Here is a 46,991-nt window from a genome sequence, read left to right as displayed (position 1 = left end):
TTGCGGGCATCCTCGCGCTGGTGATGCGCGTGCAGCTCGCGCTGCCGCTTCAAGGCATCTTGCCGCAAGACACCTACAACCAGTTCTTCACCATGCACGGCACGGTGATGATGTTCCTGTTCGCCGTACCGATGGTCGAAGCGATCGGGGTGTTGCTGCTGCCGCAGATGCTGGCGGCGCGCGATCTGCCATTCCCCCGTCTGTCGGCTTATGCCTTCTGGGCCTATTTCGTCGGTGGGCTGTGCTTCTTCGCTTCGCTGTTCTTCGGCCTCGCGCCCGATGGCGGCTGGTTCATGTATCCGCCTTACACCAGCATCACCTATTCGCCGGGGATCAATGCCGATTTCTGGCTGCTCGGGATCGGTTTCATCGAGATCAGCGCGATCGCCGGCGCCATCGAAATCGTGGTTGGCGTGCTGCGCACGCGCGCGCCGGGTATGACGCTCGACAAGATGCCGATCTATGCCTGGGCCATGCTGGTGTTCGGGGTGATGATCATCATCGCCTTCCCCTCGGTGATCCTCGGCACATTACTGCTCGAGCTGGAACGCGCGTTCAACTGGCCGTTCTTCGATCCCACGCGAGGCGGCGATGCGGTGCTGTGGCAGCACCTGTTCTGGTTCTTCGGCCACCCGGAAGTCTATATCATTTTCCTGCCTGCATCGGGCCTTGTCTCGATGATGGTGGCGACGATGACGCGAACGCAACTCGTCGGCCACTATCTCATCGTTCTCGCCTTCCTTGCGACCGGGTTCATCAGCTTCGGGGTGTGGGCGCACCACATGTTCACGACCGGCATGCCGAACCTGTCGATCGGCTTCTTCTCGGCCGCGAGCATGGCGGTGAGTGTGCCCGCCGGCATCCAGGTCTTCTCGTGGATCGCGACCTTCGCGGTGGGCAAGCCGCGCTTCAATGCGCCTACGCTGTTCCTGCTTGGTGGCATCGTCACCTTCGTCATCGGCGGCCTGACCGGCGTGATGGTGGCGATGGTGCCGTTCGACTGGCAGGCGCACGACAGCTATTTCATCGTCGCGCACCTCCACTATGTGCTGATTGGCGGCATGGTCTTCCCTATGTTCGCCGCCTTTTATTACTGGGCGCCGATGACGAGCAGCCGCGCGCTGTCGGAGCGGCTCGGCAAATGGGCCTTCTGGCTGATGTTCGTCGGCATGCAGGTGACCTTCTGGCCGATGCATCTGACGGGCCTGATGGGCATGCCGCGCCGCGTCTATACCTATCTGCCGGGCCGCGACTGGGAGGTCACCAACATGATCTCGACCATAGGTGCGTTCATGCTGGCGGCGGGCGTGATTATGTTCCTGCTCGATGTGGCGCGCAATTTTCGGTTCACGACAAATGATGACGCGGGCAACGTCTATGGCGGCGGCACGCTCGAATGGCTGCCGACCGGGCTCTATTCGACGCGCAGCATTCCGGTGGTGAAAAGCCGCGAGCCGCTATGGGACGATCCGAAGCTGGCGGAGGATGTCGAGGCTGGGCGATATTTCCTGCCGGGCTCGGCCACCGGCCTGCGTGAGACGATCATCACCAGCCCGCTTCGCGCGGAGCCGCAATATCTTCAGATCATGCCCGGGCCGTCAGTGTGGCCGTTCCTGGCTGCCCTCTTCACCGCCGGCTTCTTCATCCTGCTGACCATCCAGGCTTACAAGCCTTCTTTCGCCTGCGGCGTGTTCGCGGTGATCTGCGTGTTGCGCTGGCTGTGGGATACGGACCGGCTGGTGAAGGAGCCCGACGTCGACGTCGGCGCGGGTATTCGCCTGCCGACCTATATCACCGGCTCGAGCAGCCATGGGTGGTGGGCGATGGTGATCCTGCTGATCGTGGTGGGCATGATCTTCGTGATGGGGTTGTTCAGCTTCTTCTATCTCTACGGCGTCCAGCCGCAATTCTGGATCGCGCCCGCCGATCCTACCGCGCTCTGGCTTATCTTGCCCGCTTATGCCGCGGCCGCAGGTCTGGCCGGGCTGTCCCGGCACATGCTGGCGCGTGAGGCGACGGAGCTGTGGACGCCGGGCGTCTTGTTCCTATGCGCCACACTGGCACTGGCGGCGGGCATCGGCGCGGACCTGTGGAGTTGGACCGCGTCGGGATTGCGTCCGGAGGCAAGCGGACAGGGGGCGACAATCTATGCCCTGCTCAGCCTGGAAGCCATGCTCGCGGCCATCGGCCTGCTGATGGCTGGCTATCTCTCGGCGCGCAACAGCCGCGGCATGATCGTACGGCCGCGCAACAACAGCCTCGACCTCTGCGTGTTGTGGGTTGTTTATGCCGCAGGCCAAGGCGCATTGACGGCGGTGTTGACGCGTGCGGTAGGCGGCTGAACCATGCGGACCTGGGCCTTCCTGCTTGGTGGCCTCGTCATCTGGGCGGTCCACTTTTTCTCACTCTACATCGTTGCAAGTATCTGGCTCTCCTCGCCGCTAGCGCGAGGACTGACGCTGCTGGTCACGCTCGCTTGTCTCGGCGGCGTTGGAGTCCTCATGCTTCGGGGATACCGCCATGATGCGGGAACGGCGATGGACCGATGGGTTCGCTCGGTCGCGATCGTGGGGCTTGGTCTCGCCGGGATCGCGATCCTCTGGCAGGGGCTGCCGGCGCTGCTGATCTGAGCGACACCGGGAACGCGTTCGCTGCCATCCCGTTGTGGTTCCATGCCGCTATCCAACGCCGCCACCTATCCGATCGGGCTCAATCTCGCGCTGTTCCTTGTCGCCGCGGCTGTGATCTGGGGCGCCGGTGCGCGCCTGACCCGCGCGCTTGATGTGATCGCCGCGAAGACAGGGCTCGGTCATGTCTTCGTCGGCATGCTGCTGCTTGGCGGCATCACGTCGCTGCCGGAGCTCGCCAACGTCACCACGGCGTCAGCCATCGGCAACCCTTCGCTCGCGATCAATAACCTGCTCGGCTCGGCGGCCATCAATATCGTGTTGCTCGCGGTTGCCGACGCGCTCGTCGGGCGGAAGGCCGTGACCTCGATCGTGGCTCAGCCTTCGACCATGATGATGGCCGCTCTCGGCATGATCATTCTGATCGCAATCGCCGCCGCGATCACGATTGGTGACGCGGCCGTTGGCCCGCTTGGAATCGGCAGTCTGGCGATAGGTCTCGCGAGTCTGGGGTTCTTATGGATTTCCACGGGGCATGACGAGCGGTCGCCATGGTCAGTCGAGGAGGAGAAGCGTGGTGGCGAGCCACAGCCGGCCGGCATGGACAGACCGATGTCGCAGTTGTGGATGCACGTCGTCTTCAATGGCGCGCTGTTGTTTGCCGCCGGCTATACGCTTTCGCAGGTAGGCGACGCGCTGGCCGCGCAACTTGGGCTGACGAGCGCGATCGTCGGTTTTGCATTGATCGGAACGGCGACTTCGCTGCCCGAATTGGTCACTGTGCTGGTGGCGCTCAAGCTCAATCGGCCGGAGATGGCATTCGGCCAGGTGCTGGGTACCAACTTCATCAACCTCGCGCTGCTGCCCGTCGGCGACCTCATCTATGAAGGCCAGCCGATCCTGAACACGCTGGGCGCGTTCGAGGTCGCGTCGGCGCTGCTCGGTGCGATGCTGATCGGCATCTTCATGGTCGGGCTGCTCGAGCATCGCAATCGCACCATCTTCAAGATGGGGATCGATTCCGCTGCGGTGCTTGGCCTATTCGCGCTCGGTGTGGCGGCGCTCGCACAGGTCCCAGCCCAGCCACAAGCTGAGCGCGATGCTCGACGTGAGGGGGCAGGCGGATGACCCAGTGGATCACCGATCTGGTCGAGAAGTTCGGCTATGCCGGCATCGCCTTGCTGATGTTCCTCGAGAATCTTTTTCCGCCGATTCCGTCCGAGCTCATCATGCCGCTCGCTGGCTTTTCGGCCAGCGAGGGCAAGCTGAGCCTTGTGGGCGTGCTGGTGGCCGGCACCCTCGGCACGCTTGCGGGGGCGATGTTCTGGTACGCGGTAGCACATCGTCTGGGCGAAGCGCGCTTACGACGATGGGCGGGCCGCCATGGCCGCTGGATAACATTGTCCGAAAACGATATCGCCTCGCTCGAACACTGGTTCTGCCGCCATCATAGCTGGGCTGTCCCCGTTGCGCATGTCGTGCCCGGCCTGCGTACGCTGATTTCGATCCCAGCTGGCATCTTCGCCATGCCAGGTATCCGCTTTCTTTTTCTAACGATGCTCGGGGCAGGATTCTGGAACAGTGCCCTGGGTGTTGCCGGCTACCTTCTCGGTAAGGAGTTTGATGCCGTTGAACGCTATCTTGGTCCCGCTAGTTCGGTCATCATGGCCGGGCTCGTCGCTTATTATATCTGGCGTGTGGTGCGCTTTCAGCCCAGCTAATCCACATGCTGGCAGCGCCGCCATGATCGTCTTCCCGAGAGCGGCGCGCTACCTTTTCCCGGCGGCGCGAATAAAATCGGATAGTTGCTGCCGATTGCCATAGCCCGGTCACACCGTGAGTCTGGCATAGTCAATGATCTCGGCCAAGCTTCCGATCGCGGTCACTTTCTGCCACAGCGGATCGTTAGGCGCGACGCCGAGTTAACCGACACATGAACCCCACCATCGATCCCGGATGGCCGATGCTGGCCGTCTATGCAGGCGCAGCGGCGCTTATGCTGATCCTGTTGTTCAAGCTGCCCTATATTGGTCGGCTGCTGCGGCTGGCGTTTTCGATCGCATTTCTCGGGTTCGGACTATTCCTTCTGGCGCGACAGGCACCGTTCGACCCTACGCTTGCGGCGCTCTGGGACCGGCTTGGTTTCGAGCAACAGACTATATCAGGTCGAGAGGTCCGCATCGCTATGGCCCCCGATGGTCATTTCTGGGCGCGAGTAGAGGTGAACGGCGTGAAGCGGCGCATGCTCGTCGACAGCGGTGCTACAGTCACAGCGCTATCACCGCAAACCGCGCAGGCGGCGGGGGTAGAGGCCTCCGCCGGTCCGCTGCCGGTCTTGCTTCGGACTGCCAATGGCACGGTTCAGGCACAAACAGGTGTCATCGATCACCTTCAGCTTGGCGAAATCGAGGCGCAGGCGCTGCCGGTCATCGTTGCACCGGCGCTGGGACCGGTCGACATATTGGGAATGAATTTCCTATCTCAGCTTGAGAGTTGGCGGGTGGAAGGTCGGACGCTGATCCTGGTGCCGCGCATGACCGGGCGCGACCGTTCTTTAGGGGAAGGGGTGTAGTTGCCCGAAACGAGCTTGGAGGAACTCCATCGTCAGAGAACACGTTGTCTGGCCTCGGTTTCAGGGCGTTGCGATACCGGCTGATCGCCGCTTGCTACCAATAATTCCTTTCGGGCCGCTGACGTGGCCAGCTTTTCTAGACCCCTCAGCGCTCGCTGCCGGGCGCTGCATGGTGCCCTCGAATGGCAATGGCGAGCACGGCATAGCCCAAAAGCCCTGCGACGAGGGAGCCGCCCAGAACGCCGAGCTTTGCCTCCGCCTGCAAAATGAGATGGCCCGGAAAGGCCAGCAAGGTGATGAAAATGCTCATCGTGAAGCCAATCCCGCATAGCAGCGCGACACCGAGCATGTGGAGCTTGCCAGCGTGCGCCGGCATGTGCGCGAAGCCGAGCCAAATTGCGAGCATCGCGAAGCCCAGGACACCCGTCACCTTTCCAACCAGTAATCCCAGTCCCACGCCAAGCGTGACGGGCGCAACCAGCGCCTCCACGGGAAGCGACAACACCGACACGCCGGCGTTTGCCAGACCAAAGACCGGAACGATCAAAAAGCCCACCGGTAGGTGCAGGGCATGTTCCAGCCTGTGAAGTGGGCTGTCCACGTCTGCATCTCGCCGGCCGGGCGTCCGTTCCATCGGAATCGTCAGCGCGAGCACGACGCCAGCGAGCGTCGCGTGGATGCCGGACCGGAATACCAGTATCCAAAGGAAAGGGGCGATAATCAGATAGGGCGATAGCCTGCGGACTCCGAACCGGTTGAGCCCGATCAGCAGGCCGATCACGGCCACCGCGCCAGCGGCATCGAGCAGCGAGATCTTGGCGGTGTAGAAGAGGGCGATGATCACCACCGCGCCCAGATCGTCGATGATCGCGAGCGCCGCCAGGAACACACGCAGCGAGGCCGGAACGCGGTTGCCGAGCAGCGCGATGACGCCGAGGGCAAAAGCGATATCGGTCGCAGCCGGGATAGCCCAGCCGGCTGCGGTCGGCCCCCGATTGAAAGCCAGGTACACGAGCGCTGGTACGGCCATCCCGCCCAGAGCGGCGACCCCAGGCAGGATCCGGCGGGGCCAGGTCGACAGCTGGCCATCCAGGACTTCACGCTTGATCTCCAGCCCGACCAGCAGGAAGAAGATCGCCATGAGCCCGTCGTTGATCCAGTGCTCCAATGAGAGCGGGCCGAGATTGGCATGTAGAACGGCTTCGTAGGCGATTTGCCAGGGTGAGTTGGCCAGGAACAGGGCCAAGGCGGCCGCCGCCATGAGCACGAGACCAGCGGATGACTGGCTGTCGAGAAAGCTACGGATGGCGCTGGGACGAAGAACGCGCAAGGGATTCATCGCGGGGGATTCCGGGTGTCGAGATTTCTTGCTGGCGGCCCGACCAGCACAGATACCTGTCCGCTGCAGCATGCAAGCGGACACCCATGATCTATATCGCAGCTGGTCTGCTTTCGCACAACCCAAGGGCGCTCGACAGCGGGAACGCAATGCTGCGGATTAGGTCAGGACGTTTTCTCGGCGAGGCCGCCGCCGTCTGGTTCCGGCCACGACTTGATATGGATTTCGCGCTGGGGAAGCGGAATCGCTATCCCATGCTCGCGAAACAATCGCCAGATCCGACGGAGGATATCCGATTGTACGTTGCCGACGCCCTGCTCGGGATCGCTGATCCAGACCAGAACGTCATACTCGACGCCACGTTCACCGAAGCTGCGCAGCCATACATTGGGCGATGGTGTCGAGAGAACCCGCGAACATTCGGTGGCGGCCTGGATCATCAACCGCTCGGCAAGATCCAGGTCGCTATCATAAGCCACGGCGAGCGGCATGCGAATGCGGACGTCACGGCTTGAATAGGACCAGTTTTCGACCCGCTCCGTCATCAGGAGCTCATTTGGGATCAGATGCTCCTTCCCGTCACGCGTGATCACAGACACGGCGCGCACGCCGATCTTGTTGACCCATCCAAATGTGTCGCCCACGACGATCACGTCGCCGGGCTTGACCGATCGGTCCATGAGCAGGATCAGGCCTGACAGCAGATTGCCGAACGTCTTCTGCAAGCCGAAGCCGACCGCCAGGCCGAAGGCGCCCGAGAAGACGGCAAGCGCGGTCAGATCGATCCCGAGCAGATCGATGCCCATCAGGATCGCCACGACGACGAATGAGACCGCCACCAGCTTCTGGATGAGGACCCGCTGATAGCGATCGAGCCCACCGGCCTGATCGATCGAGCGTCCGATCAGACGGATCGCGATGCGTGTTCCGATGAACAGCAGCGCAATGACGACCGCGCCGTTCAAGACACCGAGCAAGGTTATCTGACGAGAGCCGACGGTGAGACTCGCTGCGTTCAAACCTTCAAGCAGTGGCTCCAGACCTCGCAGCACGCCCGCCATCGCTCCGATGAAAGCAAGAATGCCGAGTGGTATGGCGACCGAGGGGCTCGTACCGGCGGTGCGGGCGAGGCGGTGGACGAGAAGTCCGGCGGCAAACCCCGTGGCCACCGCCAGGATAAGCTGTGCCGCGAGCTCCTCGAACTGGAAGGCACTCGCTCCAGCGAGGAGCAAGAGCGAGGTGGCCCAGCGGATCAGGGAGCAGACCGCCGGCGCTCCCTGCTCCGGATGTTCGGACTCCGAGGAAGGCCAGCGCGCGACGAGGGGCAGGGCAAGTCGTCTCGCGATCAGCTGGGCAAGCGCGAACGATGCTACGCTGATCAGCGCCGCAGCGACCGCCTGCTGGATGGCGTGATCGCCAAGGCTCGGTAGTACGAAAAACTCCATCTCACGTCCCAGCCCGAAGAACTCCCCATATCCAAGCTGATAGCGCGCAAGCGGTGATCAGGACAGTGCGTGCCAATCCAAGTCTATTGGCCGGCCAATCTTCCGTCGAGCTCGGCACAATGGCGCAGGTCTGCCAGGCACTTCTGCCGCGCAGGAGTTCAATGCAGGCAATGAAACGGCGTCAGGCAAGGCGATCACGCAGCGCTCTGCTCGGAATCATTCAGGAGGGCGGCGAGCGCGCTCAAGATTTCGCCGCTTTTGAAGGGCTTTCCGACAAATTGGCTCACCGGCACGCCCTGCGCCGACCAATCTGCGCCACAGGTGCCGCTGGTGTAGACAATCGGGATCTCCGGATTGCACTCGCGAGCATAGCGGGCAAGTTCCCAGCCCGATGTCCGGTCTCCGAGCTGAATGTCCGTAACCAATCCGGACAATTGCATGGCTCGCGCATCGATGATGGCAATCGCGGCTTCCGACGAAGCGGCGATAAGAACCGCGAATCCCGCACATGCCAGCACGTCTTCGAGCACAAGGCGGATGAGCGGCTCATCCTCAACGACCAGGATGGACCTCACCGTCCTGAACAACTCCTGTATTGCGGCCAAACCCGTGCCAAGCCTCGGCCCGGCACGGGCAGCCCCCTATGGAAGTGCCGACTGTTCGCCCCCCAGCGCCCGACGATCCTGAAGTATCGGGTTGCGATATAAATGGCAACGCCTATGCTCAATTCGTTCCGAACAACCGCGCCAGAAGGAGGAGTCTCGCTTATGGTGAGCCGGCCTGTAGGGGATCCATTTCATCCGGAAATCGTCGCGTGCATGCGCGCTGGCCGTAGACCCACCCGCAATCAGCTGCGATCCGTCGCAGCGCGCATCGCGTATGAGGGGCGGCTCCGTGGCCTCTTGCCTGGAGGGCGTCGTGAGCGGTTGAGGCATATTATCCGCGCCGCTCTTCAGGCAACCGGAATGCCCGAATCATCGCCAGATGGGTGGATGAAGCAATGACACTGCGAGTCCTCGTGATGATCGCGGCGGCCGCCGCGGTCCTGCTGTACATCTGGTGGCGCGAGCGTCGGGCGTGCCCGCTCGATAGGGAGCGGCACGACGGTGTGCTTGATGAGGCGGCGACAGCTTATGAGGATATCGCCGAAGATATCCTCTTCAGCGAAGACGACAAGGAAAGGGCTGTCCGCGACCACGCTGCACCAGCGAAACCCGGCCCCAAAGGAGAGACTTGACGCCGAGCCGCTGACATTGTTGATGTGGACCCGTTGGGGAACATCAAGTGGTTGACGACACGGACGAAAATGGGCCTGTAAGCCAGGCCGATTACGAGACGCTTGCGGCTTTCCGCTATGAGCTTCGTCGCTTTCTCAACTTCAGCGCACAGGCGGCGAAGGCGCTTGGCATGACGCCGCACCAGCACCAGAGCTTGTTGGCGATCCGCGCCGCGCCGGACGAAATGCTGACGATCGGCGACCTGGCCGACCAGCTGTTCATCCAGCCGCATACCGCGAGCGAGCTCGCCGAGCGAATGATCGCTCTTGGGTGGCTCGAGCGGAGACCATCACCAGGGGATCGGCGCCGCGTCCCGCTCGGGCTCACGCCCCAGTCGAAGACGATGCTAGGGAAAATGTCAAAAACGCATCGCGGCGAGGCGCTGCGCATGCGCTCCACGCTGACCGATCTGCTCTCGCGGCTTGGCAAGAGCTAGGCAGATCAGATCAGCAGGTGAAGGAGCGACCTGACGCCGATCAAAACTGCTCCGACGATACCCGCGAACAGCGCAAGCCCTGCGAGCAGTTCGATCTTTTCGGACCGAGACATTGCGAATCTCCCGATTTTGCCTATATATCGTATCACGATATAGTTGTCTTGAGAATCAGGAGAGTTACCGTTGAAGAAGCGCCGCTCCATGCTTGCCCTTGCGACCGGTTTCCTCGCGATCACAGCCAGTCAAGCGATCGGCGCTCCGCCGGTGCTAACTCCCGGGATGGCAGTTTCCGATCCGGCTGGCGGGGCGGTTGGGACAATCGAAAGCGTTACCGCCGAGGCCGCGATCGTCGCCACCGGTACGCACAAGGTCGCGCTGCCGCTCACTTCCTTTGCCAAGAACGATAAAGGCGCGGTGATCGGTCTGACCCGGACCGAACTTGATGCCGCGGCTGCCAAGGCTGCCGAGAACGCGGCGGCGGTGCTCCGCGCGCAGATCATCCCCGGGGTCATGATCAGCGGATCGCAGGGCAACGCCCTTGGCACGGTGAAAGCCATCGAGGGTGATCTGGTTGTCGTGGCGTCCGATCATGGTGACGCGCGCTTGCCCATCGCCGCGATTGGGAATGGTCCGAAGGGCTTGATGGTGGGGATGACGGCGGCGGAATTCGAGGCGGCCGTAAAGGGCCCTCAGTAGAGAGCGGTCCTATGCAGCGTCTTCGCACCCGTGTCCTCGCCACGGCAGCATTGCTGTCGCTCGCCCCCGCTGCCGCGTTGGCGGCACCTCCGGCGACCGTCCCTGATAAGGTTTCGCAGCGGGACTTGCGCAATTATGCGAGCGCGCTCGTGAAGGTGCTCGAGATCCGCAGGATCGCCGATCATGCCTGGAAGGCGGCTGGTCCGGCCGAACGCGCGAGCCTGAAAGCGCAGTCGCAACGCGCGATTTACGAGGCGCTGGCGCGCTACAGCTTCACCGAAGCCAGCTTCAACCAGATCAGCGCGGCCGTCGAACGAACGCCTGCGCTGCGAAGACGCGTGCGGGATCTCGTCATGCGCGAGAGCCTCGACTTGTAAACCGCATCCGCCGTTGTGGGCGGATCCATCATAGCCGACAAGCGGGGGCGTCGGCGCCATCACGGGAGAACCGCGATGATCTACCTCGCCGCCATAGTGCTGCTCGCGCTGACCGCAATTCTGATCCGGCTCATTGTTTGGCTGATGGACAGGGGACGTCTTCAACGATCGAAGTTGTTGCTCCTCGTCGTCCTTCTCTCATCCGTGCCAGCAGTCGCGAGTATAGTGCTCCTCTTCACCCGGCATTTGATCCTGCAGCACCCCTGACAGGATTGACCGAGGTCGTGGCCGGCCGCGCGCCAGGTAACGCAATAATTTGAGAGAGACGCGATGATAGAAGACATCGTCCGATCGCTGGGAATCCCCGCGGTTTTTGGTCAATTGCTCACCGGCATGATCGTTATCGGCATCGCCGTGGCGGTCGCTCTGGGCGTGCACGCGATGGCGCTGACCGCGCTGAGGCGCCTCACGAGCCGCACTGCGAGCAAGTCGGATGATGTCGTGTTATCGCGTATTGCGTCCCCGACCCGGTGGATCGCACTCGCTATCGCCCTGAGTTTCAGCCAGCGCAGCCTGCCGCTTGGCAGCTGGGCCGCAGGATTATGGCAACAGGCCGCAGGGTTCATCCTGCCGGGGCTTATCGGATGGCTCGCCATCGCCATCATTCACGCCATGAGCGATATCACCATAGCGAGGAGCGACATCAGCGTAGCGGACAACCTTCAGGCAAGGCGGCGTCGCACGCGTGTGACGATATTGACGCGCATCGCCATCTTCCTGGCGGTGTTCCTGACGATCTGCATGATGCTGCTCAGCATCCCAGGCATCCGCAGCGTCGGCGTGACATTGATGGCTTCTGCGGGCCTTGCAGGCCTTGCGGTCGGCGCAGCCGCGCAGCCCGCCCTGAAGAACCTCATCGCCGGGGTGCAGCTGGCCTTCACCGAGCCGATCCGGATCGATGATGTCGTCATCGTTGAAGGTGAGTGGGGCAGGATCGAGGACATCCGTCTCACCTTCGTGGTCATCCGCATCTGGGATGATCGCCGGCTCGTCGTGCCGGTAAGCAAGTTTCTCGAAGAGAGCTTCCAGAACTGGACGCGGGCATCGTCGCAATTGCTGGGGTCGGTTTTCGTATTCGTCGATCCCGCTACCGATGTGTCGCGCATCCGTGCAGCCGCCAAAGATATTGTTGAAACCAACGACAAATGGGACCGGCGGTTCTGGAATATGCAAGTGACCGACACCAAGCCTGACAGCCTGGAGGTGCGCGTTCTGGTCACCGCCGCCGACGCATCGAAAGCGTTCGATCTGCGCTGCGACGTGCGTGAGGCGCTGATGGCCTTCATCGCGCGCGAGATGCCGGAAGCGATTGTACGCCGGCGATTGAGCGGTCGCGTCGATAGCGACTTGCCTGCCCTGGAACAGACCGACCAGATCTTGCACGGGAAACGGGAACAGGAGTGCTGATATGCCAGCATCGAGGCTCATACTCGCGGTCATTGTCGGCGGCATAAGTTGGGGCTCCGCCCGGGCTCAGTCCTATCGTGAGGAGCTGATCGAGGTCGTTCGCGACCTGAATTCGGATTTCATATGCCCTCGCTTTCTTTCGAGCGACAAGGATCGAGAGCTCGAGATCGGGCAGTTTTCAAAGGCCCTGGCGGACATCGGCGTTAGCTATGATGATGCTGTAGAGATTCGCAGGGCCATCTTGCAGCGACATCATTGCATACCAAGAAATGGGTTCCCGCCCGAGCAGATCTCCAATCCGGAGAGGGCAGGGAGATGGCGTGCCTAACAAGGGCCAAGCTTAAGCCGACTGCACCCGCCCCTGCGATGAATGCCATTTGAGCGCGTTGCGCCTTTCGGCCGTAAGAGGGATATATATCGCAATACGATACAAGAACGCTGCGATCGTCTCGCGGCGCTTCATAAGTTGCGGCCGAGCTTCGCCGACGGCGGCTTCACCGGGAGAAGTGATATGCAGGCGAGACATGCCATGGGGGCCTGGGCGTTGGGGCAGCTTGTCGGAGCGAGCATCGGCTCCGCCCAGATGCGTACGATAGATCCCAATGAAGCCGGCGAAATTGCCGCTTCTTCAGGGACGCAGCAGGACAGCGGATCGCCCATGATGGGTGGGGCATCCGCACCGTCTATTCCGGCACCGCCAACGGCCGATGGAGACGTCGCCGCCGGAATGCCTGAGAGCAGCATAGCGGGCCCCGTGTCGAGCCCCCGGCGGGATGCGGCCGCTGCGGTCGTTGATAACAGCTATGCCGAAGATGATGTGCTCAGCGCGGCCGAGGGGGTCTTTGGCAAAGGGGCGGCGGGGCTGGCGGACATTGTCGAGAAAGTTCTTGCGAAGCAGGGGAGGCCGAATGCCTATATCGCCGGGCGCGAGGCGGGTGGCGCCTTCATCGTCGGCCTGCGCTATGGATCGGGAACGCTCTTCCATAAGATAGAGGGGCAGCAGCCTATTTACTGGACGGGACCGTCCCTGGGTTTCGACATCGGCGCGAACGGCGCGAAGAGCTTTGTGCTGGTGTATAATCTGTACGACACGGCTGATATCTTCGAGCGATATCCGGCTGTGGAGGGCGCGGCTTATGTCGTTGGCGGCTTCACGGCCACCTATTTACGCCGGGGTGACGTGGTACTGGTTCCGATACGCCTCGGGGTCGGATGGCGGCTTGGGGTCAACGTTGGATATCGTACATTTTCGAAGGAATCGCGGACGCTGCCCTTCTAGTGGGATCGCGACCGCCGCCTTGAGAAGCCGGGTTCAGGCTTGGCGCAGCGAGGGTGAGAGCTGAAATATGCACATCTCGCTCGTCCGTCGCTGCACGGAAGGAAAAATTGTCTCAAGGCCATCGGATTTCGAACCACGGCAGGTCCGGATCGTTTGCCTCATATGTATTCCGGGACATTCTCTCCACTTTTGCTGAGCTGGGCGGACGTAGGCGCGCGTCTGGCGGGCGCAATCCTGTTTTCATTCGTGATCGGACTCGAACGATTTGCCCGGCGCAAGCCGGTCGACTTCCGACCCTTTGTCATCGTCTCCGTTGCGGCGTGTGCCTTGATTATCGCGCTTATCGAGGCGAGCGGAGCACTGCGTGACCCCCGGCTCTCGATCGACCCCGGTCGGGTGGTAAGTGGCGTGATGACCGGCATAGGCTTCCTCGGAGCAGGCGCGTTGTTCCGCGAGCGTCACATCGTGCAGGGCGCCGGGTCGGCGGCAGCAATCTGGGCGGCAGGAGCGATCGGGATCGTGTGCGGGTTGGGATTGGTCTGGCTGGGCGCCATTTTATCCCTGGTCATCCTCCTATTATTTCTCGTCGGTCGCCGCTTCACCGAGCGATATGATGCCCGGGTCGGCAATGATGACGACTGAGCCGTTTCCATGTGGTGCTTCAGTCAGGCGCGTTGGATGCCTTCCCTAGCGGATGGGCCAGTTGGCGAGTAGCTCGTCAGTCGCAGGATTCTCGATCCGGATTTCGTCGATGCGAGTGCTGATCACGCAGATTGGTCGCTGCTCCACGCCTGCGGGTTGAATACAGCGGACGGGACCATAGTCCCGGTCAACACGGCCCGTGATCCGGAGCCGAAAGCCCAGAGACGCGTCAAATGCATCGGGCGATACCCGTTTGACAATTTCAAACGGCCTGCCGTCGCGCGACAATCCACCGCTGGTGTCGGCCGTGAACTGCGCGATGGCCAGCGTCTGCCCCGGCAGGGTCACAGGCTCGGTACCTGATGGACTGGCCTGGACCACCGAAGAAGGGCATCGCTCGTTCGACGTCCAGGGCCTGGCAATCCAGAACCCGTCGGCCCGAAGCCCCTTTGCAGCCTCGAAGTCCCAGTCTTCGCCATTCCACGCAACGGGCGTCACCGAAATACGAAGGGCCTTGGTTGTCTCGTCGTAGCGCCATCGCATCGGTTGGGTGCTACCTTCCTCCGATGGACCGGCGCAGCCGAAAGGTAGCAACAGCTCGAATCGGCGGCCAGCTGCACTTGTCACGTTAGGCGGTAGGGGATTCCCAGATGCACGCGCGTCGGCTGCCTCCTGCGCCAATGCTATGAGATCGGCCCTCTGCAGCGGCTTGGGCGCCTCGACCCGGACCGGCATCGGGGGTTGCGGCGCGGGTGCCGGAACCACCTGTTCGACGCGCGGAGCCGACGCGCGGCCCAGGAAGAACCCTGCACCGCCCACGCCGAGTACGGCCACTAGCCCAGCCGCGATGGCGAGCCGGCTTGTCCTGATGCTGGGTTCGCGCATGAGGGATAGATAGCAAGATCGAGCACATCCTCCAGTATAAAAGGCGAAATATCTTCTAGAGCGTTGACACTTCGGCGATAGCAGCCGACCCAGCTTGGGCATGACGGCCGACCAGATCCTCACCTTGGTTGTTCTTGCCGCGGTTGTCGCCGCGCTGGTCTGGGATAAGATCCGCGCCGATGTCGTGGCGCTCACGGGTGCTGCCGTGCTGTTGATGACAGGCGTCGTGCGCCCCGTAGATGTCCAGGGAGCGTTCGCAAGCCCCGCCATCATCGCCTTGGCATCGCTTTTCGTCATTGCCTACGCCTTGGAGCTCTCAGGTCTGCTCGATCGTGCCATCGCCGCAGCGGTCACGATGTGTCGCCGTTTCGGCGCCATCGGGATCTGGATGCTGCTGGCAATGATCGGATCGGTGTCCTGCTTCCTCAATTCGACGCCGATCGTGGTGCTCGGCGCCCCGGTGGTACGCGACGTAGCCAAGACGTTGAAGCTCTCGCCGAGGCGATTCCTGATCCCCTTGTCCTACGTCACGATCCTGACCGGCTGCTGCACATTGATCGGCACCTCGACCAATCTCCTCGTCGACGACATGGCGAGTGTTTCGGGGCAGCCCCGGTTTGGGATGTTCGAGGTCACGCCGGTCGGTGTGCCCATGGCGATAGCCGGGGGCATCTATCTTTTCCTTGTCAGCGGCAGGCTTCTCGGGGGACGGCACGAGGACGAGATGCCGGAAGGTGACATAGCGTCGATCGAGCCGCTTCAGATTCACAGTGCCCAGGTGGGAGACGCCAGCGTTTTCGCCGAGAAGCGGCCGCTCGTCTGGCGTAAGGCGATCATTGCTCTGGCGACCTTCCTCGGTGCCGTGGCGCTCGCCACAATGGGGGTTGCGCCCATCGCGGCGACGGCATTCGCCGGTGCGGTATTGCTGATATTGTTGCGCGTGATCAGTGCCGATGAGGCTTATAGCGGGCTCAAGCCCGAAATCCTGATCCTCATTGCCGGCATGGTCGTTATCGGGATCGCCATGGACGAAAGCGGGCTTGCCGCGAGCGCTTCCAAGTTCTTGATCGCCAGCGTCAACGGGTTGAGCCCGATGGCAGCCCTGGCCGTGCTGTACGTCTTGACGATGGTGCTGACGGAACTGCTTTCCAATGCAACGGTCGCTGTGCTTATGACGCCGGTGGCCGTCGCGCTTGCCGAGAGTTTGGGGGTTAGCCCGCGCCCTTTTCTGGTGGCCGTGATGATGGCGGCGAGCGCCGCCTTTGCTACCCCCTTTGGCTACCAGACCAATGTGATCGTTTACCAGATGGGCGGGTATCGCTACATGGACTTCGTGCGGATCGGATTACCCTTGAACCTCATCACCTTCGCGGTCGCGATCATAGCAATTGGTTACGCCTTTCCATTTTAAGCAGCGCCTGATCGCGCGTTCGCAGCTGCACCCCGTCCACTACGCCGACACTCCGAGCAGGGCGGACGCGGGCCACTCGGATGCACGTGGCAGCGCGAACGCGGCTCTCGAAGGCGTCAAGCCTCTTCGATATAACGGCTTCGTCGTCCGCTGCGGTAACCTGCGCTATTTCAAGGATTGCCTAATCGAGGGCGTCGGGATGGTCCTCGGAGGGCGGCGGCGATATGCTGTGGCATGGTCCATGTGACATCTTCCGCTGCCACGACTTCGAACGTGAGGAGTTTAGCTTCTGATCTCCCGCAACAGGTCGCAGTCGCCATTGGCGGCTCGGGCGACGCCGAAAAGCTGGTTCGCTCAGCGCACGAACTGGCCCAGGCGCTCGGATCGACCTGGGAGGCAGTGCATGTGGAAACCCCAGGTGAGGAGCGCGACCCCGCTGCGGCAGGCAAGATTGCGGATGCAATGCGGTTGGCAGCGGGACTGGGCGCTTCGATTGCCGCTGTCCCTGCAGCCACGGTGCTCGATGGTCTGAGCGCCTATCTCGAGAACTCACCCATCAAGCATCTGGTGTTGGGAAAATTAGCGCCCCGGCCCCCGCTTCCCTGGAGCAAGTCCAATTTCGACGCACTCGCGGCCCGCAACGACGTAGCGCTGCACATCTACCCCGCGGGAGCCGTCGAGCGCGAGATCAGGGTATCAGCGAGGCTTAGCTCGTCATTGATATTCGCTCCCCCCGTGAGCTTCGCCTATGCCGCGCTCGCGGTCGCGCTCACTCTCGTGCTGGCTGAGGGGTTGCAGCTCTTCATCAATACCCGATCGCTCGATCTGCTCTTCTTGTTTCCGGTGATTGCCATCGCGGCGCGCTGGGGTGTCGGCCCGGGGCTGTTCGCAGCCGTCCTGTCCGTGATCTGTTATAATTTCTTTCTTCTGGCCCCTGCGTTCGACTTCGATCTTCGCGCGCCTCAAAACATCATCATGGCACTCGTACTGGCCGGCGTAACAATCTACACCGGCATGCTGACGCACCGTCTGCGCAGCCGGCTGATCCTGAGTGATCGCAGCGCCCGCGAAAACGCCAGCATCGCATCACTGGCGCAACGGCTGGCCAGCGATTGCACATGGACGGATACGGCGACCACCCTTTGCGAACATGTCGAAAGCCTGCTCAAGGTGCATGCGGCCGTGTTCCGCGAGATCGGCGGAGCGCTCGAGGTGGCGGCTGCCAGACCTTCTGAACCCCAACTTGGCCCCGTGGATCAGGCGGCGCTGGACTGGGCCTGGCGGAATGGCGCTGAAACGGGGGCGGGAACCGATATACTCTCCTCCGCGAACTGGCAATTTCAGCCTCTCAGGACATCCTTGGGAATGCTGGCCATATTGGGGATCGCCCGCGATGATGGGCGTGATCCCATCGGGCCTCACCAGCGCATGCTGCTTTCCACGCTGGTCGCTCAAGCTGCTCTGGCTCATGAGAGGCTGAGGCTTGAGGATGACATGAGGAGTTAATCGGCTGAGTTGATCAAGGTGGAGCTTCATTCCCCTGCACGGTAAATGCCTGATGGCTACCCTGCAGGGTGCGCCGAACCGGGTTCGTGGTTCCGGCAATAGTTGGACCCATCGCCAATTGCTTCTGCGTCGACAGGCTGGTGAACCAAGAGCGATCCGCCTGGCCGACCGCCCAGTAGGTCGCCAATACGGTCAAGCCGTAGGCTTGCCTCCAAGGCGCAGCGAGGACGTCGTGATGTGCTAACCAGGCTGCTCGGACCGGATGACGGCGCGTGTGAGGTCGCCCATGAGGCGCATGCGCACCGGTATCGGTTGATGTGTGCTCGCAATCATCACGGCCACGGCGTATCTGCGGCCGGAAGGTGATACGAGAATTCCGACATCATTATAGCCGGTCGCCAGTCGTCCCAGATCCTGGCCGGTCCCCGTCTTGTGCGCGAGCGTCCAGCCCGGCTGCAGCCCGGAGCGAAGTCGCAGCGGCCCGGTCTTGCTCGCGCGCATCAGCGCGAGCAATCGCGCCGTGGAAGAGGGATTGAGCAATTTACCCTTCGCAAGCATCGCCAGGCCCAAGGTGACGCCATTTGGGGATGCGCCGTCATAGGGTGCCGCGAGATAACGTTTCATCGCCTCGTCGCGCTCCTCATACCGCATCGCGGCGCGCGCCTTCAGAAATCCCCAGCCGCCAGCCCAGTCCTCCTTCCAACGCAATCCGGCGATCTTCGCCTGAAGCTCACGCTCGCCGGGGCCAAAGCCTACGCCCGTGATGCCGGTGCGCGACAACATCTCACGGACGGTGCGGGGGCCGCCGATCTTCCAGAGAAGGACATCGTTCGCGCTGTTGGCGCTGCGGGTCATCGCCAGCTCGAGCAATTTGCCGATCGTCGTCCGATAGCCGTTCGCGGTCACGAGCGGCCGCAACGGCTGGTGGAAGACGGTGAGATCGGACCGGCGAACCGTGATCGGATCCGCTGATGATAGCCTGCCTTGCTCGAGCTGCTGCATCGTCGCGACGCCAACCCAAAGCTTGCTCACGCTCTGCTGTGGCAGGTTGGCATCGCCGGCAAAGGCCACCGTCCAGCCAGCATCGATCTCGCGCACGGAAATGCCGATGCGGCCTTGGAAGGTCGAGCCGAGGCGCTGGACGGCATTGAGAAGATCGGCTTTTGGTTCATGTTGCATCGGCGGCGCAGCGACTTTTGCGACAACAGCAACAGGCGTCTTCTGCGGCGTCGCCTTTTGCGTCTGCAAGGTCACCCGCGGCGCCGGCGCCGTCCCTACGCAGCCGGCAAGTAGCCCTGACATCGCCAACGGCGCGACGAGCAGCTTCCTGTAAGTTCCGTTCGGCCATGGCCGTCCCCGTGCGTTGCTATCCGCATCCGGACAAGCTCCTGACATTCCGCATCCTGGGCCAGCCGTGGCGGCGGTTGTGGCACTGCACACCCTTGTTCGTCCCTTGCATTTCGTATTATGTCGTATTGCGATATAATACGAAATGCTCGAGGGCGGGGCAAGCACGGATCGATGCTCGTCACATGCATTCGGCCGAAAAGGGGGGGGCGGCCGGCATAAGATCGGCGACGAACTCAAAGAGTACAGCGGAGGGTATGATGTTTTCGGTGACTATCGGACCATATGGCTTTGAGCGTAGCCGTGTCGCTGCTCGTCGCGGGCGCGGCAACACGTAAGCAGACACCAGGTTGATGCCTGCAGTGCAGGCATCAAAAAGTAGCGATCACTGGTCAATAATCCTTCGAATAACGCAGGCTGACGTTCGAGCCGCCAAACGAGCCAGTCTGGCTGAGGATGCTTAGCGCCTTGGATATCGCGACCTCGATCTGGGTCGCAGTGAACCCGCGCGCATCGGTGATGATCTCCACATAAATGTCGTTCGAGATATACTGGCCCGCGGCGAGCGCGGTACCGCGCCCCGCGGTCTTGTCCGCGCCCAGCACGCGCAGCCGATCGATGCCCGAAGCCGACCGCAGCTTGCCGAGCGGGTTGAGACCGCCGCCCGATCCCCGCAGCGAATTGAGTGCGGCCGCCAACTGGATCGCCTGGGTTGGCGACAGCGAGGTTACCGAACTTCCAAACAGCAGCCGGGACAGAACCTCGTCCTGCGGCAGCGTCGGAGTCGAGGTGAAGGTGACCTGTGGATTGAGCGCATGGCCGCCGATGTTGATCGTCGCGGTCACGCCCTCGACACTCGTGTCGGCGGAGAGATCGAGCTGCGGATCGTTGACCGGTTCACCCTCGAAGCGGACCTCGCCATCCTCGGCAAGGTCGAAGCGCCGCCCGGCGAAACTGTAGGTGCCGCGCACGACCGACAATCTCCCGGTGATACGCGGATCGCTGGCGCTACCGCGCACCCGCAGATCAGTTGCCCATTCGGCTTCGAGACCCATGCCGCTCACGAAGATCTTGTTGTCGGCGCGGATCCGGATATCGAGCTTCCACAGGCTCGGAAGACCGCCGGCATCAGCCGCGCCGGTCTTGGGCGGCTGATCGGTGCGGCGGCGGATGCCGGTCAGTTCGGGAACTTCGGCAGCGCCCTGGCGGATGATCTGGTACCGCGCCTCGGGGATGGTAAGCTCGCCCTTGATCAGGGCCCCGCTCGCCTTGCTGTTGGTGATCGCTATCGACCCGGAAACGGTGGCGCCCAAGGCATCGCTGCGCGCTAGCTGTGCGCGGCGCAACTCGGCCTTGAGATCGATCGGGAAGCCGCGCGCCCCATCGAGGCCGATGGTGCCGCTGGCGCTGATCGTCCCGCTACCAGCCTTGCCCGTGAGCGATGTGATCTGAAGCGATGACTGGGTAAAGCGGCCATCGACCGCAATGCCCGAAATGACGGTGCCATACGTCTCGTTCTCGTAGCGCAGCGCATTCGCGCGCACCACGCCGTTCAGCGTCGGGGTGTCGAGCCGGCCGCCAAAATCGGCGCCGAGCGCGACCGAACCGCTTACCGTCTGACCGGCGATCCCGGTCAGCGTCCACAATATGTCGGCCGGGCCATTATAGCGGATGCCGCCCGACAATGGCGCGTCGAACAGCCGCTCTGGGAGTGTGGCGCCGGGACCAAGGGGCGCGAGCCGGGCCTGGAGCCGCCCGACGATGCCGCCGCCGCGGCGGATCAAGGCCCGGATATCGCCGCCGCCGGCATCGAGCGTGCCAAGCATTGCGATATCGACCGGTGCCGAGACGACATAGGCGGCCGTACGGGTGAAGCGCGCGATATCGAGGCGGGCCCGTGCCGTCGGAACCGCAGCGCCCGCGGCCAGGCTGTAGTCGATTGTCCCGGTCGCCTGGCCCCCGAGGCCGAGGCCGGGCAGGAAGGCCTGCGCCACTGATACATCCATGTCGGACAGGCGCGCGTGAAGCGTGGTGGCGGCACCGTAGATCCCGCTCAGTTCGACCTTGCCCTGCGGCACGACGACGGTGACGGGCTGCAGCGTCCAGTTCGCCCCGGCTTTGGTCGCGATAGCGGGCGCAGCGAGCGAGAAGGCGACGCCGTTGGCGCGGCCCTTCGCATTGGCGACGATGCGGGTGGGAGCAAGCGCCGCCTGCAGCTGGACATCGAAAGGCACGCCGCTGCGGCCATTGGCGACGAGCGCGACATTGCCCTGGCCGCCGGCATAGGTGATGCGGCCTTGCGCCCGGCCCAGCATCGTTTCGCCCTGGCGGACGTCCTGCAGCGCGAAGCGGCCGGTGATCGATGGTCCCTTGTCTGCAAGGATCGCGCTCGCGCTCGCGCTGCCAGACCCGATAGTGATCGGGATATCGCCGGCGATGCGGGCGGCATTGGCGGTGAGGGCGAGATCGACGCGTTGGTCGGCTCCGGCGGCGGCAAGGCGAACCGTACCGTTCAGTCCCGATCCCGCCAATGTCAGTGTGCCGGCAAGCGGCCCGCTCGGTGCCTGGACCAGTCTGCCCTGGAGATCGACTCCGGCGAAGCTCACCCTGTTGACCTCGATCGCGAGCGGCCCGCGCCCGCTGCGCACGAGCAGGTCGGCGCGCAGCGGGCCATAGGCCGACTGGGCGGTCGCGCGTACCGCATAGCCGGCCGGAACGCCGCGCAGCTGGGCGTTCAGATCGCGCAGATCGACCCCAAGGCCGGGCCGCGCCGCCTTCAACCGAACGAGCGGGCGTTCGAGCGTCCCCGACGCCGTGACGGTCAGCGGACCATAGAGCTTCGACATCGCCTGCGCGGTGAAGGCGATCCGACCAGTGTCGATATTGTAGCGACCGCCGCCGCTGGTGATCGTGAAGGCGGGCGCGGTCATCCGGAGGCCGGTCAGCGACGCCGTGCCATTCTCATCGAAGCCGAAGCGCGCGGTGGTCACCGCATTGCCCCCGAGCGTGTCGCGCAGGGTGGCGTTGTCGAGGGTGCGCGTCGCAAGGCGGAACACGCCCTGGATGCCGAAGCCGCCCCTGGCGCCCGGCACGAGCTTAGCGTCTGTGACCAAGCTGATCCGGCCGAGCCCGTCGATGCGGTAATCGTTGACCCGGCCCTTGATCGCGCCGGTGTAGCGGCCCTCGGCCGGATCGACGAGGACGATCGCGGTTGCGTCGATTTGAGAAGATCGAAGCTTGAGATTGTCCGACAGCAGCCGCCCGTTCGACCAGGCAATGTCGCCATTGACCGCGAGATTGGTGAGCAGGCCGCCGGCGGCAGCGTTGAGCCCCGTCACCCGACGGGCGGTAGCATGTACGGGGATGCGGATGCGGTTGGCATCGATGGTGGCGCGCCCCTCGGCGCTCAGACCCTCGATACCCATCGCTCCAAAGCCGATCGACGTCGCCGACAGCCTATAGGCGATCGCGGGCGTTGCGAAGGATCCATCGATCGTCGCGGTCAAGGCGACGTCGCGCCCCCGGACATTCTCGGCAATCGCGCCCGGTGTCAGCAGGCGCGCCGATATTTTGAGACCACCGAAACGATTCTGGCCGAGATCGATCAGCCCCGTGCCTTCGACCGCGACGGCACTCGACCGCGCGGCGATGCGCAGATCGGCACGCCGCTCGCTGAGCGCCGCGAAGAGATCCAGCGACAGCTTGGGCGCGGTCAGTCGCTCGACGGGGCCGGTCACGATCGCGCCGGGCATGGCGTCGCCTTTCAGCGCGAAGCGTCCGTTGCGTGCGGTGAGCCTGAGATCGGCGAGCGCGGCATCGCCGGCGCGGCCGGTCAGCGCGCCGTTCCACGCCTGCCAGTCGCCGCGGCCTTTGAGGGTGAGCGCCACCGGCGTGCCGAGTTGCGTATAGCGCTCGACGAGCCCGCCGCGCGGCGCGCTCAGTGCGGCATCGATCAGGAGCCGGTTGACCGCCGGGACGGCATCGAGCCGCACCGTCAGGCTGTCGCCTCCGTTCACCCCGGGGCTCGTGAGCGTGCGTGCTTGGAGGTCGAGCCGGGCGCGGCCGTCGGCGATGTCGGCCGAGCCGACCAATCGCGCGATATGGCGGCTGCCAGTGATCGCTGGCGCGATGACGATCCTGTCGATGTTCAGCCGTCCCAGGGCTATGTCGATATCGGGCAGGAGCGGTGCGTCAGGATCCGAGGGCACGGGCTTTAGAACTGGCAGCCGTAACAGCCGGACCAAGGGCGAAGAGAGTTCGCGAACATCTATCTTGCTCTGGCGCAGATAGGCGAAGGGCCGCCAGTCGATCGTGACCGCGCCCGCGGACGCGAACACGCCTTGGGTGTCGAAAACGCGAATATTGTGGAGCGTCATCCGGCCATAGAGCGAGCCATCGATCCGTCCGACATCGACAGCCAGGCCGGATTCGGTAGCAAAAGGAAGGAACTGGCTGGCGACGAAGCGCCGTCCGGGGCCGCTGTTGATGGCGATGAGGAGTGCGGCCGCCAGCACGGCCAGCACTGCGAGCGCGATCCCGACCCACTTTGCGATTACCTGCCAGCGCGGGTGCGGCATGGCAGGCGCGTCATGCTGGGCCATCAGAACGCCTGACCGATCGAGATATACAGCGCGATCTTTGATTCGCCGGGTTGCCGGTTGATCGGCGTCGCAACATCGATCCGAAATGGACCAAAATTGGTGTAGTAGCGCACGCCGATCCCCGCACCATAGCGCATGTTCTTGATCGACGGTGTGGAGGCTTCGCCGACCCGCCCTGCGTCGAAGAAGGGGACGATGCCATAATCGCCAAAACGATAACGCGCCTCGAGCGCGAATTCGGTCAGCGACCGGCCACCGATCGGCTTGTTGTCGATATCCTTGGGGCCCAGCTGCTGATAGCCGAAGCCACGCACCGATCCACCGCCGCCGGCGTAGAGGCGCCGCGAGGGCGCGATGTCATCGCGCGCGGCCCCCATGATCGAGCCCACCCGCGCGCGGCCGGCCAAGGTCAGCGCGTCGCTGATCGGATAATAGGCGCTGCCTTCGAACAACAGACGCGCATAGCCGTCGAAGCCGCCTCCCGAACGTTTCTGTGCCTCAGGGCTGAGCCGCCCCGACAGCCGGAAACCCTTGGTCGGATCGAGCTGGCTGTTCGATCGATCATAGCCGAGCTGAAGTGGGAGTGCCGCGATGAAGTAGGTGTTGCGATCACGATCGAGCGTCGCCGCCTCGAAAGGTGTCTCGCGGGTCGCGATCAGCTCACCACCGATGCTCCAGGTCCAGCGCTTCTGAAAAATCGGGGTGCTCTGGCGCGAAAGGCTGCCCGACAAGGTAACCGTCTGGGCATTATAGGCGTCGAAATCCTGCCGTGCGACCGAGGCACCGAGCGCGAAGGTGCGATCGCGCTGGCCGGCGTTCGACCGGCGGAAGGTCGTGCCTAGACTTTGTTGCAAGGTGCCCGCCACCGCTTCGACGCTGAGCGCTCCTTCGGGCGGGAACATGTTGCGGTGGGTCCAGGACCCGGTGAGCTTGATGCCTTCGCCGGTGCCATAGCCGGCGCTTGCGGCCAGCTGGCGGGCGGGGCCCTTTGTCTGGTGGACCAGCACATCGACGATCTCGGTCCCGTCCGCGGCCGTCCGGCCGGTCTTCACCGGCTCGATTGCGTTGGTGCCAAGCAGGCTGGTCGCGATCAGCGCCTGGCGCAGGTCGTCGACCTGTCGGCTGTCATAAAGTTCACCTGCGTCGAAGCGGCTGATCACGGTCAGATGCTCGGGGGTGAAGACGGGGTCTCCCTCGGTCCGGATCACGCCGAAGCTCGACTTGGGACCCGAACTGATCGGCAGCGTATAATCGCCATGATGGTCGCGATCGTCGAGCAGGATGTCCCGCTGACCCACCTCGACAAAGGGGTAGCCGGCTTGGGGCAGCCGCAGCGAAATGGCGGCTTCGGCGCTCTGCACGTCCGCCGCGACGATCGGATCGCCGGTCTCGAGCTTCATCGCCTTGCGGGCCAGCGCGGTCGGTTCGGGCAGAGCACCGGTGATGGCGATCTTGCCAAGCCGGTAGCGCGGCCCCGGCGTCGCGCTGAGCTCGACCGTAAGGCTGTTGGTCGCGTTGGGCAGCGTGTCGATCGCGACGGTGGCGATCCCGTCATAATAGCCTTGGCTGTGCATCAGCCGCTCGGCCAGCTGCACATCTTCATCGGCGCGCGCGGAGACTTGAGCCGCGTTGGCGGCGCGTCTGCCGTCCTGCAGCAAGGCGGAAAGATCGCGAAATTCGTCTTCGAGGTCGACCGACTTCAGGCCTCTGACCGCCAAGGTGTAACGGATCTCGGGCGCCCCATCCGGCGCGATGTCGATCTCGGGCGGAGGCTTGGCGTCGAACGTCGCGATGGGGGCGAGTGGGGATGTCAAAGCCGGATCGGATGGCAGGTCGACCGAGGAGGTCGCCGCCTCCTCGCCCGTCAGAGGCCGGGGCGGGGCCTCTGGCGCGCGCGGGGGCAGCGTCGGCGACAGCGGCGGCAAGCTTTGCTCGAAGTCTGGGTCGCTGAGCAGTGCATCATCCGACGCGCTTTGAGCATGCGCCCCGGTCGCCAAAATGAGGCCCAAAGTCCAAACCGCGCAGACTGACGATGATCGCAAAGAAGCCCCGCTCATTACCGGGCGAAGGCTCGTGCCGATCGCCGATATTATCCCTCTATCTCCAAGAGCCGAACCACGCTCAAGTTCCCCCGCCCAAGAAATTCTCACGACTTTTGAACGGGTCACGCGTTCGGCACGGCAGGAGCGAAGCCATGGGCATGACGCAACATCAGATCGACCTCGGCGCCATCGCCGAAAGTCCGCGGCAGCTGGGTTGGCCGGCTTGGCGGGCCATTCTCGGCCGGGTCTGGGTGAACAGCGGCCGGCACAATATCGGGCTGATGGCGGGCGGGGTGGCCTTCTACGTCTTTCTGTCGTTCGTTCCACTGCTCGGGGCGCTGGTGATGACCTATGGCCTCATCGCCGATCCTGCGATCGTCGCCCGACATATGCGCATGATCATCGACCTCGTGCCCGCCGATGCGGCAAAGCTGATCTACGATCAGTTGATCTCGCTCACGACGACAGCGGCCGACAAGAAGGGGCTTGGCCTGATCGTCGCGCTGATCGTGTCGATTTTTGGCGCGAGCCGGGCGTCGGGCGGCATGATGAGCGCGCTCAACGTCATCTATGATCAGGAAGACCGCAGGGGCATCCTGCGTGGTGCAGGGGTGTCCGCTGTGCTGGCGGTAGGCGCGATCCTGGTCGGGATCGCCGGCGTGCTGGCGGCCTCGGTGCTCGGCTTCGTGCAGGAACTGCTCAGTGGCATCGGACCATTCGCGGCGACATTGGTGCGGGTTGTGACGTGGGTCGTCGCCGGCCTGCTCGCTAGCGTGACGATCGGGGCGACCTATCGCTTCGCGCCTTACCGCGCCGACGCCCGCTGGCAGTGGCTGAGCATCGGCGCCGTCATGGCAACGGTGCTGTGGCTGCTGGCGACCCTGGGCTTCGGTTTTTACGCATCGCACTTCGCCGGCTATGACGCGACCTATGGCTCGCTGAGCGCGATCGTAGTGCTGATGATGTGGCTGTACGTGTCGGCCTACGCCGTCTTGATCGGCGGTTTGATCAATGCTGAGGCCGAACGCCAGACGTCGGTCGATACCACCACCGGTCAACCCCAGGCGATGGGGGGCAGAGGCGCGACCGTCGCCGATATGAGCGCGGCGCTTCAAGACGCTCCGCACGCGGGGCATCTCTCGGATTGAGCTGTGCGCCAGGCGCGGTAGCCGCCGATGGTCAGTAGCGCGAGCCCCAGGAGCGGCCTATCCCGGCGCACCGCAAGGGCGACCCCTGTTGTCAGCAACATGGCGTCGACCGGGCCGACAGCGGTCATTCCCAGGCGTTTGTGAACGAAGCGCGGGAAAAGGCCGGTGGCGAGGGTGCGGATCACGGTAATCTCCCGGTCGTCTAGAATTAGTTCGGCTTTGCGGCTCGCTGTATAGGGAAACGCAGCGGCACGTCTTGACATGGGTTGCCTGCAGCCTTGCGACTTCAGACATCATCGCGAGCCCAGTCCCACCACGCTCACCCCATTCGGCCACTCCGAAACCAGCGCCGCACCGTCGGCATTCGCGTAAGGTCGCATTCACAGTTCCGGCATTGGCTATGTTCAACTCCATTGGGATCAACCCGAACCTCGCGGACAGGGCTATGGCGACCATGCCGGCAGGCTCTCAGGCTCGCCTGCACATCTATGGGCCGACGACATGGCGGCTGCGCCGATGTCTCATCCTTTGAGTTTCTCATGGCCTTCCATGCTGGTTTTGCGCCGGCACCCTCGAGATTTTCATCGAGAACCCGCCAATGACTGAGCGGTGTCACGGCAAAGCGAGCCTGCAGCCTGCGATCGCTCGCCAGATTTCAGAACGCAATATATATCGTATCACGATATATATTGCAAGATGTGGTCTTCATGAGCGGCGTATGTGTTTGGCCTCTGAGCGCTATGGCTGGCACATATCCGTGTATCGACGCGCCGATGGTGCGGCGCCCACGAAATACCGCGATTACATCGTGGAACGATATAAATGCTGAACCTCACAGCCGTTGAGGTGTTGGGGCCGCAGGGTCTGGACGGCCTCCCCAGGCGAGGCGTTGCCAATCGCCCTGCAAAGCTTTCCATCTTGTCCCTGCAGGAACGGGAGATGTGATGTGAGGATCATTGCGAAGGCCGTGACGTGCATTGGTCTGCTCGGCTTGGCCAGCGGGTGCGCCAGCGAACGGGGGCGCGACGCGCTTCGTGGCGCCGGTTTTGGCGCTGCCGGCGGCGCTGTTGCCGGAGCCGTGATCCCGGGCCTCGTAGTTGCCGAAGGTGCAGCCGTAGGACCCGCAGGCGGGGCGGCGGTTGGCGCTGCGACATCAGAAGGCGACCGCCGATATTATCGTGATCGCAATGGCCGGGAATATTATGTCGACGACCGCCGCCGGCGGATCTATCGCCGATAGGTCCCCGCGCTTGTCGTGCGAAAGGCTTGCGAGATGATCCATCGCCAAGCGGAGCTGATGCTGTGTTTCGGCAAGGCAATTGCAACGACGACATGGCTCGCGCTCGTGGAACGCGGCACAAGCGCAGAATAGCCGTAGCGCTTTGTAGGCCGGCTTGGCCACACTAACCGGATGCCGAGCTAGTGCTGCACCCTCGCGCTATTGCGATCATGCATGACCGCGGTTCGTCCATCTGCGCCTTTCCGCGGAGGTTTCACCGAATTGTCTAAGCGCCGGCGAACCCCACGGTTCGCTCGCCTCCAGCTGATATTTTCGATCAGAAGGGCACGCCATAGTGACCATAGATCCCCATTCCATAGGCGCGGTCAAAGGCCGGCATATTGTCTCGCCCGAAATGGGGTCCCGTCTCGAGCGCCTCTTTCTTTATGCCGACCACATAGCCGCCAAGCTTCTCGTTATAGCGCAGGACTGGCCAGGGAAGCGGATGATAGTGCTCGCCAATGCCTAGAAAGCCGCCGAAAGACATCACCGCATAACGAACCTGGCCGTCATATTTGTCTATCATCACACAGTGAATTGAGCCGATCTTTTCGTCTCGTGAATCATACACCGCAGTGCCGGCGACCTTATCGGACGAGATCGTGCGATCGGTCTCTTCGATTGGTAGGCGGATCTCGATATTTTCAGGATAGTCGGAGCGGGTGACGGTCATGATGATCTCCTTGTCTGCAGACCTTGCCTGTTGAGGTGCGAACGCCAAGCCGTGCCCCGACCGGGAGATTCGCTGGTCAATTTGAGTGATGCTCAGGGTCAGAGCAGGTGCGAGACGTCGGCTCACTCAGCCGCCAGTCTCTGATAAATCAACGGTTGGCGGCCGGTATCGTTTCATCGATCGGCAGTTGCAGATTGAGAGGTCGCTACAACCTGTATCTGCGGTCCCTCGCTGAGCCGGCTCCGCTGTCTCGGCGAATCTGTAGACGTAAACAGGCTCGGTGGATTTACCGCCAAGTCGATCAATGTCGCCCTTGGACTTCGCAGGGTTAGTCGACGTCGAGAGGGGCCGGCTTGATCGTGATCAACATCATTTTTGGCAATCGCCGCCTGTTCTACGTCTAGGTCTCAGCGGCCACGATGTCCTCCATGAGGGTGACCTGCGATGACCGGAAGGACGGTCCATGATCAGGAGAGTGGGGCCGTGATACCATCGCCCTTACATTCGCCTGCGGCCCGCCTTCTTAGCCTGTCCGACATTCGAATTAGCACCGCCGGGTCGTCCGCTCAGCGCGGTGGTTGCGAGCGGGGCGGCGGTAGGCCGCCTGGCAAGCGTCAGTCGCGCAGCGAAGCCGGGACCTTGCCGCCATTTTCAGCGAGCTTCTGCATCACCGCCTTGTGGAGCGCGATATTCTGCTCGGCGCTGCCATCGGCGCCGGCATGAATGCCAAGTTCCTGGCCGAGCTCCTTGCGGGCAGCGAGGCTGGAATCGAGATCGAGAAGGGTCAGCAGATCGACGATCGATGTCTGCCAATTACTCGGCCGGCCCTTGGCAGCGGCGATCTGCGTCAGCACGGCCTCGACGTCGACCGGCTGCGCCGGCGCCGGCGCGGCCGGTTTGGGTGCCGCCGCGGTCGGCGGCGCAACCGCCGGGCGCGGTACTGCCGGCGCCGGCGCCGCTGCGGGCTTAGCCGCATCGCCATGGCCAAAGATCTTGCTCAAGATGCTGCCGAAAATGCTCATGATGAACTCCTGATAATGTGGACGCTAAACGTGTCGCGCGACTAAGATATCCGTCGAGGGCCACGAAGCGACGGCCGGCGGCGCACGTACTGGCGGCCGTCGGATTCGAAAAGGCCCGCCGGGCGGGGATCAGGCGAGCCTTCGAAAAGGGGGGCCGAGGGGCGGGGGGGCTTTGCCAGGGGCCTCGATTCCACAACCGCACTCGCGCCCGCCGGTTCCCGCAAGCGTTGCCGGCGGCGATATACAAAGCATCGCTTGAGAAGGGCGCTAACGACGTGTGGTGCCACACAAGGGAAAGCGTCCCGCCTTGCCCCAAAAGGCGGGGCGGAACGCTCCTAACGGTCGCAGGCCGCCCCCGGAATCCGTGCGCCGGCCGCGTCCGTGGGTCTCAACCGATAGCCTCTCAGACGTTCCCGCGCCCCGCGGGGAGATCGGGCCGCACGACAAACGAATGTGTGACGAAGAGGCGGTGCTAGAAGCTCGGCAGAGCTGCGGCGATTTGCCGCTGGCGATTCGATCGTTATTGGACGGGTGACCGGCTTACCGCGCGCCGACCTGCGGTCGGGGCGATCGCGGACCACCAGCTCGCGAGGGCACCCGGGCCAGTGACACGCCAACCTTTGCAGTGAGTCTTGGCCATCGACGTCCCGCAATCGGCGCAACGGCTCTTCGCGGGTCCAGGTTCAGCCGGTGCGTAAGCGGCGAGAGGCCAGTGACGGCCGAGCAGGCAGGATATTTTCATGCCTGCTAAGCGATTGAAAAAGCTCGCGGTTCCCGATGACTGGCGAACTGGGCATCAGGCGAGCCTGAACCCTTCCTTGTTGGCGAGCGCGGTGATCTCCGCATTCTTCGGCTCGCTCAACGCTGCGTGGAGCGGCGGGAAGATCGCATCCTCTTCCTCCCGGATATGCGCAAGGAACGGAAACCCCGCTGTTCGCAGAGATTACACTGCTGCGCGCGCGCTCATCTCAGCGGTAAGACTGGCGAGGACGACAATGGGAAGATCTACAGCTATGCGCACCAATGTCGTCATTGCAGAGGCAGTAGGCAATTTTCGCCGAACGGACGATAATCGGAGAACCTTCCACCATGCCCTAGGTGGCGTCGCCACGCATGTTCCGCGCGAGCCGCAAACTGGAAAACGTCCAGCGTGCGTGTGGCGGGAAGAAATTGCGGTAGCTCAGCCGGCAATGTCCGGCGGGCGTCGCCAGCGATCCGCCGCGAAGCACCATCTGGTTGACCATGAACTTGCCGTTATATTCACCGACCGCTCCGGCAGCGGGTTCGAATCCGGGATAAGGCGAATAAGGCGATGCGGTCCATTGCCAAGCGACGTCATAGACTTGCCGCGTGGGAAGAAGCTGCACCGCGACCTCCCACTCATATTCGGTGGGCAAGCGGCAACCCGCCCAGCGCGCATAGGCATCGGCTTCATAATAGCTGAGATGAAGCACGGGTTCGTCGATGACGACGGTCCTTGCGCCACCTAGTGAAAACCGGTTCCAACCGTCCGGCCCTCGACGCCAGTAGAGCGGTGCATCCCATTGCCCAGCCTCTCGCGCCGCCCATCCGTCGGCGAGCCAATATTCCGGCTGCCGGTAACCGCCATCGTCGATGAAGGCGATAAATTCGCCGGCTGTCACGAGCCGGTCGGCTATCGCGAACGGTTCCAGCCAATAGCGGTGACGCGGGCCTTCATTGTCGAACGCGAAGCCGTCGTCCGTATGGCCAATCATGTGCAACCCACCCGGGCAATCGAGCCATATGGCCGGACCGGGCTCGACGAGATCGCGCAACGGCCTGAGCGGATAAGGCGGGGCGGCGGGATTGCGCGAAAAGGCGTGCTGGATGTCCATCAGGATGAGTTCCTGATGTTGCTGCTCGTGATGGAGGCCGAGCTCGATAAGGGGTACAGAACGGGGATCGCCCTCCGTCATCAACCGGTCCATCGCCGCATCGACATGCTCACGATAGACGAGGATCTCGTCGAGCGAAGGCCGTGATATCAGCCCACGCTCGGGCCGCGCGTGCCGTTCGCCGATCCCAACATAATAGGAATTGAACAATGTCGCATAAGCGGGATCGAAGGGGCGGTAGTTCCGCAGCCGCGGGACAAGAAGGAAAGTTTCGAAGAACCAGCTTGTATGCGCCAGATGCCATTTCGTCGGGCTCGCGTCGGGCATCGACTGCATCTGGCAATCCTCGGCGGATAGCGGCGCCGCCAAGGCGACGCTCGCCGCGCGGACGTCCCGATATGAGAGTTTGTCCTCGCGCCGGTTTGCCGCCATGTCCCGCATGTCAGGGCTCGATGCCCCGCGCGGTCGCCTGCCAGACATGGAGGCCGAACATGGCGTCGCAATCGGTCCAATAGGCGACCGGCTCCCATCCCGCGCTGCGCGCGAGCAGCCGCGCCTCCTCGACGCTGTATTTGTAGCTGTTCTCGGTGTGGATGGTCTCACCGGCCCGCATCGAAAAGCGTCGGCCGGCGACGCGGAACTCAATGTCTCGGACTGACTCCAGATGCATCTCGATCCTGCCGAGCGCATTGTGCCACTGCACCCGATGCTCGAAATCCTCGATGTCGATCGTCCCGTCCAGCTCGCGGTTCATGCGGTGCAGCATGTTCAGGTTGAATTGCGCGGTCACGCCTGCCGCATCATCATAGGCGGCCTCCAGCAGGCGCGGATTCTTGCGGGTGTCGATCCCGATCACCAGCCTGGCGTCGGTGCCGAGCGTCGCGCGGAAGGACCTCAGAAGATCGACCGCGGCAGGATGCGCAAAATTACCGATCGTCGAGCCCGGGAAAAAGCCGATAAGTGGGCCGTCGAGATCGTTGGGAAGCGCGATCGGTGCCGTGAAATTGCCGGCCAGAGGACGCACGCGGATATCTGGATAGGCGGCGGCGATCTGCTGGGACGAGTCCTTCAGGAAATCGGCCGATATGTCGATCGGTACATAGGCCGCCGGGCGGACCGCATCGAGGAGGATCGGGGTCTTCGCGGACGATCCCGAGCCAAACTCGACAACGCTGTGGCCGACGCCGGTCAGGCGCGCGATGTCGGCGGAATGCGCCATGAGCAGCGCCCGCTCGGTCCGTGTCGGATAATATTCGGGGAGCCGGGTGATCTCCTCGAACAATTCCGATCCACGCCGGTCGTAGAAGAACCGCGCGGGAATAGTCTTACGTGGTTGGCCGAGGCCATCGACGGCGGCGCGGCCGAAATCATCGAGCAGTTCGATCATCATTTCCGACATGCGGTTCTTCTCCCAGCCGCGTTGAGCAGCTTGCCGTCCGATGGTTCGATCGCGCGAGCGATCAGTCCGGAAAAGGTGATGATTTGAGCAGGCCGGCCAGATGCGCGGCGTTTCCGGCGACCATCTTCGCGGTTTCCGTGACCTTCGTTGGCGTCGCCTTCAAGTCCTGGAAATCGACTGAGCCCATTGCCTCGCCGACCCAATAACAGGCGGCCACCGGCGGGATAGTCCAGCCGACATCGCTGAGCGCCTGGAAAATCTGCGCAGAGGAAAAATGCGCGCCATCCTCATTGCCCACGATCGCCGCAACCACGACCTTGCCATAGCTCGGCATCCGGCCCCGCTCGTCGGTTTCGGACAGGAAGGCGTCCATCCGCTCCATTATCCGCTTGGCGACGCTGCTGACCTGGCCCATCCAGATCGGGCCTCCGAAGATGAGGATATCATGATCGAGGATCTTCGCGCGTAGCGCCGGCCATTCGTCGCCGTCGCCCTCGTCGGACGAGACGCCCGGCTTGATGTCCAGTGCAGCGACGCGAATGGTTTCGGTCAGCGTCACATCACGGTCGGCAAAGGCTTTCCTCAGGACCGCGATCATCGCATCTGTCGAGGATGGGGTGCCGGCATCCGCTTTCAGCGTGCAGTTGATCGCAATGGCCTTGAGCGGCATTCCTTATCTCCCGTCATTCGCGGGAAGACGCCGCGGCGTTGGCCTTTGTTCCCGCGTGTGCCGGCCGGGTTGCGGATTTGACCTGACCGGGCAGTTCAACCAAGCTTCGGGAATGTCTGCGATTCTCCAGGGTCCTTCGGTCGGTTTCGCCGATGTCACGCGAATCTACGGCGACGCGACGGCGGTGGACTCGGTAACGCTGGATATTGCTGGCGGCAGTTTCGTCGCGCTGGTCGGCGAGTCTGGCTCGGGCAAGTCGACCATGCTGAAGATGATAAATCGGCTGCAGGAGCCCGACACGGGTACCGTTTCCCTCAACGGTCGCCCGGTGGGCGAAGGCGAAGCGTACGAACTGCGCCGCCGCATCGGCTATGTCTTTCAGTCGGTTGGCCTCTTCCCACATCTCAGTGTCGGCGAGAATGTCGGTATCGGCCTCAGATTGCTCGGCCAGACGAGCGCCCCCGAGCGGATCGCCGAAATGCTACGGCTGGTCGGTCTCGACCCGGCAATGGCGTCGCGCCGGCCCGACTCGCTGTCCGGCGGGCAGGGACAACGGGTCGGCATCGCACGGGCCCTTGCGCCCGAAGCGCGCCTGCTGTTGATGGACGAGCCTTTCGGCGCGCTCGATCCGCTCACCCGCGCCGCGCTCGGCAATCGGGTCAGGCACCTGCACGATCAGCTCAGTCTGACGACGATTATCGTCACCCACGACATGGCCGAGGCGTTGTTGCTGGCCGATCGGATCTTGATAATGCGGCGGGGGCGGATCGTCGCGGATGCCAGCCCGCGTGCCCTGCTCAATGGCGCCGGTGGACTGGAGGCCGAAGCGCTGATCGCGGTGCCCCGCGAACAGGCGCGCCGATTGGCAGGGCTTGTTGATGGCTGACGTCGCTGCGCTCCTCGTTGATCTGATCCCCGATCTCGCCGCGCATCTGCTTCTGGCGGCCGCGGCGATGCTCCTGGGACTAGCGATCGCCCTGCCGCTGATCCTGCTCTCTGCGCGCACGCCATCGGTCGCGCGAATCAGCCTTGCGCTTGCCGGAATCATCCAGACCATTCCGGCGCTGGCGCTCCTTGCGCTGTTCTATCCCGTTTTATTGTGGCTCTCGACCCTGGTCGGCCGGGCGATCCCCGCGCTGGGATTCCTGCCGGCCCTGCTGGCGCTGTCGCTCTATGCCGTTCTTCCGGTGCTTCGAAACGGCGTGACGGGATTGAAGTCGCTCGACCCCGCCATTCTCGAGGCCGCCGACGGCGTTGGCATGACGGCGCGCCAGAAACTGTGGTGGGTGGAAGCACCGCTGGTCGCGCCGATTCTGATGGCGGGTATCCGCACCGCGATGGTGTGGACCATTGGTGCCGCGACGCTATCGACCACGGTGGGCCAGCAAAGCCTTGGCGATCCGATCTTTGCCGGGCTGCAAACCCAGAACTGGTCGCTCGTGCTTGCAGGATGCCTTCTCGCGGCGATGCTCGCGCTGGCGGTCGACATGCTCTTGGCGCTGGTGGAGCGCGGTGTCACGAACCGCGAGCCGGTGCCGATAGCGATCGGTGTGGGGGTTCTGGCGGTTGCGGTCGCCACGGCTCTCGCGCCGGTGGTCGTGGCGAGGCCGGTCACGATCACCGTGGGCGCGAAGAATTTCTCCGAGCAATATATATTGGCGCAGCTGATCGGATCCCGGCTGGAGGGCGCGGGCTTTTCGGTGCGCTATCGAACGGGATTGGGATCGGCCGTCATCTATCGCGCATTGCGGAGCGACGATGTCGACGTCTATGTCGAATATGCCGGTACGCTCTGGACCAACGAAATGCGCCGGAGCGATACGCTTCCGCCGTCGCGCATGATTCCGGCGATCGATCATTGGCTGCGTGATACGGGAGGCGTGCGTCTCGTGGGGCAGCTCGGCTTTGAAAATGCCTATGCCTTCGCGATGCGTGGCGCGGATGCCAGGCACCTTCATATCGGTTCGATTGAGGATCTCGCGAAGGTGGCGCCATCGCTGAAGCTGGGCACCGATCTGGAGTTTCTCGAAAAGCCCGAATGGCGGGCCGTGAAGCAGGCCTATCCCTTGGTGTTCAAGTCGACGCGGGCCTATAGTCCGACCTTCATGTACAAGGCGCTGCAAGGCGGAGACGTGGACGTCATCAGCGCCTTCTCCTCGGATGGCCGGATTGCGGCCGACGGGCTTCGAGTCCTCACCGATCCACGCGGGGCGATGCCGCGCTATGACGCGCTGCTGTTGGTCGCGCCTGGTCAGGCCCGCAATGCGCGGCTGATCGGCGCTTTGTCGCCATTGGCTGACCGGATCGACATCCAGTTGATGCGCCGCGCCAATTATCTGGTCGACCGTAGCGTGGACAAGCGAACGCCGGCCGCTGCCGCACATTTCCTGTCCAAAGCCGTGAACGTCGAAGCGCCGTAATGGTTCGCCCTCACGGGCGCGACCGATCTACGAACAATATCTGATACCATCCCGGATTTCGACTTTGGCCAGGTTGGATCAACAGAGCGGAGCAGCAACGGCAGCTGTTTTGTTGATTTTAATTAAAACCCGCCAAGCGGCTATCGGCCCAATTTCTGCCGGCTTCGCTCGTTCCATAATGGTGGTGCTGGCTGTCGAGGTTCATGCCTCTTGCACATGTGGACTGAGGCTGTATTTCAAGAGTCGAAGTGGGCGGTTAGCTCAGCGGTAGAGCGGCTCGTTTACACCGAGCGGGTCGGCGGTTCGATCCCGTCACCGCCCACCAATCCCTGAAAGGCGACGATGGCGGCTGGTATCCGTGCCGATCAAATGCTCGTCGATCGCGGTCTTGTCGAGAGCCGCTCGAAGGGCCAGGCGCTGATCCTCGCGGGCCTAGTTTTTTCCGGGGAGCGCAAAATCGAAAAGGCGGGTCAGGCGTTAAAGCCCGATGCCCCGATCGAGATCCGGGGCCGGGACCATCCATGGGTATCGCGCGGCGGAGTAAAGCTCGCGCATGGGCTCACGCAATTTGGCTGGAGTGTCGATGGCGCAGTCGGGATTGACGTCGGATCATCGACCGGCGGCTTTACGGATGTGCTGCTGACGAACGGTGCCGCGCGGGTCTATGCGGTCGATTCCGGCACCAATCAGCTGGCGTGGAAACTTCGTCAGGACGATCGCGTGATCGTCCATGAAAAGACGAACGCCCGGCATCTCACCGCCGACCATATTCCCGAGCAGGTCGACATAATCGTGTGCGACGCGAGTTTCATTTCGCTCGCCAAGGTACTCGTTGCGCCGCTGAGTTTCGCGAAGCCCGGCGCCCGTCTCGTCGCGCTGATCAAGCCCCAATTCGAAGCCGGGCGCGGCGAAGTGGGGAAGGGCGGCGTTGTCCGCGATCCCGCAGTCCATGAACGGGTGTGCGATGAGGTGGCGGATTGGCTGTCTTTGCAAGGATGGGTAGTCTCCGGCGTCACGCCCAGCCCGATCACGGGGCCGGAGGGCAATGTCGAGTTTCTTATCGGCGCTACTCTGCCCACCGGGCAGCACGAGGAGGAGCAACATGGCTGAACTTGCATCCTCGCGGCAGCTTCGCACAGCTTATCTGCGATGGGCGATAATCATCGTCCCAGGGATACTGCTTTTGGGTCTGCTGTCGGGCCGGCTTTCCAACTCGGGCTACGGCAACCCTTGGTTCGACGCGCTGAACAAGCCCGCGTTTATGCCGCCGGGATGGGCTTTTGGTATGGCCTGGTCGATCCTTTACATCTTGATGGGGCTAGCGTTAGCGCTGATCCTCAATGCGCGCGGAGCCAAAGGTCGCAGCATCGCCATCGCGCTGTTTCTCATCCAGCTGGGTCTCAATCTTGCCTGGTCCCCCGTCTTCTTCGCCCTGCACCGGATTATGCTGGCCTTAGGCTTGATCGTAGCGATCTTGCTTTGGGGTTCGGTGACCACAGTCGCGTTCTGGCGGATCCGGCCGCTGGCCGGGCTGCTGATGCTTCCTTATTTGGCGTGGCTGATATTCGCTAGCCTTCTGAATTGGGACGTGCACCGGCTTAATCCAAACGGCTTTTCCGTCATTCAGTCTCCCGGTGGGACGACGATCGTAATTCAATAGCTTGGAGCGCGGGAGAAATACCATGCAGTCGGAAAACCGTCTGTTCGACGACTTCGTGAAGATGATGAATGGCGCTGCCGGGACGTTGGCCGGCATGGGCCGCGAGGCAGAGGGCGCGTTCAAAGAGCGGGCCAAAGAATGGATCGGTGGCCTCGACCTGGTTAGCCGCGAGGAGTTCGAGGCGATCAAGGCGATGGCCGCAGCGGCACGTGATGAGGCCGAAGCCCTCAAAGCGAAACTCAGCGATCTGGAGGCGCGGAAAGACTGACCGGTCGCCGCTCTCGCCCATGCCATCGGATCATGTCTACCAAAAACTCGAAGTTCCAGACTTCGTAATCTGACATCTGGTTAGATCCGGCGCTTATCTCGATCTTGCGCGATTTCCCAAATCGCGAAATAGGCACGAGATAGACAGCGTCCCTGCAAGCGCCCCGCATGAAAGCGGCGATGACAAAATCTATGCCGGCCGATCGAGGCTGTTTGATCGCCCAATAATCGCGCTGCCCGATCCGCCGAACGCGGCAAACACTTGGCGCCAGCACATATCGGCCCTCGATCGTCAGCTGCTGCGTCGGCGCGACGGAGACTGCGATCTCTTGGTTCCTCAATAGGTCTACGACGTTTTTGGCGAAGATCGCCCGCGCATCTGTTGGACGCTCCGCATTGGCGGGATCATAGCCGACTGCAGCGTAAGCCTTTGCAAGGCTGCCGAAACGATAAGAATAGGTCTTCGAAGCAGGGCCTGGTGCCGCGTCGATTATCTCACTGCTGAGATGCCCATGCTTTGCGGCTAGTGATCGCAGGTGGTTTTTGAGTGCGTCGTCCGAATATCCCGCAGCAGCCCCTCTTTTCATGCGCTGAACCTTGCTGAACAATTGCGCAGAGACGATCGGTTGAAATGCCTTTTCTCGCTTCACCCAGGCTGCTTGCGGATTGAACACATAGCCAGCACCGAGCTTGGCCGATCGCTTGTTATAAACATAACTGCCGACGTATCGCTCTGCTTTCAGCATCTGACGTACGGTGTTCTGATCCCAGCGATCGATGACCGGTCCCGGTATTCCATCTTGATTGAGCGTCTCGGCGATTGCTCGGTTCGATTTTCCCCGAGACGCCAAGCGAAAGATGCGCCTGACCGTCGCGACCTCGGCGGCTTCGCCGGGAATCAGAAGCACCCGATCGCTGGCGATGCTCTTATGCTCGCCGCGGGCGAGGATTTGCTTAGGGCGCCCCGTCTGATCAACAAGCAGGCGTGCGAGGCCATAGCCTGCAACACCGCCCATCTTGTAGCCCATCGAGACCAAGCGACATTGAGCAGCCCAGACCTTAGCCGACAAATCCCGGCTATATTCGCCAGCCATGGCGCGCCGGAGGTTTTTGACGATGGCGCTCGCCAAGCTCCCATCATTGTCAAAGCCCTCAGCACAGTAATGGACCTGAACGCCTGAGCTGCGGCACAGAAACTCATAATGGGCACTCTCGTCGGTATCTTGGAAGCGACCCCAACGGCTGACATCAAACACGAGGATGGCCTGGTAGCCTGGCTCGCCGGACAACACGTCGCGCAGCATTTCCTGGAGCGCGGCCCGCCCCTTGATGCGAAGGCCGCTTCGCCCCTCGTCGGCGTAGGTTCGGACGATCTCAAAACCGTGCGCCATGGCGTAGCTTCCGATCGAAGCCATCTGGTTCACTGTCGAATATATCTGCTTGTCGGTGGACATGCGCACATATTGCGCAGCTTTCACCAGCATGCCCGTACCCATCGCGCTCTCCTGACCAGGCGCGGACGGCACTCAGGCGGTTAGGCCCAAAGCCTCCACCTTCGCGAGGATCATCGACTTGGCGATGGCCGCCAAGGTCTCAATCGACCAACTGCCCACCTTAGCCGCTGAATGCTTCACCCAGCGCCAAACGACCGGGTCGCGTATCGCGTCCAGAAAATCGTAACCCTCCCAGGTCAAGCGTATGCAGGTCCAAGGCTGCCTTCCCGCCCGATCGGGGAAGTAGGTTTTTAAAAAGCCCTTCTCGACGAGCAGGCGAGCATGGAAATGCACGGTTTCATCGTCGTAGCCATTGATGTCGGGCATACGTAGAACTTCGCAGCGATCCTCATTCTCAATGGCCAAGAGGATCGCGCGGATAAGGTCCGAGTCGCGTCGCATGATTCATTTGTTCCATTTTTGTTCCTACAATGGAAGGGCGATTACGTATTTGACAAACCCAATGGAACGGGGTAGGAACAGAGGCATAAGGAGTCTACCGAATGTCCGTTCTCTCTCAGCCCCGTTTCCACGATGAAGCCGCCGCCTTCGAATATCTCGAAGCGATGATCTGGGCCGATGGAATTGTCTGCCCGCACTGCGGCGTTGTCGGCGGCCGGGTCTACAAGCTGGAGGGCGTCCGCTCGAAGCCCAGCAAGAAGAACCCTGAGGGCATCGTCCGTCACGGCCTCAAGAAGTGCGGCGAGTGCCGCAAGCAGTTCACCGCCAAGGTCGGCACCGTATTCGAGGACGCCAAGCTTCCCCTGCACAAGATGCTCCAGGCCGTTCACCTGATCGTGTCGAGCAAGAAGGGCATCAGCAGCCACCAGCTTAGCCGCATCCTAGAAGTCCAGTACAACTCGGCTTGGTTCCTGTCGCATCGCATCCGTGAAGCCCTGCGCAGCGGCGAGCTTGCCGTGCCCTTCGGTTCGGGCGGTGGCGCGGTCGAGGTGGACGAAACCTATATCGGCGTTCTCAAGGGCCAGCCCATCCGCAAGAGCGGCGCGCACAAGATGAAGGTCATCAGCCTTGTCGATCGCAACAGCGGCCAGATCCGTTCGTGGACCTTCGATCAGATGATCTCCTGCTATGTCGAGCCCGTCGTTAAGGCCAACATCGCTAAGGAAGCCCGGCTGATCACCGATCAGGCCCGCATCTACAAGATGCTCGGCAAGGACTTCGCCAGCCACGAAACCGTCAATCACTCGATCGGCGAATATGGCCGGGGCGACGTTTACACGAACACCGTTGAGGGCTCTTTCTCGATCTTCAAGCGCGGCATGAAGGGCGTCTATCAGCATTGCGGCGAGCAGCATCTGCACCGCTACCTCGCTGAGTTCGACTTCCGGTACTGCAACCGCGCCAAGCTGGGCATCGATGACAAGCAGCGCGCCGACAACGCGGTGAAGGGCATTGTCGGCAAGCGCCTCACCTATCGCGCCTAGACCTCAAATCGGCCCAAGGTTGGTAACGTTAATATCCGGAAAAAGCGGCGCTCTCGTTGGCGGACGAAGCCGCATCGCTATTGACAGCTATGCAATCCGGTCAGCTATCAACAGGATTGACGGGCATTCTGTCGGAAACATTCGTACATAGGTGGCGGAAACGAAATGTCCCGCAAGGCTTCATTTCCAAACCCCGCGCCCACACAGGCGCGGGGTTTTTTATTCAGCTATTGCCCCATCCACCGACTACGGTGGGCTTGGGCTCGCACCCCTTCTCGTAATAACGCTCTCCTACATAGACCAATGCGCCATCGCTTTTGAGGCGCGACAGAACCGAGCCTACGGTATCCTTTGCGACAGTCGGGACTTCCACCCGCACCATCGTATCTACCTCTGCCGAAGATGCGCCATTAGGGCCGGCCCGGTGCATGATATCAAGCACAAGAGGCTTGATGGGAGCCGCCCGCTGGCGGATCTTCGGGACATTGATAACCTCGCCCGTCAAAAGCTCTTTCGCGCGGATCAAGCCAACGCGTTCGGCCTGGAGCCGGGCGATCTCGGCGTCTAGCCGCGCGATCTCGTTGTCCAGTGGTTCCATTTTCTTGTTCGCCATGATGTGATAGCCTCTATGGAAACGAAATGTGGTGCCCGCTACGGGACTCGAACCCGTATGTCCCGCAAGGACTTCAGTTTTAAAGACTGTTGCGTCTACCGTTCCGCCAAGCGGGCACAGCACTATATACGCACAAGAGTGCTTTTTTCGCAAGCTATCAGAAGGTTTTGCAAGTACCTGAAAACTAGTGATAATATTTTCTTATCAACCGAAAGTTGAAGATGATTCAACCGAATCAATAGCTTTCTGATGATTATGCGCGCAACATGACAGCGCGCAACATGGAGGCGGGCGGTGACTGACGAACGGGACGTCGAAAAGGAATTTGGCCTCAACATGTCCATGGACGAAGCGTTCGCGCGTTTTGGCCGTGCCACTAAAGAGGAACTGGAAGTGGCTTCGAATCTTCCTGCCAAAGTGCCGGATGGTGAACTGGAGCTTGTCCCATTCAAGAAGGATGGGATCCGCCGCGTCTGCCATAACGACGAATGGTGGTATTCAATTGTGGATGTCGTCACAGCGTTGACGGGCTCGGAAAGGGGCCGGAAATATTGGGGCGACCTCAAAGCTAAAATGATTGAAAAAGAAGGGTTTTCTGAGTTGTCCGATGAAATCGGACAACTGCCCATGCCCGGCGCTGATGGGAAAATGTACAAAACGGATGTCGCGACCGCCGAAACGATCCTGCGGATAATTCAGTCGATCACGTCGCCGAAAGCCGAGCCGTTTAAGCGATGGCTCGCTCGGGTAGGTTATGAGCGCATCCAGGAGGCGCAAGACCCTGAAGTCCTGATCAAGCGCGCCATAATGCTCTATACAGTCCAGGGCCGCTCCGATGACTGGATTGAGAAGCGCATTCGGACGATCGTTTCCCGTAAAGAGCTCACCGCCGAATGGAAGAAAAGGGGCGTTACCGAAAGCAAGGATTTCGCCACGCTCAGCAACGTTATTTCTGAGCATACGTTTGGCATGGGCGTCCAGCGCCACAAGGCTGTGAAGGGCCTCAAAAGCCAGAATTTGCGGGATCACATGACCGATATGGAGTTGATCCTCACGATGTTGGGCGAGACCTCCACGAAGGAAATCGCCGAGAAGCGGGATGCTCAAGGCCTTTACCAGAATTTCGAGGCGGCGCAGGCGGGCGGAAACATCGCCGGTTCGGCGAGAAAGCAGATTGAAACCCAGACTGGCCAGAAAGTCGTGTCCTCGGCCAACTTCTTAGGGAAAAATGGCGATCAACTTTCGTTGCCCGGTAAGGATTAAGGTTATGACCGACGAACCCAAAACCCAGCTCGACAAGTTCAAGGAAGCGGCGCGCGACCTAGGGTGCGACGACGACGAGGCGCGCTTTGACGAGAGGGTCAAGAAGCTGGTGAAGCAGAAGCCGGGCGAGAATCCCGCTGGCGAGTTGGGCGATTTCACGGGTGTCACGCGCGACGGCGGATAGCCCCACCGGGACGTTATGCTGGTCCAATTCCAGCCATTAGCCCGGCGAGGCCCGCGAGGAGGCGATACCGAAGTCCCGCCCCGGACGTCCATGGCGCTCGCGTAAACAGATTGTAGCGCGGTAGCGCCTTGTGGCACAGCGTTCAAAGTGGTATCAGGATACCATGGCAGAAATTGAACGCCTAGAGATCACATACCTTGAGGATCACGCGTTAGTATCGCTGACGGCGCTACTGCGATACGGGTCAGCGCCTCTCCCAGAAGGCGAAGTTGAGCCGCTGCCGCCTCTGTCATTGGCGTACCGCCGTCTACAGGCGGCTCTAGCAGAATATGCACTTGTGCTGACCCTTGGCGATGCTGGACGTTCACAGACATTTGAGAGACCCGTCCTGATTGCGGGTCAACGTGGACGTGCTCAACGTAAGCCTGCTCATGCTGCATAACCATCTCCCGACTCATTGCGGGGGCGTTATAGCACGTGGTTTGTGAAATACGTAATCGCCAATGGAAGGCCGAAACGTGGTCGATGAACCGGAGCTGTGGGCTTGCGCTCATCAGGTAATGCGACAGCACGGAAATGCGGCGACGTCCCATGCTGCACAGCGAGCTGAGCAGCTGCGTGGGGAGGGAGATGCAGAGGGGCATCAGACCTGGGTGAGAATATTGGAGCGCATCAAGGTCCTGACCGACACGACACCCGAAGGTCGGGTCAATTAGCGGGCAGGGGGGATGAGCAACAATGCTTCTTGGAGCGTTACGATCTAGCGCCAATGCTCGGCGCGGGAGAGAGGCCATGAGAAATTTTATCTGCACCATCGCCGCTTCGCTGCTGGTGTTGGGCTCGCCAGCCTGGTCACAGGCGGCCTCAACTCACACCAGTTCCAGCACGAAGGTCACGACTTCGAACGGGAAGATCACCAGCGCGACGGCGTCCAAGAAAACCGCCGCCTGCCGGAACGAGAAGGGCGTGTTTATCAAGTGCGCATCGGTCGTAAAAACGAGCGCTGCCGCAACCATCGTCAAGGACGTCGATGGTAAGTGCCGCTATGCAGCGGGACCCAAAAAGGGGCAATTCGCGAAGTGTCCCTGAGATAAGCTAAGCGCCGCCGCAGTTCAAACCGATCGCGGCGGCGCTGATCAAGCTAATTGAATAGAGTGTGCGATCACCCCTTTGCTCGGTTCTGCGCTCCCACCCGTTATATGCCCGGATCCAGGCAGTAAGACATTTCCGCCGCTAACAGGTCAACGCGAGATCTTTCCGATTTGCCGTTTCAACCCTCTGCGATTCTGACCGCTGCTTAACAAAACATCCAGCGCAAAAGCGTTCCCGCCTGCCAGCGATGGCGATTATGAGGCGCCTCCAGTAAGGGGAGATGCCCACCGACGTCACGATATAGCTGCGCTGATCCATTTCAGGATGCGCGAAGTCCAGATGCCAATCCGGGTGCCCCGTCGTACATTCGCTGATCGGCACCGCGACAACCAAGTCGCCAGGACAAATACCAGTCATCGTCATTACTCAGCAACTTTAGCCGCAACGCTGGCTCCCGCGACGCACTAACGTGATAACGATCAGCGGGCTGTTGGGTGCCGTGCGGATTGATAGTTGAGCTTTTCAGCGTCCATCACAGAGCGCAGTCATCACCACTCTGTGCTCACCGGGTGATTAGCTCGAAAATGCCGGACCATTTCTGATCCCGCTCCGCCCGAGGTCCTAATCGGCCCCGTTAGAGGTCACACTGGGCGATTTCGTTCACACCGAGACGGGCGGCAGCGGGAATGTAGCTTTCGCGAATTAATGCCGAAACCCGCCCGTCTGTAAGTGGTCAAACGGCCCTCAGGCCGGTCTCACGGGTACGCACGGCGGCCGAGTGGCCGGCTACATTTTAGGATGGGGGCGGCTTGCTCGGATGTCGTCGGCTGAGTGAGAGGAGGAGGCACCAGCCCATCCTCGATGGCTTGATAATACTCTCGGCTTTACGCAACGTTGCGTCTGGGAGTTGCCAGTCACCTTGCGGTCCATGCGTGGACCTTCCATGCTCACTCGTGGCAAAAAAGCGAAAAAGCCATGAGTTGACCGACAGCTCGGCGCGTTATAATCAGTCATTTCCGGCAGGCGCTCCGGACCCCGAAAGCGGCCGGTCGGCTTTTCTAGGCATGAGGTCAGCTATGGGGTGGATTTGAGACAGTCTGCTCTTCGACGGCAAGTTTGGTATAGCGGACACGGATCCGAACTAAAGCATCACATTCCTGCCCGCGACGCCGACTTCAGCCGGTTTTGACTTGTCACGGAATGAGTTGAGGATAATCATCCGCCTGGACAATGAAGGATGTATGATGCTGAGCTATGCCACGGTCGGTTCGAACGATCTGGAGAAATCGGTGCCCTTTTTTACCGAGCTTCTCGCGACGCAGGGGGTCGCCAAGCTGTTTGATCATCCCCGAGGCGGAGTGTTGTTCGGAAAGAACGGCAGGCTCGTGCTTGGCGTGCTGACACCATTCGATCGCGATGCGGCTACGGCTGGCAACGGCTCGATGATTGCCTTCGACATGCCCAGCCGGGAAGCAGTTGACGCCTTTCACGCCAAAGCCGTGTCACTCGGTGCAGGCGACGAAGGCGCACCCGGCGAGCGCGGTCCAGGCTTCTACATGTCCTATTTTCGGGATCTGGATGGGAACAAGTTCTGTGCCTGCCGCCTAGGCTAAAACTATACGTTTGAACGGTGCAATCGCTGCCGTTCAAGGCGGGCGCGACGACTCCCGACCGGGAGGGGTATGTCTGCTTCAGCGACGCTGACCCAAATTAGATGCAGACTGCTTCGAGTCGTTCCCTAGCGCCAGAGGCTAAGCGAACGTCCGGTTCCGGGAAGCTGAGCAACGCCCCGAAGCGACGGCTTTTGGGTCGCAAGCCGCCGTACCGCGACGGCGGGGAGGCAATTTCGTCACAGAGTTCACTCGACGGCCACCAATGCTTCGATCCATCGACCTGGATAAGCTCGCCGCGACAGTCCCGGCGATAACGAGGCTGATAGGGGCGTGGTCGACGAGCCGCTCTATCTGCCCAGATTCCAGCTTCCATCATCATCCGTCGCAGCGTTTCGCGTGCTATCTGGATGTCATGCCGCTCGGCGAGATACTCCGCAGCCAGCGTCGGCCCGAAGTCATGGTAATGCTCCCGAACCAAGGCAATGACCTGATCTCGAAAACGAGAATCGTGCCGCCGGTTGCTCGGCTTACCGCGCTTGCACGAAACAAGTCCTTCAGCGCCGCTGGATCTTAGCCGGTCGAGCGAGCGGAATATCTGCCGGCGGCATAACCCCAACAGGGCGGCTGCATCTGCGACGCGAAGCTCACCACGCTCGACCCTAAGAAGCGTATCATATCTTGAGAGCTCTTTCTGGCTCATACTTATCACCGCCACAGGTGCACCTCCTGGCCAGGAGGTGCCATGTCACTGATGATCCGCCGTGCACCTCCGAGGGTGACATCTCTAATGAGCGGAGGGGTGACATTTCTATTGGGCGCTGAAGTTTCAAGCCGAGGTGCGACATCGTTCGGGGCAGCAGGGGATGGGTGGAGCCATCCCAACAGCGCAGCCCATCCCCTGCTGATGCGATGGATTACCGGTTCCGGCGTCTTGGACCCGCTGCG

Annotated in this window: 43 protein-coding genes and 1 tRNA gene; 28 read left to right on the top strand and 16 right to left on the bottom strand. The window is 62.0% G+C overall.

What is annotated here, in order from left to right; translation table 11 throughout:
• The 5 genes from WP12_RS04335 to WP12_RS04315 all read left to right on the top strand — a co-directional run.
• The coding region (locus WP12_RS04335) for a cbb3-type cytochrome c oxidase subunit I (protein ID WP_046192536.1) at positions 1–2,342 on the top strand (2,342 nt) is incomplete at its 5' end.
• 3 nt (positions 2,343–2,345) lie between these two features.
• The gene (locus WP12_RS04330; RefSeq protein WP_046192535.1) at positions 2,346–2,630 is read left to right on the top strand and encodes a hypothetical protein; all 285 of its coding nucleotides are present in this window, start codon (positions 2,346–2,348) and stop codon (positions 2,628–2,630) included.
• A gap of 42 nt (positions 2,631–2,672) precedes the next feature.
• Positions 2,673–3,755, top strand: a complete 1,083-nt coding sequence (locus tag WP12_RS04325) for a sodium:calcium antiporter (RefSeq protein ID WP_046192534.1) — start codon at positions 2,673–2,675, stop codon at positions 3,753–3,755.
• Positions 3,752–4,348, top strand: coding sequence for a DedA family protein (locus WP12_RS04320; protein WP_046192533.1), 597 nt, complete (start codon positions 3,752–3,754; stop codon positions 4,346–4,348). Before WP12_RS04325 ends, WP12_RS04320 begins: the two co-directional genes overlap by 4 nt.
• Before the next feature lie 212 nt (positions 4,349–4,560).
• On the top strand, positions 4,561–5,199 hold the full coding sequence (locus WP12_RS04315) for a retropepsin-like aspartic protease family protein (protein ID WP_046192532.1): 639 nt from the start codon (positions 4,561–4,563) through the stop codon (positions 5,197–5,199).
• A 145-nt stretch (positions 5,200–5,344) separates the two neighbouring features.
• On the opposite strand, the gene nhaA is transcribed toward WP12_RS04315, so the two are convergent.
• From nhaA to WP12_RS04300, 3 genes are all read right to left on the bottom strand, one after another.
• Positions 5,345–6,538, bottom strand: coding sequence for a Na+/H+ antiporter NhaA (nhaA, locus tag WP12_RS04310; protein ID WP_046192531.1), 1,194 nt, complete (start codon positions 6,536–6,538; stop codon positions 5,345–5,347).
• A gap of 164 nt (positions 6,539–6,702) precedes the next feature.
• Positions 6,703–7,983, bottom strand: a complete 1,281-nt coding sequence (locus tag WP12_RS04305; protein WP_046192530.1) for a mechanosensitive ion channel family protein — start codon at positions 7,981–7,983, stop codon at positions 6,703–6,705.
• A 194-nt stretch (positions 7,984–8,177) separates the two neighbouring features.
• Positions 8,178–8,588 carry a response regulator gene (locus WP12_RS04300; protein WP_084690954.1) on the bottom strand — a complete coding sequence of 137 codons (411 nt, stop codon included), beginning with the start codon at positions 8,586–8,588 and terminating at the stop codon, positions 8,178–8,180.
• Positions 8,589–8,983: 395 nt separating this feature from the next.
• Here WP12_RS04300 and WP12_RS04295 point away from each other — a divergent pair, with 395 nt between their 5' ends.
• The 8 genes from WP12_RS04295 to WP12_RS04250 all read left to right on the top strand — a co-directional run bounded on the left by WP12_RS04295 (position 8,984) and on the right by WP12_RS04250 (position 14,157).
• Positions 8,984–9,220: a hypothetical protein gene (locus WP12_RS04295; RefSeq protein ID WP_046192528.1), complete on the top strand. Its 237-nt coding sequence runs from the start codon at positions 8,984–8,986 to the stop codon at positions 9,218–9,220.
• Positions 9,221–9,267: 47 nt separating this feature from the next.
• On the top strand, positions 9,268–9,696 hold the full coding sequence (locus WP12_RS04290) for a MarR family winged helix-turn-helix transcriptional regulator (RefSeq protein ID WP_046192527.1): 429 nt from the start codon (positions 9,268–9,270) through the stop codon (positions 9,694–9,696).
• A gap of 183 nt (positions 9,697–9,879) precedes the next feature.
• On the top strand, positions 9,880–10,392 hold the full coding sequence (locus WP12_RS04280) for a hypothetical protein (protein ID WP_152663885.1): 513 nt from the start codon (positions 9,880–9,882) through the stop codon (positions 10,390–10,392).
• Positions 10,393–10,403: 11 nt separating this feature from the next.
• Complete coding sequence (locus WP12_RS04275) at positions 10,404–10,769, top strand: DUF4168 domain-containing protein (protein WP_084690953.1); 366 nt, start codon at positions 10,404–10,406, stop codon at positions 10,767–10,769.
• 75 nt (positions 10,770–10,844) lie between these two features.
• The gene (locus WP12_RS04270) at positions 10,845–11,036 is read left to right on the top strand and encodes a hypothetical protein (protein WP_046192524.1); all 192 of its coding nucleotides are present in this window, start codon (positions 10,845–10,847) and stop codon (positions 11,034–11,036) included.
• A 126-nt stretch (positions 11,037–11,162) separates the two neighbouring features.
• The gene (locus WP12_RS04265; RefSeq protein ID WP_152663886.1) at positions 11,163–12,236 is read left to right on the top strand and encodes a mechanosensitive ion channel domain-containing protein; all 1,074 of its coding nucleotides are present in this window, start codon (positions 11,163–11,165) and stop codon (positions 12,234–12,236) included.
• Positions 12,237–12,747: 511 nt separating this feature from the next.
• A complete protein-coding gene (locus tag WP12_RS04255) occupies positions 12,748–13,515 on the top strand; it encodes a DUF1134 domain-containing protein (RefSeq protein ID WP_052730207.1) in 768 nt (255 codons plus the stop codon).
• A gap of 162 nt (positions 13,516–13,677) precedes the next feature.
• On the top strand, positions 13,678–14,157 hold the full coding sequence (locus WP12_RS04250) for an MgtC/SapB family protein (RefSeq protein ID WP_046192521.1): 480 nt from the start codon (positions 13,678–13,680) through the stop codon (positions 14,155–14,157).
• A gap of 45 nt (positions 14,158–14,202) precedes the next feature.
• Here WP12_RS04250 and WP12_RS24710 read toward each other — a convergent pair whose 3' ends face one another.
• Positions 14,203–14,700 carry a hypothetical protein gene (locus WP12_RS24710; RefSeq protein ID WP_152663884.1) on the bottom strand — a complete coding sequence of 166 codons (498 nt, stop codon included), beginning with the start codon at positions 14,698–14,700 and terminating at the stop codon, positions 14,203–14,205.
• Between the two features lie 442 nt (positions 14,701–15,142).
• Here WP12_RS24710 and WP12_RS04240 point away from each other — a divergent pair, with 442 nt between their 5' ends.
• Together WP12_RS04240 and WP12_RS04235 are read left to right on the top strand one after the other, a co-directional pair.
• Positions 15,143–16,453: an SLC13 family permease gene (locus WP12_RS04240; RefSeq protein ID WP_046192519.1), complete on the top strand. Its 1,311-nt coding sequence runs from the start codon at positions 15,143–15,145 to the stop codon at positions 16,451–16,453.
• A gap of 234 nt (positions 16,454–16,687) precedes the next feature.
• A complete protein-coding gene (locus WP12_RS04235; protein WP_052730203.1) occupies positions 16,688–17,959 on the top strand; it encodes a DUF4118 domain-containing protein in 1,272 nt (423 codons plus the stop codon).
• 240 nt (positions 17,960–18,199) lie between these two features.
• On the opposite strand, the gene WP12_RS04230 is transcribed toward WP12_RS04235, so the two are convergent.
• From WP12_RS04230 to WP12_RS04220, 3 genes are all read right to left on the bottom strand, one after another.
• Positions 18,200–19,138 carry a serine hydrolase gene (locus tag WP12_RS04230; protein ID WP_052730206.1) on the bottom strand — a complete coding sequence of 313 codons (939 nt, stop codon included), beginning with the start codon at positions 19,136–19,138 and terminating at the stop codon, positions 18,200–18,202.
• A gap of 560 nt (positions 19,139–19,698) precedes the next feature.
• Complete coding sequence (locus WP12_RS04225; RefSeq protein ID WP_046192517.1) at positions 19,699–23,907, bottom strand: translocation/assembly module TamB domain-containing protein; 4,209 nt, start codon at positions 23,905–23,907, stop codon at positions 19,699–19,701.
• Entirely contained in the window at positions 23,907–25,832 is a 1,926-nt protein-coding gene (locus tag WP12_RS04220) for an autotransporter assembly complex protein TamA (RefSeq protein WP_235398950.1), read from the bottom strand. Before WP12_RS04220 ends, WP12_RS04225 begins: the two co-directional genes overlap by 1 nt.
• Positions 25,833–26,101: 269 nt before the next feature.
• On the opposite strand from WP12_RS04220, the gene WP12_RS04215 reads away from it, so the two are divergent.
• Complete coding sequence (locus WP12_RS04215) at positions 26,102–27,097, top strand: YihY/virulence factor BrkB family protein (RefSeq protein WP_235398948.1); 996 nt, start codon at positions 26,102–26,104, stop codon at positions 27,095–27,097.
• A gap of 1,556 nt (positions 27,098–28,653) precedes the next feature.
• On the opposite strand, the gene WP12_RS04200 is transcribed toward WP12_RS04215, so the two are convergent.
• The 5 genes from WP12_RS04200 to WP12_RS04180 all read right to left on the bottom strand — a co-directional run bounded on the left by WP12_RS04200 (position 28,654) and on the right by WP12_RS04180 (position 33,996).
• The gene (locus WP12_RS04200) at positions 28,654–29,049 is read right to left on the bottom strand and encodes a PRC-barrel domain-containing protein (protein WP_084690952.1); all 396 of its coding nucleotides are present in this window, start codon (positions 29,047–29,049) and stop codon (positions 28,654–28,656) included.
• Between the two features lie 614 nt (positions 29,050–29,663).
• The gene (locus tag WP12_RS04195) at positions 29,664–30,071 is read right to left on the bottom strand and encodes a DUF3597 domain-containing protein (RefSeq protein WP_046192513.1); all 408 of its coding nucleotides are present in this window, start codon (positions 30,069–30,071) and stop codon (positions 29,664–29,666) included.
• 1,094 nt (positions 30,072–31,165) lie between these two features.
• Positions 31,166–32,368 carry an ergothioneine biosynthesis protein EgtB gene (gene egtB / locus WP12_RS04190; protein ID WP_046192512.1) on the bottom strand — a complete coding sequence of 401 codons (1,203 nt, stop codon included), beginning with the start codon at positions 32,366–32,368 and terminating at the stop codon, positions 31,166–31,168.
• Between the two features lies 1 nt (position 32,369).
• A complete protein-coding gene (gene egtD, locus WP12_RS04185) occupies positions 32,370–33,326 on the bottom strand; it encodes an L-histidine N(alpha)-methyltransferase (protein ID WP_052730201.1) in 957 nt (318 codons plus the stop codon).
• Between the two features lie 61 nt (positions 33,327–33,387).
• Positions 33,388–33,996: a flavodoxin family protein gene (locus tag WP12_RS04180; RefSeq protein ID WP_046192511.1), complete on the bottom strand. Its 609-nt coding sequence runs from the start codon at positions 33,994–33,996 to the stop codon at positions 33,388–33,390.
• A gap of 112 nt (positions 33,997–34,108) precedes the next feature.
• Here WP12_RS04180 and WP12_RS04175 point away from each other — a divergent pair, with 112 nt between their 5' ends.
• The 6 genes from WP12_RS04175 to WP12_RS04150 all read left to right on the top strand — a co-directional run bounded on the left by WP12_RS04175 (position 34,109) and on the right by WP12_RS04150 (position 38,344).
• A complete protein-coding gene (locus WP12_RS04175; RefSeq protein WP_046192510.1) occupies positions 34,109–34,882 on the top strand; it encodes an ATP-binding cassette domain-containing protein in 774 nt (257 codons plus the stop codon).
• Positions 34,875–36,416, top strand: a complete 1,542-nt coding sequence (locus WP12_RS04170; protein WP_046192509.1) for an ABC transporter permease/substrate-binding protein — start codon at positions 34,875–34,877, stop codon at positions 36,414–36,416. The genes WP12_RS04175 and WP12_RS04170 overlap by 8 nt, the downstream gene beginning before the upstream one ends.
• Positions 36,417–36,666: 250 nt before the next feature.
• A tRNA-Val gene (locus tag WP12_RS04165) sits at positions 36,667–36,741 on the top strand.
• A gap of 17 nt (positions 36,742–36,758) precedes the next feature.
• Positions 36,759–37,526: a TlyA family RNA methyltransferase gene (locus tag WP12_RS04160; protein ID WP_046192508.1), complete on the top strand. Its 768-nt coding sequence runs from the start codon at positions 36,759–36,761 to the stop codon at positions 37,524–37,526.
• Positions 37,519–38,076: a TspO/MBR family protein gene (locus WP12_RS04155; RefSeq protein ID WP_046192507.1), complete on the top strand. Its 558-nt coding sequence runs from the start codon at positions 37,519–37,521 to the stop codon at positions 38,074–38,076. The genes WP12_RS04160 and WP12_RS04155 overlap by 8 nt, the downstream gene beginning before the upstream one ends.
• A gap of 22 nt (positions 38,077–38,098) precedes the next feature.
• The gene (locus WP12_RS04150; RefSeq protein WP_046192506.1) at positions 38,099–38,344 is read left to right on the top strand and encodes an accessory factor UbiK family protein; all 246 of its coding nucleotides are present in this window, start codon (positions 38,099–38,101) and stop codon (positions 38,342–38,344) included.
• On the opposite strand, the gene WP12_RS04145 is transcribed toward WP12_RS04150, so the two are convergent.
• Both WP12_RS04145 and WP12_RS04140 read right to left on the bottom strand, forming a co-directional pair.
• Positions 38,316–39,839, bottom strand: a complete 1,524-nt coding sequence (locus WP12_RS04145) for a recombinase family protein (RefSeq protein ID WP_046192539.1) — start codon at positions 39,837–39,839, stop codon at positions 38,316–38,318. The two genes, WP12_RS04150 and WP12_RS04145, sit on opposite strands and share 29 nt — an antisense overlap.
• 30 nt (positions 39,840–39,869) lie before the next feature.
• On the bottom strand, positions 39,870–40,238 hold the full coding sequence (locus tag WP12_RS04140) for a DUF2513 domain-containing protein (RefSeq protein ID WP_046192505.1): 369 nt from the start codon (positions 40,236–40,238) through the stop codon (positions 39,870–39,872).
• A 101-nt stretch (positions 40,239–40,339) separates the two neighbouring features.
• Between WP12_RS04140 and WP12_RS04135 the strand changes: the two genes are divergently transcribed.
• Positions 40,340–41,281, top strand: a complete 942-nt coding sequence (locus tag WP12_RS04135) for an IS1595 family transposase (protein WP_046192504.1) — start codon at positions 40,340–40,342, stop codon at positions 41,279–41,281.
• 223 nt (positions 41,282–41,504) lie between these two features.
• Here the strand turns inward: WP12_RS04135 and WP12_RS04130 are convergent, their stop codons facing one another.
• Positions 41,505–41,894 (bottom strand): hypothetical protein, encoded by a 390-nt coding sequence (locus WP12_RS04130; protein ID WP_046192503.1) that lies wholly within the window; start codon positions 41,892–41,894, stop codon positions 41,505–41,507.
• Positions 41,895–42,188: 294 nt separating this feature from the next.
• Between WP12_RS04130 and WP12_RS04120 the strand changes: the two genes are divergently transcribed.
• From WP12_RS04120 to WP12_RS04110, 5 genes are all read left to right on the top strand, one after another.
• Positions 42,189–43,157, top strand: coding sequence for a BRO-N domain-containing protein (locus tag WP12_RS04120; RefSeq protein ID WP_200894452.1), 969 nt, complete (start codon positions 42,189–42,191; stop codon positions 43,155–43,157).
• Positions 43,158–43,161: 4 nt separating this feature from the next.
• A complete protein-coding gene (locus WP12_RS04115; RefSeq protein WP_046192502.1) occupies positions 43,162–43,341 on the top strand; it encodes a hypothetical protein in 180 nt (59 codons plus the stop codon).
• A 503-nt stretch (positions 43,342–43,844) separates the two neighbouring features.
• Positions 43,845–44,057 (top strand): DUF6961 family protein, encoded by a 213-nt coding sequence (locus WP12_RS26415; RefSeq protein ID WP_443027851.1) that lies wholly within the window; start codon positions 43,845–43,847, stop codon positions 44,055–44,057.
• Between the two features lie 76 nt (positions 44,058–44,133).
• Positions 44,134–44,430 (top strand): hypothetical protein, encoded by a 297-nt coding sequence (locus WP12_RS24700; RefSeq protein ID WP_152663883.1) that lies wholly within the window; start codon positions 44,134–44,136, stop codon positions 44,428–44,430.
• A 1,247-nt stretch (positions 44,431–45,677) separates the two neighbouring features.
• Entirely contained in the window at positions 45,678–46,046 is a 369-nt protein-coding gene (locus tag WP12_RS04110) for a VOC family protein (protein ID WP_046192537.1), read from the top strand.
• Between the two features lie 97 nt (positions 46,047–46,143).
• Here the strand turns inward: WP12_RS04110 and WP12_RS23885 are convergent, their stop codons facing one another.
• On the bottom strand, positions 46,144–46,746 hold the full coding sequence (locus WP12_RS23885) for a helix-turn-helix domain-containing protein (protein WP_235398947.1): 603 nt from the start codon (positions 46,744–46,746) through the stop codon (positions 46,144–46,146).
• Positions 46,747–46,991 lie beyond the last annotated feature (245 nt).

The sequence above is a fragment of the Sphingomonas sp. SRS2 genome (assembly GCF_000971055.1).
Lineage (GTDB): Bacteria > Pseudomonadota > Alphaproteobacteria > Sphingomonadales > Sphingomonadaceae > Rhizorhabdus.
Note: the sequence above shows the minus strand (reverse complement) of the source record. Positions and strands in the feature narration are given on the sequence as shown.

What these genes read in the sequence shown, in the direction of transcription:
- WP12_RS04295 (WP_046192528.1), top strand. Translation starts at nt 8,984, where the DNA reads ATGACACTGCGAGTCCTCGTGATGATCGCGGCGGCCGCCGCGGTCCTG.
- egtD (WP_052730201.1), bottom strand. Translation starts at nt 33,326, where the DNA reads ATGTCGGAAATGATGATCGAACTGCTCGATGATTTCGGCCGCGCCGCC.
- WP12_RS04305 (WP_046192530.1), bottom strand. Translation starts at nt 7,983, where the DNA reads ATGGAGTTTTTCGTACTACCGAGCCTTGGCGATCACGCCATCCAGCAG.
- WP12_RS04135 (WP_046192504.1), top strand. Translation starts at nt 40,340, where the DNA reads ATGTCCGTTCTCTCTCAGCCCCGTTTCCACGATGAAGCCGCCGCCTTC.
- WP12_RS04195 (WP_046192513.1), bottom strand. Translation starts at nt 30,071, where the DNA reads ATGAGCATTTTCGGCAGCATCTTGAGCAAGATCTTTGGCCATGGCGAT.
- WP12_RS04250 (WP_046192521.1), top strand. Translation starts at nt 13,678, where the DNA reads ATGTATTCCGGGACATTCTCTCCACTTTTGCTGAGCTGGGCGGACGTA.
- WP12_RS04130 (WP_046192503.1), bottom strand. Translation starts at nt 41,894, where the DNA reads ATGGCGAACAAGAAAATGGAACCACTGGACAACGAGATCGCGCGGCTA.
- WP12_RS04150 (WP_046192506.1), top strand. Translation starts at nt 38,099, where the DNA reads ATGCAGTCGGAAAACCGTCTGTTCGACGACTTCGTGAAGATGATGAAT.
- WP12_RS04145 (WP_046192539.1), bottom strand. Translation starts at nt 39,839, where the DNA reads ATGGGTACGGGCATGCTGGTGAAAGCTGCGCAATATGTGCGCATGTCC.
- WP12_RS04315 (WP_046192532.1), top strand. Translation starts at nt 4,561, where the DNA reads ATGAACCCCACCATCGATCCCGGATGGCCGATGCTGGCCGTCTATGCA.
- WP12_RS04200 (WP_084690952.1), bottom strand. Translation starts at nt 29,049, where the DNA reads ATGACCGTCACCCGCTCCGACTATCCTGAAAATATCGAGATCCGCCTA.
- WP12_RS04140 (WP_046192505.1), bottom strand. Translation starts at nt 40,238, where the DNA reads ATGCGACGCGACTCGGACCTTATCCGCGCGATCCTCTTGGCCATTGAG.
- WP12_RS04270 (WP_046192524.1), top strand. Translation starts at nt 10,845, where the DNA reads ATGATCTACCTCGCCGCCATAGTGCTGCTCGCGCTGACCGCAATTCTG.
- egtB (WP_046192512.1), bottom strand. Translation starts at nt 32,368, where the DNA reads ATGCGGGACATGGCGGCAAACCGGCGCGAGGACAAACTCTCATATCGG.
- WP12_RS04115 (WP_046192502.1), top strand. Translation starts at nt 43,162, where the DNA reads ATGACCGACGAACCCAAAACCCAGCTCGACAAGTTCAAGGAAGCGGCG.
- WP12_RS04160 (WP_046192508.1), top strand. Translation starts at nt 36,759, where the DNA reads ATGGCGGCTGGTATCCGTGCCGATCAAATGCTCGTCGATCGCGGTCTT.
- WP12_RS04235 (WP_052730203.1), top strand. Translation starts at nt 16,688, where the DNA reads ATGGTCCATGTGACATCTTCCGCTGCCACGACTTCGAACGTGAGGAGT.
- WP12_RS04320 (WP_046192533.1), top strand. Translation starts at nt 3,752, where the DNA reads ATGACCCAGTGGATCACCGATCTGGTCGAGAAGTTCGGCTATGCCGGC.
- WP12_RS04255 (WP_052730207.1), top strand. Translation starts at nt 12,748, where the DNA reads ATGCAGGCGAGACATGCCATGGGGGCCTGGGCGTTGGGGCAGCTTGTC.
- WP12_RS24710 (WP_152663884.1), bottom strand. Translation starts at nt 14,700, where the DNA reads ATGCGATGGCGCTACGACGAGACAACCAAGGCCCTTCGTATTTCGGTG.
- WP12_RS04330 (WP_046192535.1), top strand. Translation starts at nt 2,346, where the DNA reads ATGCGGACCTGGGCCTTCCTGCTTGGTGGCCTCGTCATCTGGGCGGTC.
- WP12_RS04265 (WP_152663886.1), top strand. Translation starts at nt 11,163, where the DNA reads ATGATCGTTATCGGCATCGCCGTGGCGGTCGCTCTGGGCGTGCACGCG.
- WP12_RS23885 (WP_235398947.1), bottom strand. Translation starts at nt 46,746, where the DNA reads ATGAGCCAGAAAGAGCTCTCAAGATATGATACGCTTCTTAGGGTCGAG.
- WP12_RS04155 (WP_046192507.1), top strand. Translation starts at nt 37,519, where the DNA reads ATGGCTGAACTTGCATCCTCGCGGCAGCTTCGCACAGCTTATCTGCGA.
- WP12_RS04180 (WP_046192511.1), bottom strand. Translation starts at nt 33,996, where the DNA reads ATGCCGCTCAAGGCCATTGCGATCAACTGCACGCTGAAAGCGGATGCC.
- WP12_RS04170 (WP_046192509.1), top strand. Translation starts at nt 34,875, where the DNA reads ATGGCTGACGTCGCTGCGCTCCTCGTTGATCTGATCCCCGATCTCGCC.
- WP12_RS26415 (WP_443027851.1), top strand. Translation starts at nt 43,845, where the DNA reads ATGGAAGGCCGAAACGTGGTCGATGAACCGGAGCTGTGGGCTTGCGCT.
- WP12_RS04240 (WP_046192519.1), top strand. Translation starts at nt 15,143, where the DNA reads ATGACGGCCGACCAGATCCTCACCTTGGTTGTTCTTGCCGCGGTTGTC.
- WP12_RS04325 (WP_046192534.1), top strand. Translation starts at nt 2,673, where the DNA reads ATGCCGCTATCCAACGCCGCCACCTATCCGATCGGGCTCAATCTCGCG.
- WP12_RS04275 (WP_084690953.1), top strand. Translation starts at nt 10,404, where the DNA reads ATGCAGCGTCTTCGCACCCGTGTCCTCGCCACGGCAGCATTGCTGTCG.
- WP12_RS24700 (WP_152663883.1), top strand. Translation starts at nt 44,134, where the DNA reads ATGAGAAATTTTATCTGCACCATCGCCGCTTCGCTGCTGGTGTTGGGC.
- WP12_RS04175 (WP_046192510.1), top strand. Translation starts at nt 34,109, where the DNA reads ATGTCTGCGATTCTCCAGGGTCCTTCGGTCGGTTTCGCCGATGTCACG.
- nhaA (WP_046192531.1), bottom strand. Translation starts at nt 6,538, where the DNA reads ATGAATCCCTTGCGCGTTCTTCGTCCCAGCGCCATCCGTAGCTTTCTC.
- WP12_RS04110 (WP_046192537.1), top strand. Translation starts at nt 45,678, where the DNA reads ATGCTGAGCTATGCCACGGTCGGTTCGAACGATCTGGAGAAATCGGTG.
- WP12_RS04215 (WP_235398948.1), top strand. Translation starts at nt 26,102, where the DNA reads ATGGGCATGACGCAACATCAGATCGACCTCGGCGCCATCGCCGAAAGT.
- WP12_RS04225 (WP_046192517.1), bottom strand. Translation starts at nt 23,907, where the DNA reads ATGGCCCAGCATGACGCGCCTGCCATGCCGCACCCGCGCTGGCAGGTA.
- WP12_RS04230 (WP_052730206.1), bottom strand. Translation starts at nt 19,138, where the DNA reads ATGCAACATGAACCAAAAGCCGATCTTCTCAATGCCGTCCAGCGCCTC.